The organism is Pantoea sp. BS_8 (genome assembly GCF_041954965.1).
Classification (GTDB): domain Bacteria; phylum Pseudomonadota; class Gammaproteobacteria; order Enterobacterales; family Enterobacteriaceae; genus Pantoea; species Pantoea stewartii.
The window spans coordinates 1-53,372 of sequence record NZ_JAVAXU010000017.1 but is presented as its reverse complement, the minus strand read 5'-3'; the positions used below and the strand labels follow the sequence as shown (position 1 = coordinate 53,372).

Below are 53,372 nucleotides of genomic sequence, written 5' to 3'. Positions count from 1 at the left end.
CGGTCGCCCGCACCGGGCAGACTGAAACTCCAGGCCGCCTGGCGGGCGAAACCCTCTCAGTGTTTCATAAGCTGTCAGCGACTCAAACCTTCTCAACGCCTGCTCGCGCAAGCATCACTGCAACTCATTATCTGTATCCAAAGCAATAAAAACGCCTGAACAGGCGCAAATCTTAGAGCGGGGGAATTGGGCAGGACGGGAGCACGGGCTCAAGGGGCCGCGGCGGCTGGCGGCCCCTTGTCGGTCGCCCGCACCGGGCAGACTGAAACTCCAGGCCGCCTGGCGGGCGAAACCCTCTCAGCGTTTCATAAGCTGCCAGCGACTCAAACCATCTCAGGGCCAGCCATGGCCCCTGATTCCAGCCAGGCTGTGCAAACAGCCACCCAGCACTTACCCCTGCATCATATTCGCCACCAGGTACTTACGTCCCTCGGCATCTTCCTCGGTGTAAACGCCCTGTAGCTCGGGTGAAAAACCCGGGAGCTGGTTGATGCCTGCTTCCAGCGCAAGAAAATAACGCTGTACCGCCCCACCCCAGGCTTCACCGGGAACAACACAGAGTACGCCAGGCGGATAAGGCAGCGCGCCTTCCGCGGCGATGCGCCCTTCTGCTGACGCAATCGGCACCAGCTCCACATCACCGCGAATATAAGCCTGATGTGCGTCCTGTGGATTCACTTTGACCTGAGGTAAGCCCTGCTCACGGAACATGAGACGTTGCAGATCTTTCACATTGAAGCTCACGTACAGGTCATGCATCTCCTGGCACAGGCGGCGCAACGTGTAACCGGCGTAGCGTTTGGCGTTCTTACGGTAAAGCGTGGGCAGGACTTCAGCCAGCAACGTGTCGTCTTTTACATGCTGCTCAAACTGCGCCAGCATGGCGACCAGGTTGGCCATTTTCTCCGGGCTTTCCGCTGGCGTAAGCAGAAACAGGATGGAGTTAAGGTCACATTTTTCCGGCACGATGCCGTTTTCACGCAGGTAGTTGGCGAGGATCGTCGCCGGAATCCCAAAGTCAGCATATTCGCCGCTTGCCGCGTCAATGCCCGGCGTGGTCAGCAGCAGTTTGCAGGGATCGACGCGGTACTGATCGCGATCGTATCCCGCAAAACCGTGCCATTTGGCGTTGGGTTCGAAGCTGAAATAGTGCAGATCCCGCGCGATCTCCTCTGTGGGCGCATCCTGCCAGCGTTTGCCGTTCACCGTTTCAGGAACAAAAGGCAGGATCATATCGCAGCGCTCAAAGATTGCCTTGCGCGCCTCAATGCCAAGCATGACGCACTCGTCCCACATGCGACGTCCCGCCTCGCCCTGGTGCATTTTGGCGTTAATATCCAGTGCGGCAAACAGCGGATAAAACGGGCTGGTAGAGGCGTGCAGCATAAAGGCGTTATTCAATCGCTTATGCGGGCAGAAACGCTTCTGACCGCGGATATGGTTGTCTTTTTTATGAATCTGCGAGGTCTGTGAAAAGCCCGCAAGCTGCTTGTGTACCGACTGCGTCACGAAAATGCCGGGATCGTTTTCGTTTAACGACAGCGTCAGCGGTGAGCAGCCTTCCATCAGCGGAATAAACTGTTCGTAGCCCAGCCAGGCGGAGTCAAACAGGATGTAGTCACACAGATGACCTATGCGATCCACCACCTGACGCGCGTTGTACACCGTGCCGTCATAGGTGCCTAACTGGATAATCGCCAGGCGGAAAGGACGTGCTTCCTGCGCTCGCTCAGGGGCCACGTTGGCGATCTGAGCACGCAGATAATCCTCATCAAAACAGTGCGCGTCAATGCCGCCAATGAAGCCAAACGGATTACGGGCCGCTTCGAGATAAACGGGCGTTGCGCCAGCCTGAATCAGCGCCCCATGGTGGTTGGACTTGTGGTTGTTGCGGTCAAACAGCACTAAATCGCCGCGCGTCAGCAAGGCATTCGTGACCACTTTGTTGGCGCTTGAGGTGCCGTTCAACACAAAGTAGGTTTTATCGGCATTAAAAACTTTGGCAGCAAACTTCTGTGCATGCTTGGCCGATCCCTCATGGATCAGCAGATCGCCCAGCTTGACGTCAGCGTTACACATGTCTGAGCGAAAAACGTTTTCGCCATAAAAATCATAAAATTGCTTACCTGCCGGATGCTTTTTAAAAAAGGCACCGCCCTGATGACCGGGGCAGGCAAATGTACTGTTTTGCATATCGACATAGCGGGTCAGCGTTTCAAAGAACGGGGGCAGCAACTCAGCTTCATACGCCTGCGCCGCCGTTTCCAGTGCCGCCCAGTCCTGCGGTTCACCGTTCAACTCACCCGTCACGCCGGGCAGATGCATGACCTCTTCTTCAAAGGCATTGGCAACAAACACCGGTAAGTTAAAACCGGTATGCCGCAATAAGGCCAGCACGCCACTGCGTGTATCCGCAAGCGAGACGACCACAGCCGCCACATCGGTAAAATCAGTATTATCCAGCGTGACCACGTCGCGCGCAGTATTCAGGGACAGACTTGGCGCAACGGCAGCGCTGGCAGCAATTTTAAGTGGTGTCATAACACAAATCCCTAACAGTCAGGGAGTGGGTGCCTGAGGCACGGCAATAGGGAAATTTCCCCGGCGAATGATATCTGACGGGCCAAACCGATAGACATCAGTAAAGAGTAGTCCTTACTCATGTCCAACAGCAACGACCAGACTGGCGTCACCGCATAGTGACGGAAATTTGTGTAACCGGTATGACGGCGGAAAACAGGTCACGCGCCAGGTCTGGCGAGTGGGAACAAGTGCAAAAACGCATTGATCCGGACATGGTAGCGTCCTCTGTCTGGGATGGCGGCGGGGAAAAATGTGGCGGCAATAATGTCATTTTTTACTGACAGGGACAACCCGACAACGTTAAATATCAGGTCAATAACTTTAAAATAAAAAACAATACATATCATTCAGTTGCAATATCTTTAAGCGACTAAGCTTCTGTAATCAATGCAAAATTATGCCATGTCCGGACATTGCCGCCCCGCCACCGGGATGTTTGATAATGCCTCAGAGCGGGGTACTTGTCGGGCCAGTACCTGGCCCTCTCAGGCTGTCGGGCGTAAACTTGCCTGATGATTCTTACGCCTGACGGAGGCTGTATGTTTAAGGCACTGGTCATTGAAAATGACGAACAAGGTTACCGTACCGAGTTAAAAGAACTCTCCGAAACACAGTTGCCCCACCAGGATGTCACGCTCGACGTGCACTATTCCACCCTGAACTACAAAGATGCGTTGGCCATCTGTAATAAAGGCCCGATTGTCCGTGAATTTCCCATGGTGCCGGGGATTGATTTCGTCGGTCGCGTAGTCGCCAGCCAGCATTCCGACTGGAAGCAGGACGACACCGCTATTTTGACCGGCTGGGGCGTGGGAGAAAAACACTGGGGCGGCCTGGCGCAAAAAGCCTGTGTCGCAGGCGACTGGTTAGTGCCCGTGCCAGACGGCTTATCGCCACTGAATACGATGGCCATTGGCACCGCCGGTTTTACCGCCATGCTGTGCGTGCTGGCTTTAGAAAAACAGGGCGTTACGCCTGATCGCGGCCCCGTGCTGGTCACCGGTGCCAGCGGTGGCGTGGGCAGCTTTAGCGTCAGCCTGCTGGCAAAACTCGGCTACGAGGTGATCGCCTCCAGCGGCCGCGCCAGCGATGAAAACTGGCTGATCAACACGCTGGGCGCGAAAAGGATTATGGATCGTGCTGAACTGTCTCAGCCGGGCAAACCTTTGGGCAAAGAGCGCTGGGCCGCGGCTATCGACAGCGTGGGCAGCCATACGCTGAGTAACGTTCTGGCGGGCACGCAGCGCGATGGCGTTGTCGCCGCCTGTGGCATGGCTCAGGGGCTGGATCTGCCCACCAGCGTCGCGCCTTTTATTTTACGCGGCGTGACGTTGGCGGGCGTGGACAGCGTGATGTGCCCTAAACCGCTTCGCCAGCAGGCCTGGCAACGGCTCGGACAGTTGATGAATGATGCGCAACTGTCTCAGATGATCACGGTCATCCCACTGAGCGAAGCCAGTCAGGGCGCGCGGGATCTGCTTGAAGGCAAGGTTCGCGGCCGCCTGGTGGTGGACTGCCGCTAACGGTCTTTATGGGGCGGCGCATCCTGCTGCATCAGTAACGCGCTTAGCCCCTGCAGTGCCCAGCTCGCGCCCTGCTCCATGACGGCTTTGGGGTCGCCAGAAAAGTGCTGACAACGGGCCACGACTTTGCCATCAGGCAATGTCCATCCTACCCAGATAGTGCCTGCAGGCGTACCATCTTCGCCGCCGTCCGGTCCGGCATAGCCGCTTATCGCCAGACTCACCGGTTCGCCGGACCGTTCACGCGCCCCCAGCGCCATTTCACACACGGTTTCTCTGCTGACTGCAGTGTGGTTTTCCAGCGTTTGCGGGTTAACGCCAAGCAGACGCACTTTGGCGCTTTCGCTGTAGGTGACGAAGCCGCTGGTAAAAAAATCACCGCTGTTTTCGACCGCCGCCAGCGTAATACTGATCAATCCCGCCGTGCAGGACTCTGCGGTTGCCAGACGCAAACCAGAGGATAAAAGCTGCTGACCCAGTTGTTCAGCAGCCTGACTGAGTTTCATGGTCATGAGTTTTCCTTTGTTTTCTGTCACAGGTAAAGTATGGCTGAAACTCAGTAATCTGATGCGGCTAATCTGATGTTTTATCAGCGTAAACAGGAAAATGGCCTGTGCCGTTTCGGCTAACACGTCGCCCATGGTTCTCTGCCGTTTCGGCTGGCAACGCGAACCGGTTTGTCCCGGTCAGCCTGTAGATGTTTCATGTAGCCTGTCTGCCATTGCGTAACATCGCTGACAGCCCTTATTCAGGAAAAGGAGAAAAGAATATGCAAAAACCTGTCGTTGTGATCCACTACTGTACCCAGTGTAACTGGCTGCTGCGCTCAGCCTGGATGGCACAGGAATTGCTGCACACTTTTGCTCAGGACCTGGCCAGCGTCACGCTTCGCCCCGGCAGCGGCGGCATATTTGAAGTAACGGTAGATGACCATCTGGTGTGGGAACGTAAACGTGACGGCGGCTTTCCCGATGCTCAGGTGCTCAAGCAGCGTGTCAGAGATATCTGCTTTCCGGAACGTTCACTGGGACACATCGACAAAAACAAAACTGACGGAAGCTGACGGGCACGATCCGGCGTTAACTGCGGCTGATTTGCTCAGCGGCTGCGTTCAGCGCAGCCACAATCTTATGCCGTGTTTCGTCCGTGATGTCCTGCTGTGCCAGACGGCCATTTAAAGCGTTTTTAAACTGAAAGATGGCCTGTTCTATGTCGGGAATACTGCGGTTGTTGACTAATACAGCCAGCGAGGTAAGGCGCGTAATCAAACGCGACAATGGCTGGGCTTCGGCCTCTAACATCGCCTGACCCGTTGCGGTCACTACATAAGCCTTTCTCGCCGCCTGAGGCTCGACAATCTCAATGGCCTCCATTTCCTCAAGCAAGGTCAGATTGGGATAAATGATACCCGGGCTGGGGGAATATTCCCCTTTCGACAGTTCTTCAACGCATTTAATCAGCTCATAACCGTGAGAGGCGCGCTGAGCGATAAAGTGCAGCATCAACAGGCGCATTTCACCCGCATCAAGCATCTTTTCCCGGCGCTTCCGCCGCGCTGCGCAAGGCCGCGCAGACTGGCTGCGGTTATCCTGTTCTGAATGGGCCGAATCCATCTGTCGCCTCTGCCTGTTTAAGGAGAAAGAGCCTGATGGTAGAGGGCCACCAGGTAAAATTCAATCAACGGCAGGTCACTCACTTGTGATGCCAGTAAGCAACCGCACGCACAAGATCAGCATCCACGCCGCGTTGCGTTGTGAAGTAGTCAGCGAGCTGTTTAACGACGCGCCCTTCTCCCGTTAGCCAGATAAAAGCGTCATGCGACGGTATCGCTATCTTATCCAGCGCCGCCGTCAGGGCTGGCAAAGCCGCCTGCGTCATCTGCTGGCTACCGAGCCAGGCCACATTTGCCTTGCCGGTGTCCGCTAAGTAGTCACGCCCCGTTTTTTCATCGGTGAAGGCAAACAGGTGCAGGGTTTCGGCTTCAATGCTGCGGCTGCGGCGCTGAAACGCAGGCAGACCAGTTTCATCACAGACATAAAGCTGGAAAGCATAATCCGTTGGGACCAGCAGAGAACCGCGAGGTCCACCGATAATCAGGCTGTCGCCGGTCTGTGCCTGCGCGGCCCAGCCGCTGGCGACACCGCTTTCATGCAGGTAAAAATCGATTGTCAGCGAAGATTCACCATCAAAGTCAAACGGCGTGTAGTCACGCGCAGCCGGCCGCAAGCCGTCTTTCCAGTGAATGCCGTCCTCGTCCATCGTCGGCAGTTGCAGCGTCGTGTCAGCGGTGGGCGGGAAAAAGACTTTGATGTGGTCATCAAAACCGGGCGAATTAAATCCTTTCAGGTCGTCGCCCGTAAACTCGATGCGCCAAAACCGGTCAGCCACTTTGGTTTTGGTGGCAACGTGAATACAGCGAAAGCGGAGCGCGTTACGGATACGTTCAGGTAAACGGCGGGAAGAAGATGCAGGCACAGTGGCTCTCCGAAAAACAGGGTTGTACGCAACCTTAGTAAACAAAAATCATTCTCATGTCAGTCGGAGAGAATAGCTATGATATATCTTAAGAACAATGACTAAAAATGCGGTCCGGCAGTACGTGCAGGCACATCTGTCGGCCTTTTATCGCTGAAAAGCAAAAAGGCGCTTACGCGCCTTTTAAAGGAGGACTGTCGGTCATCGGGCGGTTACTGCGCCTGATTTTGTCCGCTGTTTTGCGGCAGCGAGCTGTCACCGAGTATCTCGCTGTGGCCGGCCTGACTGCCGGGATGTAATCCTGTGCGAACATTGCCGGGATCGGTGAGTTGTGCAGTCGCCAGGCCGGGAGCGACACACAGCGCGACAGTCAGAAAAAAGGCGGCTATTTGTGTTATTTTGGTCATGGTATTTTGCCTGTTCAGGCGTAAAAAGCAGGTGAATATCCAGCGCTGAGAAGGAAATACAGTATGCGTAGCTGCGCTCAGCGCTTCGGTAAGGATTTTACGCCTTGCCTGCCAGCCTGCTTATAAAATCGTGCGCTTTATCACACAATGACGCACATAATGTGCATTATCCCTGCGTGACAGGAATAGAGAACACGCCTTCAATGTTGTCGGCTGTGCATCGGGTTAAATCCAGACAGAGCAAATCCATTCCCGGCCGGCAGGCCACATTCAGCTGCGGCAGATAAAGGTAGTAAATATCCGCGATGAAACGCGTCAGTTCTTCCGGTGAGCCACGCCATGCCAGGCGGGCGTAAAGCCCCGCAGGCACCGTGCGGCATTGAAGATCGCCTGGCCCGGCATCCGTGTTTGCCAGCGCGACGCCACGAAACAGGCTGATGTGCTGTTGATCGACGGACGCGTTGCCGGGGCCATACTGAAATCCCAGCCATCCTTGCGCGTCGCCCTGCTGCGTACGGACAAAATGGCGTACCAGGCCGGCCATACGCTGATGCCGGTCGCGAATATAGTCGCCATACGGGCATTCCCATTCCAGCGTATCGCCCTGCAGGAGCAACTCCTCTTCGCGCCGGTAAAGCGATACCGGCATGACCGGCTCGCGCTGGGCAATACGGCCGTGAAAATACCGGACAGGCAGCACGTTAAGACGGCGAAAACCGCCCGGCGTAACAGAGAAGTGATTTTTAAACACGCGGTTGAAGTTTTGCTGATTTTCAAACCCGAAACGGACGGCGATATCAATTAACGGCATGCGCGTCAGTCTTAACGCCATAGCGGCAAGGGTTAAGCGGCGCTTGCGCGTATAGGCCGCCAGCGTTTGTCCGGTCATCTCCTTGAACAAACGTTGCATATGCCATTTGGAATAGCCCGATTTGAGCGTAATCAGATCAATGGAAATGTCGTTGGTCAGGTTGGCTTCAATCCAGTCGACTAAATCATTTATATGCTGTTTTTTTATGGTTTGACTTAGCATTTTAAAAACGTGAAAAGAAAAAAGAGGGAAAGATTTGTAATAAAATAGTAACAAAAAGCGTTGCAGGATGTCATGGCTCATGGGCCAGCCAGGGCCGGATAGCGGCAAAAAGCGCATTAATTGCCTGGGTTACTACTTTAAAAAGCCAACACACAGGCTGGCTTATGGAAGGACGAGGGGAGCAATGGAGGCAGTCAGGAATGCACTGCCTCGTTCGGAGGACTCAGTGGCTACGCATGCCTGCAGCGGTCATCATCATTCTGAACAGCGTCGCGACCACACCGAGTGCCAGCACGCTGGCACTGTAGATGACCACCAGCCACAGCACGCGTTTCCACCACGGTGACCGGGTTTCATTCTGACGTTCTTTGCTGCTGACCTGGGTCTGCATATCAATGGTATCCTTCGTCTGCTTTGATTTTTCCACGGAACACGTAGTAGCTCCAGAAGGTATATCCCAGAATCATTGGAATGATCAGTAAGCTACCTACCAGCATAAAGGCCTGGCTCTGCGGCGGGGACGCGGCGTCCCAGATGGATACCGAGGGCGGAATAATATTCGGCCAGATACTGATACCCAGACCCGAGAAGCCCAGGAAAATCAGGGCCAGCGTCAGCAGGAAAGGCGAATAATGCGCCTCGCGCTTGATTGCGCGGCGCAGTCCCCATGCACACAGCAGCACCAGTACAGGCACCGGCAGGAATAAGAACAGATTTGGCGTGGTGAACCAGCGATGTGCAATGTTCTGATGCGTGAACGGTGTCCAGATACTGATGATGCCAATAATTAACAACAGCGCAATCAACAGCGGTGTCGCCAGGGCTGACATTTTACGGTGCAGTTCATGTTCGGTTTTCATGATAAGCCAGGTGCAGCCCAGCAGTGCATATGCCACAACCAGCCCGACGCCGCAGAACAGCGGGAACGGGGCCAGCCAGTCCATCGTCGAGCCTGCAAAGCTGCGGCCTTCGACAGGAATGCCATCCAGCATCGCGCCGACGGCAACGCCCTGGCTAAAGGTTGCGAGGAGTGAACCGGCAATAAACGACTTGTCCCAGAAGGCCCGATGGTGCTCGACAGCCTTGAAGCGGAACTCAAAGGCGACGCCACGGAAAATCAGCCCAATCAGCATGGCGGTTAACGGCACGGAAAGCGCATCGGCTATTACCGCATAGGCCAGCGGGAAAGCGCCATACAGTCCTGCGCCGCCCAGCACTAACCAGGTTTCGTTGCCGTCCCAGACAGGCGCAACGGTGTTGACCATCATGTCGCGCTCGCCTGCGTCTTTGTTAAAAGGAAACAGCAGGCCGATGCCCAGGTCGAAACCGTCCATGACGATATACATCAGGACAGCAAAAACGATAATCGCGAACCAGATAACAGAAAAATCAATCATCTCAACGCTCCTCATGATGGTGAGTGGCCGCAGAGAGCGGGCGCGCTGGCGTTTTGATTTGTCCGGGGCCACCTGTTTCCACGGTATCGCCTTCGCCGGTGACCGGCCCTTTTTTAATCAAGCGCATCATATAGTGATAACCCACACCGAAGACGGAGGAGTAAACCAGAATAAAGGCGAGCAGGCTGATACTCATGTGCATTTCGCCATGGGGAGATACCGCATCAATCGTTCGCTGAACGCCATAAACTACCCAGGGCTGACGACCGATTTCGGTAGTAAACCAGCCTGCTAAAATCGCGATCAGGCCGGAGGGTCCCATGAGCAAAGCAAACCACAGGAACGGACGCGACTGGTACAGGCGTCCTTTGTAACGCAGCCACAGGCTGACTACGCCAAGGGTGATCATTAACAGTCCCATTGCCACCATGACGCGGAATGACCAGAAAATGATGGTGGAGTTAGGACGGTCCTCTTTCGGGAAAGATTTCAGCGCCGGGACCTGTTTATCCAGACTGTGCGTCAGGATAAGGCTGCCCAGATACGGGATTTCGAGCGCATATTTAGTACGTTCCTCTTCCATATCCGGTAAACCAAACAGTATTAATGGCGTGGCTTCACCGGGGGGGTTTTCCCAGTGGCCTTCAATGGCCGCAATTTTTGCAGGTTGATGCTCCAGCGTGTTCAGTCCATGCGCGTCACCAATCATGGCCTGCACAGGGGCGACAATCAGCGCCATCCACAACGCCATTGAGAACATTTTACGGATGGCAGGATTGTCATTTCCTTTAAGCAGATGCCAGGCCGCCGACGATCCGACAAAGAACGCACTGGCCAAAAATGCCGCCACGGACATATGTAACAGGCGATAAGGAAAGGACGGGTTAAAGACAATTTTAAACCAGTTTTCTGGCACCACGATGCCATTCTGAATGAGATAGCCCTGCGGTGTTTGCATCCAGCTGTTAGAAGACAGGATCCAGAAGGTGGAAATCAACGTTCCCAGTGCCACCATGCAGGTCGCAAAGTAGTGCAGCCCGGGGCCGACGCGGTTCCAGCCAAATAACATCACACCTAAAAAGCCCGCTTCAAGGAAGAAAGCCGTTAACACTTCATAGGTCAACAAGGGACCCGTGATACTGCCGGCAAACTGGGAGAAACCACTCCAGTTGGTCCCAAACTGATACGCCATGACCAGCCCGGAAACCACGCCCATGCCGAAATTCACCGCAAAAATTTTCGACCAGAAATGATAGAGATCGCGGTAGGTTTGATTACGTGTTTTGAGCCACATTCCCTCCAGCACAGCAAGAAAGCTGGCCAGACCGATGGTGATGGCTGGAAAGATAATATGGAAGGAAACAGTAAAACCGAACTGGATCCTGGCGAGATGAAAGGCATCTAATCCAAACATTGCTTACCTCTTTGCCACATAGAGCACCACATATAGTTACTTATAATTAACGACTTATACACAAAGCATGTCATTCCATTGCATGGAAAAATGCCATGACGAATGTAAGATGCTTCGTCCTGGTAAAACAGAGACAATCAGATAAGTAAAAACTATAACAGTATTTTTTGATTAAGATCATTTTTTTGTTGAAAGTTTTCTTATTTAGGACGGATAAGCAAAACGTTAATTTCAAAGGGGCAATGTGACATTATTGTTATTAAAACAGACCCTGCACGGAGCCGTAACGGCCAAACGAGATTACCGCTAAAAAATAACGCAACTCGCTGTTTTTAAGCGTCATTCGCCATTTCCGCGCTTCGTTAAACAGAGAAAAGTACCGTTCTGACAGGGGAATCACGTGTTTTATTATATTGTTAGCAGGATATTTATCTTATCTGCGCTTTATGATGCTTTTTTTTAGAATACGTCCGGTTTTTCGCACTCTGGCTTCGCTATTTCCGGGCAGGAAAACGAAGCTCAACCGGTCAGGCATGTTAAAAATCATATGCAATATGTAAATAACTCATCACATCTTTATCACGCGCAATAATTAACGCAGCCAGAAACCTCAGGAAAAAGTCGCCTGGTAAAAAGGATGTTAAAGAAATGCTGTGAGTAATTAAGACCGCCCGACGCAGAATGAATCTGTTATGTCGGACAGGCATTTTTTACGGTGGCCGAGGGGAGTGTTTCTCTGCGCGCTTCGGTCCCGTCTTATGAACGGTCTTACGCGTCGGCGGACTGTTTCTCCCGGTGGGCGAGGATGCGTTCTACATTCATCTCCAGCCAGTCGGCCAGTCCTACCACCTGCTCCCCTACTTCCAGACCCAGCGGTGTCAGTCGGTATTCAACATGCGGCGGCACAACATCGTAAGCGATGCGCTCAACAAAGCCGTCTTCCTCCATATAGCGCAGGCTCTGCGACAGCATACGTTCGCTGACGCCGCCGACTGCACGCCGGAGTTCGCTAAAACGCAGCGTGTCATTTTTCAGCGCCAGTAAAATTAATACGCTCCAGCGACTGGTAATGCGCTTTAACACATCGCGCGACGGGCAGTTAACATTCAGCAATTCGCCGCGCATAAATTTTTCGCTTAATTTATCAGTCATTTAAACAAAACCCTTCATCCTAACAATTCTGTAAGTACTTACGAAAAGTTAGCATATCGCATAGGCTGCTGTTGACCAACTGTCCTCTTAAAGGAGCTATGTGATGATCGCAGTGACTGGAGCAACAGGCCAACTGGGCCGTTTAGTTATCGACGCATTACTGAAAAAAGTAGCCGCAGATACGCTGGTTGCCGCCGTACGCACGCCGGCGAAAGCGAGTGACATCGCCGCCCGTGGTGTTCACGTTCGTGAGGCGGATTACAACCGCCCAGAAACCTTAACGGCCGCCCTGCAAGGGGTCGACAAACTCCTGCTGATTTCCGGCAGTGAAGTGGGCCAGCGTGAAGCGCAGCACCGTGCAGTTATTGATGCCGCTAAAGCCGCAGGCGTGAAATTTATCGCCTATACCAGCCTCCTCCATGCGGATAAGTCTCCGCTGTCGCTGGGCGCTGAGCATCGGGCTACCGAAGCCCTGCTGGCAGCGTCTGGCGTCCCTTATGCCCTGCTTCGCAACGGCTGGTACACCGAAAACTACGCGGCGAGCATCGCCCCTGCCCTGGCGCACCATGCGTTTCTCGGTGCGGCAGAACAGGGCCGTATCGCTTCTGCGGCGCGTCGGGATTATGCCGACGCGGCAGCGGAAGTTATGGTGCGTGACGGCCAGGCGGGCAAGGTGTACGAGCTGGCCGGCGATGACAGCTATACGCTGGCGGAGTTTGCGGCTGAAATCGCCGCGCAGAGCGGCGAAAAGGTGGATTACGTCAATCTGCCACAGGCAGATTTTGCCGCCGCACTGAAAAGCGCAGGCTTGCCGGCCCCGCTGGCAGAGCTTCTGGCAGATTCCGATGCGGGTGCCGCTCAGGGCGGTCTGTTCGATGCGTCCCGCACACTGAGCCAACTGCTTGGTCGCCCCACCACGCCTTACGCCGAGGTGATCCGCGCGGCGCTGACAAAGGGATAACGCACTCACGCTTACGCTGCGGTTAAGCCCTGCCGGTTAACCGCAGCGATTATCCTCTCTCACTCCCTTTCTCCCCTTTCTGATGCTCCATCAGCCACGATTCGGTGCACACCGAAGTAACCGCTTTTGCATCGGGTACGCTGTCTGCAGGCTGACTTAAGGGAGAGAGAAATGATTGCCGTACTTTTTGAAGCAGAGGCCTTACCGGCAGCGCAACAGCGTTACATTGAACTGGCGGCCGAACTTCGGCCCGAACTGGACAGGATACCAGGATTTATCGCGATTGAGCGCTTTCAGAGTTTGAGCGAGCCTGGCAAGATATTGTCCCTGTCGTGGTGGGAAGATGAACGGGCGGTGCGTCACTGGCGGGAAAACAGCCTGCATCAGTCGGCACAGCGGGAAGGCCAGAACACAATTTTCAGCCATTACCGCCTGCGCGTTGCGAAGGTTATGCGTGATTATGCTGGTCCAGAGGAGAACACCCGGCATGTTTAATCTTTATGTGGTCTTCAGGAACGAACCGGGGTCGCTGGCCGCGTTTGGAACACTGCTTGGGCAGCATGGCATCGGCCTGGAAGGCGGCGGCGTCTTTTCAACGGGCAAGGAAAGTCACGCTCATTTTCTGGTGAAGGATGGCCCGCGCGCCCGGCAGGTGTTAGTGGATGCCGGTTTCGATGTCAGGGACGTCCGAAGGCCACTGCGCCGAAAACTCCCTCAGCAGCGGCCAGGTGAACTGGGTGAAATTGCGCAGTGCCTGGCGCAAAATGGCATTAATATTCGCGCGCAGTACAGCGATCACAGCAACTGGCTGGTGCTGATTACCGATGATGACAGGCGGGCCGAAGCACTGACCCGCCAGTGGAAAGGATGAGCAGAATGACACGCATGGCGGCCCGGTGTGATGACAGCACACACTCTTCTCTGACCTTCAGCATGGCGACGGTGGCCACTGCGCTGGCGGATACCTCGCGCATGCACATCCTCTGTGCCCTGATGGATGGCCGGGCCTGGACGGCGACCGAGCTGAGCGTGGTCGCTGACGTTGCGCCCTCCACTACCAGCGGCCATCTGAATAAGCTGACGGAGACAGGGTTGCTAACCTGCGTGGTACAGGGACGGCATCGTTATTACCGTCTGGCCAGCCACGAGGTGGCGGGCCTGCTGGAAAACCTGATGGGCATTTCGACCCGGCCCGGTTCAGTCCTGAAAACAACCACGCCAGACCGGCTCCGGCGAGCCCGCACCTGTTATGACCATCTGGCCGGTGAGATTGCCGTCGGTATCTATGATGCTATGCAGTCAGCGGGTTGGCTGATGTCGGATGGCACGGCGCTCACAATGGAGGGCAAGGCGCATTTTGCCGCAACAGGCATCGAGCTGACTTCGCCGTCGCGACGAAAGCCCTGTTGCCCCTGCCTGGACTGGAGTGAGAGGCGCTTTCATCTTGGTGGCGAGGCCGGTGCAGCCTTGCTGCGCTTCATGATACAAAAAGCCTGGCTACAGCAGACGCCCGGCTATCGGGAGCTTGGCGTCACCGCACGCGGCCAAACTGGCCTGTCGCGCATATTTAACCTCCGCCTCGTCTGACAGCCTCCTTTTCGCCTTATACCACGCGCGGGCATGCTGGCAGTGCGCCTCAACCGATAGCCGTTAAGTCCAGCCTCATCAGCACGGTATCGTGGAACACACCGTCGACATACAGCGCCGCGACGTCTGTTCCGTAGGTCGTAAATCCAGCAGACCGGTACAGGGCCGTTGCTGCTGCATTGGTGGCGCTCACGGCAAGCCGGATGCTGATGCATTCACGGGCTTGCGCGATTGCGGTCATGAGCAGCGTCTTCGCCAGGCCGCTTCCCCGCCACTCAGGCAGCACATACATTCCCCAAATCGTGGCGACGTGCCGCTGTTTCTGGCCGGGATGGAAGCGTAAACCCGTCACGCCCACGATCTCGCCCTGGGGATCGAATCCGGCCAGCACAGTATTGTTTTGCAGCAGAGCCGCAAAAAACGCGTCAGGTTCTGAGCGCTCACGCGCATAATCCGCGCCAAACGCCTCAGGATGGCGTTGTAATCCGTCCAGCCGAATGGCGCGATAGCCTACACTGTCGCTGCTGGTGAGTCGTCGCAGAGTAAAGGAACGCACGATCATTCTCCTTAACAGGGCACCCGAGAGGGTATTTTCTTACATCATGCCACTTTTGCTTCATTTTCCTGCCGCACAGGGAAAAAACAGCCCCTTTTGGCCCAGGCAAAATTTTATTAAGCCTGCCGTAAGAGATTCATCTGAAATGCATTTACGTCATAAGTCGAGATATTCGGTTGAATTGTCTGTGTTTATTCAATCTATACGATTAATAGACAATTTTTATTACGTTCATAGACAATCTGCATTGTTGTTCCTGCCTGCGAGAGGTCTATAATTTCCTTTTTGTGCAACCCCGTTCGCTCAGGAGGCCGTTATTAATACTTATCGCCAGCAACTCAATGCATTCGAAGAGAATCGTGCCGGGGCGGAAGTTGAGTATCAATACGATCCCCATGAACTGAAGCTGGAGCGCATGCAGGATTCTGAACCCGAGCCAGAGCTGATCGAAGGTCTGCCTGCCCCGGATGCGTTGACGCCTGCCGATCGCTATCTTGAGCTTTTCGAGGCCGTTCAGATGTCGGGCATCTTCGAGGACAGCAAAACGTTCCCCGACTGCTCGCCCAAATACGATCCGCTTGATGTGCTGATGCGTTACCGCCGTCAGAAGCGCAGCAAGGACTTCGATCTGGCGCGTTTCGTTGCCGACCATTTCTACATGCCAGGTATCAACGAAAGCTTCTACGTTTCGAACCCTGACAAAACGCTTAACGAGCACATCGACGATCTGTGGCCGGTTCTTACCAAGATGCCGCAGCAGCATATGCCGCATTCGTCGTTGCTGCCGTTGCCTAAACCTTATGTCGTGCCCGGTGGTCGTTTTGGCGAAACTTATTACTGGGACTCGTACTTTACGATGCTCGGCCTGGCGGAATCAGGGCGTGACGATTTGTTACGTCATATGGCCGACAACTTTGCCTGGCTGATTGATAACTACGGGCACATTCCGAACGGGAACCGCACTTATTATCTGAGCCGCTCACAGCCACCTGTGTTTGCGCTGATGGTGGAACTGTTCGAAGAGGACGGCGTGCAAGGCTCACAGCGCTATCTGGATCAGCTGATGAAAGAGTATCAGTTCTGGATGGATGGCGCCGGCTCACTGATGCCTAACCAGGCTTATCGCCATGTGGTCCGGATGCCGAACGGCTCGCTTCTGAATCGTTACTGGGACGACCGCGACACACCACGTGATGAATCCTGGATCGAGGACATTGAAACAGCGCGTCATTCTAAGCGTCCGGCAAGCGAAGTTTACCGCGATCTGCGCGCGGGTGCCGCGTCAGGCTGGGACTATTCATCACGCTGGCTGCGTAATCCAAAACGTCTGTCGAGCATCCGTACAACGCAGTTTATCCCGATCGATCTCAATGCGTTTTTGTACAAGCTTGAGCTGATGATTGCGACGTTGTCTCACGTTAAAGGCGAAGAGCTGACTGCGCTGGCCTGGCAGAATAAGGCGGACGCCCGCAAACGTGCCATTACCCGTTACCTGTGGGACAGTACCGCAGGCGTTTTCCGGGATTATGACTGGCGCCGCGCCCGCTTTGGCGCGTTCACCGCCGCTGCGGTAGTGCCGCTCTTCGTCGGACTGGCAACGCCTTATCAGGCGCATTTACAGGCTATCGCGCTGCGCCATCTGCTGCTCAGCAATGGCGGGCTGCTGACCTCTATGGTGGAAAGCGGCGAACAGTGGGATAAACCTAACGGCTGGGCGCCTATGCAGTGGATGGCGGTGGTGGGCCTGAATAACTACGGCGAAGAAACCCTGGCGAGCGAAATCGCCGTGAACTGGCTGACAACCGTGAATAACTTCTACCAGTTACACCATAAACTGGTCGAGAAGTACGATATCAGCGGTGACCGCGCGCGTCCCGGTGGCGGCGGTGAATATCCTCTGCAGGACGGCTTTGGCTGGACAAACGGCGTAACCCGTCGGCTGATGGCGATGTATGGCCATATGATGATGGATTAATCTGTGTCGCAGGCACAAAAAAGCCGGGAAACGTTCCCGGCTTTTTTCTGGCGATTTCTCTGTAGAGAACTTACTTTTTCGCTTCAACGCCTGGCGCCGCAGAGCGCTGCAGGAACTGCTGAGTGACTTCCGGCAGATGCGTGAACAGCCATTCGGCCATCGCAATTTCCTGATCGCGAATTTCGGTCAGGACTCTGACGCCATCACTGTCGCCGACCTGCTCGGCAGCCGCGATCAGGCTGGTGTAGCTGGCGATTTCCGCGTTTTCGAACACATAGCCGCTCATCGCGCCTTTGACGACTTCGTCAGAAGTAAACATGCCGCCAATCGCCTGTCCTGTGGCGGCCATTTTGCCCATCACGTCTTTCATAATGGAATGGTCAATGCCGTGGCGATCCAACAGTTGTTCAAGCAGAGTAAGCTGATGCTTAGTTTCATCCAGATGCTGGGCAAGGCGCTGCTCCAGAGCGGGATAATGCTCCAGACGACCCGCCATTTTGCTCAACATGCTCTCGGCCTGCTTCTCCATGGCATGCGCGTCGCGCAACCAGTCATGATAGTTTTCAATGGCCGTCATTTCGCGACTCCTTCAGCCGAACTGATGGTCTGTGCAACGCTGGTCAGTTTTTCATCCGTCTGCTTTTCCTCCGCAAGGGTTTGGGCCAGCAGCTTCGCGGCTTTGGTATAACCCAGCTTTGAGGCCAGCGCGTGCAGCGTACCGTAGGTCGCAATTTCATAATGCTCGACCTTCTGCGCCGCCCCGATCAATCCCTGATCGCGTACTTCACCCTTTTCAACAGACTCAATAATTTCCTGGGCTTCTTCTACCAAGCCTTCCAGGGCATGGCATTTCATTCGCTTGATTTTCACTTCAGGCGTAACGTCGACTAATTCGTCCAGACGTTCGATTTGCCCGCGTGTCTCTTCGAGATGCTGATTAAACGCAGCGATAAGATTTTCATCACTTGCCGCACGCGCCATTTTAGGCAGTGCTCTCGCGATTTGTTTTTCCGCACTGTAAACATCGGACAAGTCATGGATAAAGAGATCGTTTAACGTTTTGACAGTCATAAAAGAGCCTCATTAATTGAACGGCTACGCCACTATTTTTTAATGCAGCGCCAGTGACAATGTACTCACTAACCTTAGACTATTTAACGAAGAATGCATTCGGCTCCGTTTAATTCAGATTTTAAAGTAGCATTGAAAATGCCTTTTTCCCTTAATTACCAGTACTTTACTCAAAATGAGTTATTTTGATAAATGCTCCGCCTCACCTCAATTAAGACAAACCTGTACAGAATTAGCAAAAACCGTACAAGTTAACCTTCAGTTAAAATAGAGGCGTTTCACCTGGTGAACCCGGATTTCATTTTTTCGTTCAGACAGCCGTGCGTTGACCGGAAAAGCAGCAATAAAAAAACCGGAAAGGAATATCCTTTCCGGCAAGATTGACCAAATCCTAAACCAGAGGTGGTTTATTTCATGGATTAAACAGCGAAGTTTATATATTGAGTAGAAGTCAGCTTCACTGAAGGTTTCAGTTTAAATAGCTAACCCCTTGTTAATATTGAATTAACTTCTTCGACTAACCTTACCTCCCTTACGCCCCGCCTCAATAGCTCGCTGGGGATCGTTTTTGAAATTCCCACCGCTGTTTTGTCCGCCTTTACGGCCTGCTTCTGCTGCTCTCTCTTTGTCTGCAGCGAAATTACCGGCCCCACCACGATATTGAGTCATTCTGTGTTCTCCGCAAGTTTAATTATTGAAATAGCACAGTGGAAGTTGCATCAACTAAAGAGTGCACAAACAAATGTAGCTGTAAAAATCACCTAATCAAGCATGACGGTCACGACACTCACAAAGGCAGATACATATACCTTATTTGTAAATCCAGTTAATTCTTTAGTGATGAAACTATTTTTCGAGGAAACTCTAGTTTAACGCTCCTGGCGAAAACTTTAATGAAAACGCTCCTCTAAGGCTCTATTAATCGATCTATTTATTAAAAAGTCCACACTGATTTTATTTTCAATCGCAGCACATGGACGGCCAGGTGACATTGCCCATCGTCAATATGATCAATAAATGATCTATTTAACTAAGCGCGATAAAATCGAATTCATTACGGCAGGGTTTGCAACATGCAAAAATAAGCGAAGCGGTAAACGTCTCGTTTATTAGAATGAAGAGAAAGAAAAGATCATAAAATGACCAGGCAGGCGACAATTAGTAAAATGGCACTTCTCACAAGCGGAAGAAATACCGCTCATCACATTTCAGGTAAGCGAAGCGGCAATAAAAATAAAAACGCCCTGACGGGCGTTTTTTTCGGACTATTCTGCCCTGCTGTTTTGCAGGAAGGCGAGTAAATCGTTGTTGAGCTGAGCCTGATGCGTGACTGCGAATCCATGAGGCCCCTGATCGTAGATCTTGAGCTCTGAACCCGTAATCAGTTCATGGGCCAGCTTTCCGGTTGCCTCGAACGGGACGATCTGATCATGGCTGCCATGAATGATTAAGGTGGGCACATCAACGCGAGCGAGATCCGCGCGAAAGTCGGTTTCAGAAAAAGCGGTAACACAGTCCAGCGTTCCCTTGAGCGATGCCAGCAGGGCCATGTTTAACGTCTGCGTCAATACGCCCTCGGATACTGACTGGCCAGCATTGGTGCCATAAAAGGGGGCGGCAAAATCCTTAATAAACTGCGCTCTGTCGTCAAGCAGTCCCTGTTTGATATCGTCGAAAACCGATTTCTCTACGCCTTCGGGATGATCGTCTTTCTTACCAAACACGGGCGTGACTGCGCCTAACAGAACCAGCCCTTTAACGTTGCCCGTGCCATATTTTCCAATATAACGCGATACGTCGCCGCCGCCCATTGAGAACCCGACCAGCGTGACATCCTTGAGCTGTAAATGTGTGATCAGGCTATGAATGTCGTCAGCAAACGTATCGTAGTCATATCCTTCCCATGGCTGGTCGGAACGTCCAAAACCGCGCCGGTCAAAAGCAATAACCCGATAGCCGCGTTCGGCAAGGAAGTTGAGCTGGCTATCCCACATATCCGCGTCCAGCGGCCAGCCATGGCTAAACAGTACCGGCTGCCCTTTGCCCCAGTCTTTGTAGTAGAGGTTAAATCCATCTTTGCTTTTAAACAGACTCATAAACGCCTCGCTATGGATGAAGGTGATGACGCTTCCGGCCATCGTCTGAGAAGCTCAGCGACGTTCCGGCGCGCGGCACTACCTGTCAAGCATGGCAGAGGGAAACCGATGGTCAAACCAGAAGCAGAAAAAACGCGTTTTTACAACGCTACACCGCGTTTACCGTTTTTTTTGATGCGGTACATCGCCTCATCAGCACGGGCCAGCGCACTGTCAAAGTTTTCTGGCTCCTCAACCTGAACAACCCCAATGGATGCGCCAATGACGGCAGTACCGTTGGTCAGCTCAAAAGGTTGCAGGGCAGCATTAAGACAGGCGTGCGTGAGCCTCTTCGTGAGTGGATGGGTTAACGCGAGCGGAATCAGTAAAACAAACTCATCGCCGCCCAGTCGCCCAATAATGACACCTGGTGGGCAGGCTGCGATAAAGCGCAGACTAAGTTGAATCAGGACTTCGTCGCCACTGCGATGCCCTAACGTGTCGTTGACATGCTTAAAATTATCTAAATCAATAAAGGCAATACATAATGCCTTTTTCTTCATATCGCGAAAATGATTGATCAACGCATGCCGGTTGGTTAATTGCGTCAGGGGATCGTGCATGGCCAGTGAAGCCAGTTGCGCTTCGTACTGTTTCTCTTTGGTCATATCAATGTGCGTGCCCGTCACTTTGATCGGTCTGCCCTGCTCGTCCCATTCACTGACGCGGCCCCGGTCCAGCACCCACGTAATTTTTCCTGTTTTACCAATCATCCGATGTAAGGCTTCATAGAAGGGTGCTTTGCCCTCGATATGGTCATAGAACGCCTTCAGAACATCTGCGGCATCCTCAGGATGCAGGCAGGATTTCCAGACATCAAAATGGGCATCCGTTTCTTTAGGCTGAAAACCCAGCATGGATCCCCAGCGGCGGTTAAAAATAACCAACTTGCCCGTGGGAATATCCAGTTGCCACAAGCACAGGCCCGTGCCGTCCAGCGCAGCACCCAATTTATCGCGGGCATCATGCGCAATACGCCTTAATCGCGCATTGTGTTTTTTTAAATTCGCAATTTGCTGCCGCAGGGCATCTTCAGACATATCGATAGCGGGAAAGGGAAAAGGCTATTTTGCCATTGCCATGCGCACTGTAAAGCAACATGTTCAAAACACGATGAGACAGGGATAAAGTCAACCCGTTCAGAATTAACCACGCTTAGCCGCATCAGAACCAGCATACGGCAGACGCTCAGTGACAGCGCGCTGAATGATTATCTTGCACAGAGAGTGATCAACGACGGCGCGGCTGATGTGGCTTCTTTTATGACCCGACTGTCAGCCTGTACGCTTTCTTCTATAGAAAACTCAGGTTTTTTAAAGAAGCGGTAAGATGTAACAAACACTGATTCGCAAGCCATTGAATTAAAATGATAAAAAAACCATGCAATTGTAACAGTGACATTTTTCTGCAAACTCATAATTACAATTAAATATCCTCCGGGTGTTAAGTAAAGACGTCAAGACGACATCAAGGAGATAACATCATGGCTCTGCCCCTTCTGCTTTCTTACCACGGTAACCTGTGTAAAAGTGATTATTCACGCCAGGATTCACATCTGACCGACGCCCTGTTTGTTGGCGATATGTTTTTCTCAAAAAACAGCCCGGACATTTCGCAGGCGGATTATGTTTTCAACGCCGTTTCACCTCATTATTTTTGCGTGAAGAATGCCATTCTGGATAACTGTTTCCCAAACAGCAAAAACAGCGACGTTGCATTTGTCTGACAACGCAGTGTTATTGCTTTTTCGAAAAAGACAGTCCTGGTAAATGAACACTACAGATGTAATCAATGACGTTAGCACCTTTCGGATGCATAAATACAGAGGATAAATATCATGAAAAAGATGATTATTAGCTCAATGATTGTAGCCGTATTAGTGTTTACTGGTGGCGCTGCGGCCGCTGAGTCCTTTAAAGACAGCCATACATTAAATAATGAAGTCATTTCGGCCCAGGCCGCGCAGGCCATGAATGATATTCAGCTTTCACGCAACGCGTTATTTAATGGCCAAACTCAACAAGCAAAAGCGCTGGCGACTCAGGCTGACACCTATTTAAAAGATAATAGTGTGGACTGGACAAAGTATATTCGCTATGACAAAAAAGCCCCGATGACGGGAGATAATTATATTCGCATCGGCTCCGATGTATCCGTGTCGGAAGATTACCAGTTATCAAAACAGAAAAATGACGCGATCGATAAAGCCAATCAGCATATTAAAGCAGGTGATAAGCAAGGTGCGCTTGATGCGCTGAAGCTGGCTGGCGTAGCCGTCACTGAAACGCAGGAACTGATGCCGCTACAACAAACAGAAAATGATGTTTCAAATGCCCTTGCTTTAATGAAACAGGATAAATACTACCAGGCAGGCATGCTGCTGAAATCCGCAGAAGAAGGCGTGATTTACGATACGCAAACTTATTCTGAACTGCCTGTGAGCCCGACCCTGCATCACTCACAGACCGGTGCCAGTGCATCACAGAGTAATAAAGGCTCGTAATTATCAATAAGCGTGACATTAAATACACGATGACGATGTTAAACAACAAGGCCGCTTTCATTTCATCGATAAGGTGAGATGAAAGCGTCAACCTTATTTAATCCGTTCAGATATCAAGCGCACAATGATACAGCCTGATTATCATCCATTTTTTTCTCCCCACTCCAGCGACTACGCTCACTTAACACAAATCCCCCGCATCTCCTTTTCATTATCACTTTTATTTTCAGTTCATTTATACACCTTACGCTAATCTCGTCCTTTCTATCGAATACTATAGATAACTCAGGAAATTAACTTTTTACTAAACTTAAGGATAGTTTTTAAACTTTTTTTTAAAAAACGGCTTCGCTTTCATAAACTGCCTTCCTTTGTTGCCGATACTCGAAAAGCAAGGGTTGTTATTACAAAAATAAAAAAATTACTAAACGGGGAATCAACATGAAAATCACAACAGGCCGCAAAATCGCGTTCGCGTTCGGCATCATCGTTCTTGTGTCATTAATAGGCAGCAGCTTGTCAATTATTAACTTTCTCAAGCTACGGCAGGCCAATAGCTGGAATATTCACAGTTATAAGGTGATGAGTCTGAGCGACAGCATGTTAACTGACATGGTTAATATGGAAACGGGCGTGCGGGGATTTGTCATCTCCGGTAATGAAGCCTTCCTGGCACCGTTCAACGCAGGCAAAACGGCGTTTGACCAGAAATATAATCAGCTCCGCACCATGACGGCAGATAATGCCAGTCAACAGCAAAGACTGACGTCATTACTTGACCTGCACAACAGCGTCCAGGCCATTGACGATCAGCTAATCGCATTGCGTCGTCAGGTTAATGGTGGACAACAACCGCTCGATGCCCTGACGCATTTTTTTCAGGAAGGGCGTGATAAAGCCTTTATGGATCGCTACCGCGCCGTCGCCGCCGGGTTCAACAACGCAGAATCGTCGCTGCTGGCTACGCGTTCTGACGACGTAAACAGCCTGGCCTTTGCCACGAAAATGACGCTCAGTCTGGCCGGGTTAACCACCATCCTGCTCTCGTTGGTGCTGGGCACCATCATTACACGCAGTATCGTTCGCGCACTGGGCGGCGAACCCAAAGCGGCTGCCGATATTGCTGGCATGATTGCTCAGGGTAACCTGACGGTAGATATTGCTGTGCCGCTTAAAGGCCAGGGCAGCCTGATGGCCTCGCTGGAAGCCATGCGCCAACAGTTGGTCACCATTGTGAGTGGCATTCAGTCCTCTGCGGAACTGATCAATAACTCAGCGAGCGAAATCGCCCAGGGCAATATTGACCTGGCTCAGCGCACTGAAGAGCAGGCTGCCGCACTTGAACAAACGGCCGCCAGTATGGAGGAGCTGACCGCTACCGTCCGTCAAAATACCGATAACGCCCGTCAGGCAAATTCTCAGGCGGATACCACTTCGCACGTGGCCCTGCAGGGGGGAGATGTGGTGAAACAGGTTGTCGAAACCATGCGCTCTATTTCAGAAAGCTCAGGCAAAGTGGCCGAGATTATCTCTGTCATTGAAGGGATTGCATTCCAGACGAATATTCTGGCCCTGAACGCCGCCGTTGAAGCCGCACGGGCTGGTGAAGGCGGACGCGGATTTGCGGTGGTTGCCGGAGAAGTACGTTCGCTCGCCTTACGCAGTTCTACCGCGGCTAAAGAAATCAAAGATTTGATCACCCAGTCGGTTGAACACGTGGCAAAAGGTTCGGGCCTGGCGAAACAGGCAGGTAACACGATGGAGGAGATCGTGAAATCCGTACAGGGCGTGACGACCATTATGGGCGAAATCACCATTGCGTCGGATGAGCAAAGCAACGGTATCGGGCAGGTCAGCATTGCCGTCAGCCAAATGGACCAGGTTACCCAGCAGAACGCCGCGCTGGTGCAGCAGGTCTCCTCTGCGGCCCAGGGCATGGTGGAACAAACGACCCTGTTACGTAATGCCGTGTCCATTTTCCGTATTGACCGACACCAGCCAGCCGCTGTGCTGCGCTAAACAGCCTCGGTGTTTAGCTGCGGCATGACGTAAAGCCCACCCGGCACGTGTCTGGATGATTCTGGCGCGTGCTGATTTTACTGTTAGCGTGAATCACTCACCTTCCTCTGTCGCCTGAAAAAAGCCGTTTAAAAAAACAGCCATGCCGACTAAAGTGGGCCTTCCCTCACTTACCAGTGGCCATACTATGTTTAGCAAAACGTATCAGGTTGACGAAAAGCATATCGATTTTCAGGGCGTTGTAGACGGACTTTACTATCCCTTCTATATGGAATGGACACGCCACGCGTTTATGAAAGAGCACCTTGGCGTGGATCTGGAAGCGGAGTTTGCCGAAGGCCGTATCCATATGCTGCTTGAATATACGCTTCGCTTTAAAAAGAGCCTGAAAAAAGGCGATGAGATGCAGGTGACCTGCGCACTCGCGGCAAACGAAAAGCGTAACCGTGTTAATTTCGTTCAGCAAATTTTGGTTGATAACGTTGTTTATGCTGAGGCGGTTTTCACCGGCACCTGTCTGGAAAATGGGCGTCCCGTTATTCCGGCTTTTTTACGTAGTGCGATACCTGACGCCGGAAACTAACGCGCCGGCTTTCCGCCTGATTACCGCGACGCTCGATCACGACATTCTCATCATGTTGAGATCGAGACGTCCTCTCCTGTGTCGATGTACCTGCCTTGCCCACCACCTGTAACGTGACGCATCTCACTGTGCGCTCACCGTGGCTGAAATGTGACCTAAATATGACATGCGCAATGCCGATAACCGAAGTAGACCCGAGCCGATCGACTTCCCCTTAACCGGGTCGCTGTCTCTCCACTACGCGGTCATCACCTTTCGAGCTTATTACAGCGATATCTGGAGAGATCTATGTTTTCCCTTATGCGTTTACTTCGCGGCAAAAACGCGCGGAGCGCCTCGGATGATCAGAATAATATCCAGGCCATCCAGGCCTGTAGCGGCTGGATTGAATTCACGCCCGAGGGCATTATTCTCACGGCTAACCCGGCCTTCCTTGCCGTAACGGGTTACCAGCTCAGTGAGATCACCGGTCAGCACCATCGGCTGTTCTGTAAGCCTGATTTTGTGCGCTCCCGTGAATATGCCCTGTTTTGGGAAACCCTGGCCTCAGGCCAGTCATTCAGCGGCATTTTCGAACGCTACCGCAAAGACAACAGCCTGCTCTACTTAAGCGCTAACTATTTCCCCGTGAAAGATAAACACGGCACGGTCAAAAAAATTATCAAAATCGCTAACGACATTACCGATCGGCATGAAGAACTCACGCATAAAGAAGCGATTATTACGGCGCTGAACAACACCATGGCCATGATTGAATTTACGCCACAGGGCGAGGTCATTAATGCCAATAAAAACTTCCTTACGCTGATGGAGTACGATCTGGCCGCTATTCAGGGCAAACATCACCGTCTGTTCTGTTTTGACGCGTTCTATAAAGAAAACCCGGACTTCTGGCACAGAATTCAACAGGGGCGCGCGTTCACCGGGCGCTTCGAACGGGTAACAGCATCAGGAAAACGCGTCTGGCTTGAGGCCAACTACAACCCGGTGAAAGATGCCTCGGGACACGTTTATAAAGTGATTAAGCTGGCGTCGGATATTACCGAACGTGTCGTCACGGCGCAGGACGTGGCGGATATCGCCATGACCACGTCTGAAAAAACGTCACACATCACCGTGAATGCCAATGATGTTCTCAGTCAGACGGTGCGTAACGCCGAATCGATGGCTTCGCAGGTCGCTGCGGCAGCGGGAATCAGCGACAAACTGAATTACTCAGCCAAAGACATCAAAGAGATTGTCTCAACCATCCATAACATTGCCGGACAAACCAATATCCTGGCGCTCAATGCTGCGATTGAAGCCGCACGGGCAGGCGAAGCAGGACGCGGTTTTGCCGTGGTAGCAGAAGAAGTCAGACGTCTTGCTGCTTCTACCTCACAGGCGACGCAGAAAATCAGCAAGGTGGTCGAAGAAAATGCCAGCCTGATTGGCGAAATGCACCAGCAACTCGACGGCATTAACAGCTTTCTTACCACAGAAAACGACAAAATCACGCATCTGTCCGACAAGATTCAGGAAATTTTCAGCGGCGTGAACGAATTCGTAACGGTGATTCATCGACTGAAGGTCTGAGGGCACAGGCAGCATTGATGCGATTCACGGCACTGCATACGGTTTTATTGTCAGGGTTACGCCCCACACACGGGCGCGTCATTGTTTGGCGCGTCAGCCTTTTCTGCTGCCGCCAGCCTGTCGACGCCGCCGTGTGGTGATGCAGCTCACGGGTATCACAGCGGCGACATGCCTGCCCGACAGAAAATCCGGCTCATCGCCATCGCAGGCGCGTTCTCGGGTGTGCATGAAAACGCCTGGCGACGCCATTGCCATCGGCTTCGCTCTCGCTGATTCACGCTTTCCTGTCATAAAAACGTCCCTACACTGCAACAAGCCCTAAACACTTTATGTTGACTGTATAGCCCCTCCTGATGTCTTCTTTTACCTCGTTTGACAAACTCTGGTTAACAATCTTATCCGGTCTGTAGCGGTTGCCGCTGACATCTGCCCGGAAAAGCCCCCGCTCATCCTGCTTTTTTATCTGCCGTCCTGTCTGGCAGCGGGAAGCAATCCGCCACATGGCTGCTGTTTTTCTGCTTTCGCCATCTTTTCACTGTTACAGGCAGTCTGTCAGAAGACGTAGCTCGTTATCTGTGTGCACTGACAGTCACTGTGATAAGCATCAATTTTTTTAATACATTTCTAAATATGAACCGGCCTGTGCCGATAAGTTAAATGACCCGGGCCGGACGCTTTACTTTCCATCAGACAGCAAACTCTCCGCCACGAGGCCCGACGCTTTACGCCCCTTTAACTGAATCAGATGGAGAGAAGTATGTTAGCCCTGACACGTTTTATGCCTGGTAAAGCTTCACTGGGGTTAGCGGACGACCAGACCAATACACAGGCGATCAAAGCCAACATCGGCTGGATTGAATTTACGCCCGACGGTCGCATCATTACGGCAAACACGCCTTTCCTCGAACTGACAGGCTACACGCTAAATGAGATCGCCGGTCAGCATCATCGCCTGTTCTGCGATGATGAATTTGTGCACTCCAGCGACTATACCCACTTTTGGCAAACACTCGGCTCAGGTCACTCGTTCAGCGGTATCTTTGAGCGGTTTCGCAAAAATCACAGCCGGCTGTATTTGAGCGCCACCTATTTCCCTGTGAAAGATCGCCACGGTGCGGTGAAAAAAATCATAAAAATTGCCAACGACATTACGCATAAACATGAAGCGTTAAAGCATAAAGAAGCCATCATTACCGCGTTGAATAACTCCATGGCCATGATTGAGTTTACACCGCAGGGTGAGGTCATTGACGCCAATAACAATTTTCTGAAATTAATGGGCTATCAGCTTGAGGCCATTCAAGGTAAACATCATCGCATATTTTGCTTTGATGAATTTTATAAGGAGCAGCCTGATTTTTGGCAAAAGATTCAGCAGGGGCGTGCTTTCACAGGGCGTTTTGAACGTGTGACAGCGTCTGGAAAACGCGTCTGGCTGGAGGCCAGCTATAACCCTGTCAAAGATGCCTCCGGGCATGTTTATAAGGTTATTAAACTGGCGTCTGATATCACCGACCGCGTAGAGAATGCCAAACGGATCGCTGACATTGCCGTCACAACGTCGGAAGAGACGTCGCAAATCACCTTTAATGCCAATGATGTCCTGGGTGAGACCATCCGCAATGCGGAATCCATGTCGTTACAGGTGGGTGCGGCAGCAGACATTGGCGACAGACTCAATCATTCTTCCATGGACATAAAAGAAATTGTTTCGACGATCAACACCATCGCCGGACAAACCAATATTCTGGCGTTAAACGCGGCGATTGAGGCCGCGCGGGCAGGCGAAGCGGGACGTGGGTTTGCCGTGGTGGCCGAGGAGGTCCGGCGACTGGCGGCTTCGACGTCGCAGGCGACGCTTAAAATCACGAAAGTTGTGGAAGAAAATACCGCGCTCATTGAAAACATGTCCCGGCAGCTTGATGAAATCAGACGCTTTCTTACGACTGAAAACGATAAGATCAGCAATCTCTCGCGCAGTTTTCAGGAGATCAATCGCGGGGTAAATGAATTCGTGACGGTCATCCACCGGCTCAATGTATAAGCATGAAAACGTCATGCCAGCGGCGCATACGCTGGCTTTTTCTTTCTCAGACGAGCAGAAAAAAGCGCGCAGATGAACAAGCCACGACGACGCTGCATCGGGCGTTATGAAGCGTGCTGCAAGCTCCATTGCGGCCCGCTTAGTCATAACAGATATTCCTCTTTCGCTCGTTGTACATCTTCAGTCATTTTTTAGTCACAGATCTTCACTAAGCTCCCCGGTTGAGAAGCGCCCTGAGCGGATCACCGTGCAGGATGACGTCGGGTTCTTTGTTTCTGCGCATGCGCGTTATTGTCCCCTTATCACAGCACCCCTGCCTGTTAAGCCCGGTCAGGCATGAGAACAGCTTCTCAGGAATACATCACGCGCAGATACGGGTGGCGTTGCGCGGGGAAACGGTCCCGTTACCGACCTTGTCGGAACCGGCTAAATGCAGAGGTTATTCGATGACAACACGGAGAAGGCTGTTGAAAGGTACGATTGCCACCTTGGGCGGTCTGGCCGCTTCCCTCGCCATCGGTGCGGAACACCGCCCCAACGACGTGGGTCGTAAGTTTGACGCAGATGGCCGGGTTCTTCCCTTTAAAGGAAACACGATTATCTGCCATCTGCCGCAGCAAGGTGACGGCTCAGAACCCTTTGATGCCCTGCTTGATGTCTATCGTGAATTACCCGGCGAAAGCTGGTCAAGGAAGGTTACCGCACTGCCGCCCTCCAGTTATCACATGACTGTTTTCGGCGGAGCCAACGACAAGGCAAGACGCTATCCCTTATGGCCTGCCGGGCTGCCGCTGGACATGCCCATGGACGAGTGCGACCGGATTCTGGCTGAACGCCTGCGGACATATAAACTGGGTGAGGATGCCTCGCCTTACCACATGCGCGTCAATCCGGAGGCGCCGTCTGCGCGTGAAACCCCGTTAACGCTGCGCCTGCTAACGGCGGATGCAGAGACAGAGACGCGGTTGCGCCGTTTACGCGATCGGCTGTCCGAGGTCACCGGCATTCGCGAACCAGACCACGATCGCTACCAGTTTCATATCACGCTGGGATATCAGGTTGCGCCGTTGACCGACGACGAAGACGCCGCCTGGCGACGTTCACTGGCGAACTGGAAAACGATGATCGCGCAGCGCGCGCCAGTTATTACACTCGGTAATCCCGAGTACTGCCTGCTGAATGATATGTTTGCCTTCAAGCGACAGTTTTATCTGACCTGATCCGCCTCACTGTACAGCGCGACGCCCCTGCTTCGCGCCTTTGTTTTGATTCCTGACTTTACGCGCCAGCCACGGTTTACCGGTGGTGGCTGAAACGTTTACAGCTTTCGCGTTTATGCCGATAAAAAGATGACATAACAGCATTAATAAGCATTTTAAATGTGAGCAACATCCCACTAACACGCTTAATCCTGCCTGATTTTCCAGCAGGTGAGAGAAATCACGTTTCCGCGTAGCCCAAATCAGTAAATTCCTCTCACTAATGAAAAAACGATTCAGCCAGAGAGGTAAACGATGAAGACGAAACTCGCACTGACGGTGCTGGCCGTAATGATTTCGGGTTCGGTATCTGCAAAAACCTGGGTGCTGACGAGTGCTGAACAAGGCACCGACAAAGGAAACTGGCAGATAAACAGCAGCGAGCTGAACATTCAGGGCAAACCGTTCAGCATTGAGCAGAAAATGTTGCATGGCGGCAAGCAGGAAGGCAGTAAGCTTCTGGTCATCCGCAGTCAGGATGGCCTGACTATTACGCTTATTCCGACACGCGGTATGAACCTGCTCCGCGTAGAGGGATTCGGCACCCGCCTGGGCTGGGATTCCCCCGTTAAAGAGGTGGTAAACCCGGCGTTCATCAATCTTGAAAGCCGCAATGGCCTGGGCTGGCTGGAAGGATTCAACGAAATGATGGTGCGTTGTGGCTACGAATGGACCGGCCATCCGGTGAACGACAAAGGCCGCATCTACACGCTGCATGGCAAAGCCGGAAACACGCCGGTCTCGCAGCTTGAAGTCGAGGTGGCGGATGCGGCTCCGCATGAAATTCGTATTCGCGGTTTGATCAAAGAGAGTACGTTTAAGAAAGCCGATCTGCAGACGTGGACGGAATTGCGTTATGTGCCGGGCAGCGATCAGTTCAGCCTGCACGACGTGCTGACCAACCATTCCGATTACCCGCACGATTACGAGATCATCTATCACAGCAACTTCAGTACGCCCATTCTGGAGGAAGGTGCCCGCTTTATGGCCCCGATGTCGGGCATCAGCCCGTTCAATGACTATGCCAAAGCGGGGCTGAAAAACTGGCAGACCTATCAAGGCCCAACCAAAGACTTCGATGAAATGGTGTTTAACATCAAACCGCTGTCCGACAAGAATCATCAGACGGTCGCCGCCGTGGTTAATAAAGCGGGCAACAAAGGCGCGTCCATTCAGTTTGATACTCAGCAGTTACCGCTGCTGACCTTGTGGAAAAATACCGACACGCTTAAACAAGGCTATGTCACCGGGATTGAGCCCGGCACCAACTATGCCTATCCGGTCACGATTGAACGGGAGCAGAAGCGCGTTAAACAGCTGGCACCGGGCGCGAGTGCAACCTTTGATCTGACCTACACGCTGTTGCACAACAGCGATCAGGTAAATGCGGTAGAGAAGCGGATTCAGGCGATTCAGGGCGACACCAAAATCGAGGAAAATTCGACGCCGATCGCGAATGAATAAGCGCGGTTTACTGCCACAAAAGCGGTAAAGTTTCGCTGCTCATCACAGAGCCGGGGGCAACCCCGGCCAGTTGGTATTTACGCGAACAGCGTGGACAGGTTTTTTATTGCGCCGCTGAACGCAATATGGCGTTACGCTGAAAACTGGCCGGGATTATCCAGCTCGTCCAGCTTCTTCTCCACCAGCCACTGAAACGTTTTACCATCCGGTTGTGAGTAGAGCGTCTTTCTCACCGTTGACAGTGCAACCCACTTTTGGGCGATGGTCATTTTTCTGACCTCCGCCAGCGGCAGCCCCTGACTCTCGCTAATCACGCGGTTGACGGCCTGCTCCGCGCTGATATCAGTCCAGTTGTGGTTACGTTTCAGCGCCTCGCCGAACCACAGCAGACGAAAACTCTGGTGACGTTCGATAAGCCCTTTCATCGCACTGACGCGCTGCCAGAACGTTTTACTGAGGGTATCAATGACATCCTCAGGAAAGAAAGAATCCATGGTGGTTCTCCTTTGCAGATGAATGTTCAGGTCAGTATGTGCACTGTTTTCTGTTTTATCGGCAAACTTCCGACTGAGTGACAGTGACGTATGGCAGGAATGATAAGCGCGTCACAGGCTAAAAACGCGCGTTTTTACAGCCTTTTACGTCCTTTACACTACTCCACAACGCAGCCGTACTGGCGATCAGATAAAGCGGAAAAGCGATAAGGCGAAGTCCGAAAAACGCAGTCTGCCTTCACAGCGGGTGCGTAACCTCATGACGTAATCAAACGGCTGAAGAATGAAGCGGCCCAGGCAAGTGAACGCACGGCGCTTTCGTCATCCGTCAGGGGATCGTGGCCGTTGCAGAGCAAAGAGGCGGGCTTGCAGGGCGTTGAGCGGAAACGCTCTTATCGTCTGGGAAGCCCTACCTGAACCTACCGCTTTATAACCCGGCGTCTCAGGGCTGCGTGAGTGCCTCCAGCGCCGTTAACTGCTGCCGCGCAAACGCTAAAAACATCTCCAGCGCAGCGCTGCGGGGCCGACCAGAAGGCACCTGCAGTTGCAGATTGCGCTGGCTCAGTTGATCGATGTTGACAGATCGCATCACCAGTCCATGCGCTTCGGCTTCCTGTAGCACGCTGAAGGCACTACAGATGGTCATCGCCAACGGCGTACGCAGCAGAAACTGGAATAAGGTAGAGAAATTATCGCAGGTCACCACCGGCTCAATCAGGTTGCCACTCATATGGCTCGCCAGCTCAAACAGCTGACGCACGGTGGTATTCTGCTGGGGCAGTGCCAGCGGATAGGGACTGATATCACGCAATGTCACCTGCGGCGCGCTGGCGAGTGGGTGGCTCTGATGCATCACTAACAACACCGGCGCAGGCCAGGAGCCGATAATTTCCACGCCCGTTTCGGCATGGAGACTGAACTGCAGCGCCAGGTCGCACTCGCCGCTGCGTATTCGTTCGGACACGCCCTGCGGGCTGGCGACATTAATGTCAAAGAGGATGCCGGGATTCGTCTCGCGAAAGTCGGCAATCATGCGCGGCAGCAACGTAAAGGCCAGCCCGTCGGTACAGGCCAGCCGAATCAGCGTGCGCCGCACGGCTTTCAGTCCTTTGATCTCGGCCAGCGCATAGTCCATATCCAGCATGTTCTTGCGCACATGATGGGCAAAAATTTCCCCGGCTTCATTCAGCACCATCCCGCGTGCATGACGTTCAAACAGCGGAACGCCCACCTGGGTCTCCAGCCGCTGAATCTGACGGCTGATAGCCGACACCGCAATAAACAACTGTTCGCTCGCCGCACTTAACGAGCCCGTATTCGCCACGGCGAGAAAATAGCGGATTTCATTACTGATCATGCGCGCCTCATGCTGGTGCATGCCTCGAAAACGGGCAGGTTAGCTTTGCTTTAAAAGCAAATCTTACTCGATAAATTGATAATTGTGGCAAAGCAGCGTTTCGGAAATGATGGGACAACATAATACGCATAAAAGATACGCAAACATGACAGCGCAAAACGCCATACAACAGGCCACCGCCTGGTTCGACAGTGGGGAATTTCAACGCATTCTGGCGCGTCGCGTGGCGCAGCGCACCGAGAGCCAGCGTCAGGATCGCGACGGCGAGTTGCATCACTATTTACACAATGAGATTGGGCCGCAGCTGCGCGCGCTGGGCTTTACTCTGCACTTTATTGAGAACACCGAAGCAGCCCATCGTCCCTTTCTGGTGGCGGTACGCATTGAAGATCCCGCTCTACCCACCCTGCTGAGCTATGGTCATGGCGATGTGGTGTTTGGCGATGACGAAAACTGGCGCGCAGGGTTAACGCCCTGGGAGCTTGTTGAAGAAGACGACCGCTGGTATGCCCGCGGCAGTGCGGATAACAAAGGTCAGCACTGCGTCAACCTGGCCGCGCTGGAACAGGTGTTTCAGGCGCGCGGCGGCAGGCTGGGTTTCAACTGCAAGCTGCTGTTCGAGATGGGCGAAGAGATCAGCTCGCCAGGTTTGGCACAGCTGTGCCAGCAGCACGGCGATCTGCTCAAAGCCGACCTGTTTATCGCCTCAGACGGTCCACGCCTGAACGCGGTGCAGCCGACCCTGTTCCTGGGCTCGCGCGGTGCCGTCAATTTCCGCCTTACCATCACGGCTCGCGACAACGCCTATCACTCCGGCAACTGGGGTGGCCTGTTGAGTAACCCCGGCACGCAACTGGCCAATGCCATTGCCTCGCTGGTGAATGCTCAGGGCGTGCTTCAGGTGGCGGCGCTGAAACCCAGTTCACTCACTCAGCAGGTACGCGATATTCTCCGGCAGATTCACGTCGGCGGCATGCCTGGCGATCCCGAGATTGACAGGGACTGGGGCGAACCGGCACTTACCCCCACAGAACGCCTGTATGGCTGGAACACGCTGGAGGTGCTGTCTTTTCTCACCGGCAATCCTGCCCGCCCCATGAACGCCATTCCGGGCGAGGCGACCGCGGTATGTCAGCTGCGGTTTGTGGTCGGCACCGACTGGGAAAATCTGGCGCAGCACGTCAGGAAACACCTTTCACAGCACGGCTTTGACAACGTGAACGTCGAGTTTATGCGCGGATCGCCTGCCACGCGGCTGGATCCCACCGATCCGTTAGTCGACTGGGTGCTGGCCAGCATGGCCGAAACCAGCGGCAAAACGCCGGCACTGCTGCCGAACCTGGGCGGTTCACTGCCTAATGAGGTGTTCTCCGACATTCTCGGCCTGCCCACGTTGTGGGTGCCGCACTCTTATCCCGCCTGCGGTCAGCACGGCGTGAACGAGCATATGCTGAAGTCGATTGCGCGCGAAGGCCTGCAGATCATGACCCGACTGCTGTGGGATTTGGGCGAACAAGGCCGCGAACTGGTCGCGAAGCATCGTCACCATGCCGGAGGTGCCGCATGAGCACACTTAATACCACCGCATCTCTGCACGCGAATAAACCCAGCCTGCATAAAACCCTGTTTGCCACCTGCATCGGTAATGCGCTGGAGTGGTTTGATATTGCGGTTTACGGCTTCTTTGCCAGCTATATCGCCCATGCGTTTTTCCCGACCCGCGATCCGTCCGTGTCGATATTGCTCACGTTCGGCAGTTTCGGTGTGTCTTTCCTGATCCGGCCGTTGGGCGCGATTGTGCTGGGCAACTATGCTGACCGCCATGGTCGCAAAAAGGCGCTACTGCTCTCCATCAATCTGATGATGCTGGGCGGTGCCGTGATTACGTTTATGCCGGGTTACGACAGTATTGGGTTGATGGCCCCTGTACTTATCCTGCTGGCGCGGCTGGTTCAGGGTTTTTCTGCCGGCGGCGAATTTGGCAGCTCGACGGCGTTCCTGGTGGAGCATTTTCCCGAGCGCAAAGCCTTTATCGCCAGCTGGCAGTTTGCCACTCAGGGGGCCAGTACGCTGATGGCATCCGCGTTTGGTCTGGGATTAATGAAAATCCTGACGGAAAGCGAGATTCAGGACTGGGGCTGGCGCATTCCCTTTGCCTTTGGTCTGCTGATTGGCCCACTGGGAATTTATATCCGCCGCCATGTGCATGAACCTGCCAGCTTTGCCACACATCAACCTGATGTTGCTCCACTTAAACGCCTGTTTGGCCGCCAGAAAGAGCTGATGTTGCTGGCGATTGGCCTGATGGTCATCTCCACGGCGGTAAACTACATGCTCAACTATGTACCGACCTATGCCACGCGCAATCTGCACCTGCCCGGCTCTGTGGCCTTTACCGCGACGTTAATGGCGGGTGTGATCCTGACTGTGGTGACGCCGGTTATGGGTCTGTGGGCAGAACGCATCGGCCGGGTTCCGTTGATGTGGGGATCGCTGATTTTACTGATCGTCACCATCTATCCCGCCTTTAAGCTGGTCGTCAGTCACACCACGCCCATCACGCTTGTCGCGCTGGTCTGCTGGATGGCGTTGCTGAAATCGATCTACTTCTCAACCGTGCCGTCGGTCATGGCCGATCTGTTTCCGATGGGCACCCGCGCCAGCGGCATGGCGATCAGCTATAACATCGCAGTGACCGTATTTGGCGGATTTGCACCGCTGATCTGTTCGCTGTTAATCACGGCTACCGGCACCAGCCTGGCACCCGGCTATTACCTGATGGCCATGTCGGTGCTGAGCGGCCTGGCACTGCTGCGCAGCCAGAAGCGCGTGAAGTAGGAGAACAGGTGCACAGGGTTGTGCACCTGACGGATTTTACAAGGTGGCAGAAGTTTGGCTGTTAACGCTTCATTTGCTTCAATAACCCCAGCATCAGTCGGGCTGAGAAAGCTGACTGATTTTTCCTTTCTTTATACCTTGCTAAGAACCCCCCGATTGCTGTCAACAATATTCATCCCCACCCACTGTAGAATGTAACAGTCTTCATAACACCCGGTAATGGCTCAATGTGTGGTCTGCCACCCCGAAAACGGAACGGTAGAAAAGACGCATTAATACTGTAAACAAGATTAACTTACTCACATGAGGCATCATCTTTATGCCGTCTGGCAAGCTGACGATAATGAAAAATAACGACCCAGTCACGATAAAGAAGCTCTGTGAACCCTCATATTCTGCTGCGTCCCAGCAGCAAGACTTACGGGGGACGTACTAACAATTAACCCGCACCGTTTTTATTCCAGTGATGGAACGGCAGAACAATAAGGATGCGTTCACCAATACGAGCAAAGATTATTTCAGCGTTATTAAGAACAGCCCATATCGGAAGTATTTTTTTAGCAGCATTAAAACTATCAGACCATGACTTTTCGCCTGGCCAGTGAGACATCTTTCCTCCGCCTGAATATGCTGTTTGTCAGCGACCCGTTCGCCTTTTTCCTGTTGCGCGATTTGGCAGGGATCTGTGAATCATTTCAGATCGGCTTTAACTGTAAAATCTATCCCGTATTCTGTTTAACTCATCCCGGCTCTGTTAACCATTTTGATCTCGCTCAATGTTCTTACGCTTAATGTTGCCTACCCAGGCAGAAACCCGTTTTTTATTACGTGCAATCATGCAAACCTGCCATTATTCGGCCCTCCCTTGCTGAAGATGCAGTAGAAACACTGCGTAATTTACATTAAATACGGACAGACACACCATGCAGATCAAGTAGGTTTTACGTTAAAAATGAGGTGAATATGGATACGTTATATGACTATATTTTTGCGCCCGACATGGGTATTTACCCTGATACATCCGAAGATCTCTCTGAAAAACTCATTGCGCTATTAAATATCAGCACGCAACAGAAAAAAGGCATTTATTTCCCCGCAGGCGTCTACCTTTTCTCGCAGGATATCCAGCTCAAATCGTTTAACTCACTGAAAGGTGATGTTACCGGCACGGTATTTCGCGGTATCAACAACAAACGCGCCGTCATGTTTGGTGACGGTCAATATGGCAATACCGTCGCTAACCTGACAATAGAGAATATTATCTTTGAGAATGCGACGCTGTATTTTTACGGAAGAAAAACCGGCATTAATGTTAACTATAATGTTTTTATTAATACGGTGAGCGATACTAACGTGGCCCAGTTAACCTGCTCAACAAAGGCTTACCTGATTAAGGGCAATGTTTTTATGCGTGGCAGGGGTTATCCCGGCGTGGCGATAAATACCTATGGCAATGCGCCCGGTCTGATAATCGAGCAAAATTTTCTGGGTTCAATAACGGACATTTCTGTTGCTGAAGCGTGGATTGATGCAACCACAAAAGCGATGCTGCTGACGCTTATCGCATTACGCACACGGGGGATAATGACATTTGATGATGAGCAGGGACACTTTGTTGCAGGTTGGTACTCGACCAGCAATTTGAAAAAAGGGGTTTTCCGTAAAAATTTCTTTTCAGGTAGCACGACTCCCCGCTTGTATAATCCAGCCAGCGGTGAAAATGATATTGTCCGGGATCATGCTGTTTATATTAAAGCCTACGACCAGGTTGAAGTTGTTGAGAACTATTTTTCAGGCTGGCCTGCTGATGCGTCCGGTCAGTTGAAATTCCGTAATGCCCGAGGCCTCGTATTTGCCGGTAACTATCTAAAAAGTATCTCATTTGATGCACGTCCCTACGACGATTTAGCCGTTCAATGGCGCATCATGCAGGATACCTTTATATTCAATAATTATTTGAACGATGGAATGATTAGCTACTGGAGTAACATTTATGATACGCCAGAGAAACACATCACCGTTTCAAAGTATCTGGTGTTCTCTAATCTGTTTATTAATCGCAGCGAAGATTCTCAACTCATTGGCTCGCCTGGCCCTGGCGTCACCCTGTTCCCTGACGCTTTTCTTTGCGCGGAAAACCGCTTTGCCGACAGTGGAAAACGGGTGGTGGTAGCAGGCGTCATCGCAGAAATCCCCCTGCCAGCGATCATCGACCTGTTACCTGACTATGCGTTGCCCTATCTGAATCTTCAGCCGATCATGCCAGCCGTGTAGCCTCTCGCTCCGCCCCGGTACCGGCCGGGGTTTATTATTAGCCTGGGCCAGGCTGGACAGCCTGATTTACGCAATTCGAATGGGGCAGCAGGCCGTAGCAGTAAACTGGATGTCAGTCCTTGCGTCTGGCAGGCGTCAGCGACGTGATCCCGTTAAGCTGATGATAACAGGCTTCCGGTAAAAAGAGGTCTTTCTGCTCTGCTACCGGACTGCATACTTTTCGGCGAAGCGCATGACATAGGGAAGATCGAGGTGCTATCACCGCTCAGTCAGCCTTTTTATGGGCAGATGCCGTAACAGGCTGGCAAACGACATACGCCTTGTCCCTCGCCACGAAGAGGCTGTTTTGCACGTTTAGCCGTCCCGATAACTACAGCCTTGCCCCCAAACGCAAAAACCCCCGCCGAAGCGAGGGTTTCAAATTTGTGGTGCCCGAACCCGGAATCGAACCAGGGACACGGGGATTTTCAATCCCCGTGTTGTAATGTTAAATTTCGCGGCCATATGTTATCTATATGTTAAATCGAACCTGTTTCACAACAGGTAAGATTATATGCATTCAAAATCAATAAGTTGCGCAAACCCTTCTAGGGTTAAAGTTATTCCTGTCGTCTCGACAAAGGGCGGTGAAGGTAAATCCACCCAAACTGCTAATCTTGGTGGATTTTTGGCTGATGCCGGTCTTAAGGTTCTCATCATTGATGGCGATCACGCCCAGCCAACGGCCAGCAGTATATTTCCCCTGACTTATGAAGCCCCCTGCGGATTGTATGAACTGCTAATGCAGAATGCAGACCTGTCAGTGGCTGATAACATAATCTCCCGTACCTCCATCGATAACCTTCATCTCATTGCATCGAACGATCCCCGTAATCTTCTCCCGACCCACATGCTTAATGTGCCAGATGGCCGTGTACGTCTGCGCAATGCGCTCTCAGCTCCTTTGTTTAAAAGCTATGACGTGATTCTGATTGATTCTCAGGGAGCTAAATCAGTGATGCTGGAGCTGATTATACTGGCTTCGACGGGCGAAATGATCGGCATGGTCAAGCCAGTTCTGCCGGATGTAAGGGAGTTTTTACGCGGCACGGTCGCGCTGATGGAGGACCTGCGTTCCTACTCCGCATTCGGGATCAGACTGCCGACTGTGCGCATGCTTGTTAATTGCATGAAATATACCAGTCTTGCAAAAACAACCTTTGAGCAGGCCGAAGCCATCATCAACAGCAGAGAGTACAGCGCTCATGCCGATGAAATAGCCATATCTATGCTGCAGACGCGCATTTACGATCTCACCGTCTATGAGCAAGGCCATGCCAGCGGACTCCCTGTTCACCGTCTTGAGAGCAAAACGTCCCGCGTCAGCGATTCAGCATTTGATTCTATGCACAAGCTTGCGAGCGAACTGTTTCCCGAGTTTAAAGAGCGCTTTGACGCCTTTGCTGTCAGCGGAGAGTGTCATGTCTGATAACCGCAGAAATATACCGGGCCTCTTTGCACTGGACGCGGAACAGAGCGTCATTGGCGGCCTGATGCTGGACAATGACTGCTGGGATGAGGTTGTGATGCGTGTTGGGCCTGATGATTTCTACCATAAGGCTCACAGGGAAATATTCAATGCTATGTCGCATCTTGTGGCGGCAGGCAGGCCGATTGACTTGCTGACGCTGACCGAGAGCATCGAAAGCCGGGGCAAGGACTCGCTTCAGCAATTGGGCGGCTTTGCTTACCTGGCTGAGCTTGCCAAAAATACCCCGAGCGTGGCCAACATCGCACACTACTGCGACATTGTGGCCCGGTACAGTCGCGGGCGCCAGCTGGCAGCTATCGGTAGTGAGATACATGCGTCAGCCTCCGCACCGGGCGCTGACATCCCCGCCGCGATGGAAATGGCCGAGCGGAAAATCACGCAGCTGGCAGAGCGGGCCGAACCGCAGCAGGGCGTGACCATCATAGACGGACTGGAAAAACTGGCGGCTGAGCTTGAACGACGCTGCCAGACTCCTGACGGCATCACCGGCACGCCGACGGGTTTCGACGAGCTGGACGCTTTCACAAGCGGTCTTCAGCCTGGTGACCTTGTTCTTGTAGCCGCACGCCCCTCCATGGGAAAGACTGCGTTCCTTATTAATATCATCATGAATTCGATGATGAAAAATACTGAATCCAACGGCCAGTTTTACAGCCTGGAGCAGCCTAAAGAGCAAATTCTGATGCGCATGGTCTCGTCGCTTGGCAATGTTGACCTGACCCGTATGAAAAGCGGAATGATGGACGAAGAGGACTGGGCCCGCGTATCGAATGTCTTTAAATTACTCTCAGAAGATATTAAAGAGCGTCTGCTCATTGATGACACCAGTGATCTGACGCCGTCCATGCTTCGCGTTCGTGCGCGACGTAATGCCCGCCGCTACGGTAAACCTGACATCATTGGCCTCGACTACCTTCAGCTCATGCGCTGTCCGGACCAAGAAAATCGTACCCAGGAAATTGCCGAGATATCACGCTCCCTCAAAGCGCTGGCGAAAGAGATGGCCTGCCCGGTGGTAGCACTTTCCCAGTTGAACCGTGCACTGGAAAGCCGGGCCGATAAGAGGCCTAACAATGGCGACCTGCGTGATTCGGGTGCTCTTGAGCAGGATGCTGATGTCATTATCTTTGTTTACCGTGACGAAGTTTACAACGCAAATTCACCGGACAAAGGACTGGTAGAGCTCATCATCGGCAAGCAGCGTCAGGGGCCTACGGGCACCCTGCGTTTACGCTTTGAGGGCAGATACACCCGCTTTGAAAATCTCCAGGTTGAAGCCAGGAGGTCTGTATGAGTAACGTGCGCAACCTGAACCTGGGCACTGCGATGCTACAGCGGGGTAAATCGCCTGTACAGCAGAGTGAAAATGCAGCCTCGCCTCACGTACCGATCAGCGAAATGGCCATGGTGCTGACACTTGATCAGCTCAGGCCTAATCCAGACAACCCCCGAAATGCAAAAAATCCTCGTTACGAGGATATAAAGGCTTCGATACGCGCGCGTGGTCTGGACTCTGTACCTAAAGTCACATTAGATCCGGACGGTGATGGAGTCTATATATTCAGCGATGGGGGGAATACCCGCTATCAAATACTGTGTGAACTCTGGCAAGAGACGGGGGATGATCGCTTTTATCGTGTTCACACCATCTTTAAACCCTGGCCGGGTCGGCTTAAATGCCTGGTAGGTCATCTTGCTGAGAATGAGGTCAGGGGTGACCTTACATACATAGATAAAGCCTTAGGCGTACATAAAGCGCGGGTTATATACGAGGAACAGCTTTCACGTAGCGTAACATTACGTGAGCTTTCAGATATTCTGGGGAGAGAGGGATATCCAATCGACAGTTCAAGCATTAGTCGAATGGAAGACACGCTTGATTATCTCTACCCCTACATGCCACGAATGCTTGAAAGCGGTATGAGTCGGGGGCAGGTTATGCCTCTGCTCAGCCTGCGTTCATCCGCTTTTAAAGTCTGGAAATCTTTCTGCGGCGACGTCAACCCCAGAGTTACTCTCGATGAAGTTTTTGGAGAAACCTGCCGCGTATTTGATGAGCCGGACAGTTATTCCCTCGAAGTTTTCAGGGATGAGTTTATCGGGCAACTGATGAAGGCTCTGCCACACCCCAGTCTCAACTATGACCGCTGGCTGATTGAGCTCGATCCTAAAGAACAGAAACGCCGTGAGCAGTTTGGGGAGCCGCCGACCATGCCGCCGCTGACGCTCACTCGCCTGTCAGAAGGCTCCGGCGGGAAGGCTCCCCCTGTCACCGTTCTGCCGGATGACCCGACCGCCGTCACGCCCGTCACCGGCCTGCGCTCAGGCACCCTCACGGGTTCAACCCGCCCCGAACCGGCTCCTGAGCCAGTTGGCCTTACAGTGCTTCCTGACAGCACTGGCATCAGCGACGGCAGCCTGCCCAGAAGTGAAATCCAGAATGATCTGTTTGGTGGCCGTCCTGTTATTACCGGTGATGCCGTTAGCACAAACAGTGAGCACGGCGCCGATCTGGTTTCTTCAGGCAGCCATTCTCTTGTTTCTGCGTTCAGCGAGCATGACGACACGGCACCGGTATCCACCGGGTCAGTGAGCTTTGCCGAAACCGGCCTTGAACCCGTCAGCGACATCTGGCTAATCCCGGCTATGCAGGATGATGTTGAGCATCTTCAGGATATGGCCTACCGGCTGGCCTACGAAATTGCCGAGGGGATGGGCTGTGTAAGCGACATCAGTGAGGACAAAAGCCCTGAGTCTGCGGGTTTTTCCGTATCCGGCGGCAGTCGCGAGTTCAGCCTGTTCCTTGCGGGCCTATCCGGCCGTCTGCCCAATCATCAGTGCAACATGTTCATGTTCTGTCTGAATTTTTTTGGTTCACAGGAACCGGCTGATACGCCGGTATTTGACGACGTCATGGTGGTCAAAATGATGCGCCTTATCCGCATCATTCGCCGCCTGCGAGAGCTGCAGCGCCTTGCCGCAAAAGGGGGAGAAAATGTCTGATGATTTGAACGACGAAATGGCACAGGCCTGCACGGCCTTATTCATTCAGCGCGGCATTGATGCCGCCCGCTCGCAGTTGCGTTCTGATGAGCCGTCAAATGATTTCTGTGAGTGCTGCGGTGCAGACATTCCCACAGGCCGTCAGCGTGCGATGCCGGGCGCGAAACTTTGCGCAGGCTGTCAGGACTTTAAGGAGAAAAAGAGCCGCCACATGGCGGGCGGTAACATGAGGGCTCATCATGGCAGATAAGTCAAAACTCACCCGGCGCATTCGTCGCCTGATGGCGCTGGGGACGCAGAACAGCAACGACCATGAAGCCGCCCGTGCGGTTGCGCTGGCCCAGCGGCTTATGCGCCGTCACGGCCTGAATGACGAAGAGATCACGCTGAATGAGATAGGTGAATCGGTCTGCGAACAACTGACCAGCAACGCCGAGAAAGTGCCCGCCTGGATGCACTCGCTGGCCACGGTGGTGTGCATGGCCACGGGCTGCCGGAGCTGGTTTGGCTGGTACGGCTATGTGAATCCGGGCGGATTGCGCATGATACGCCGGTCACTTCATTTTTACGGCTTCGGCGAGCGGCCCGAGCTGGCCCTCTACATCTATACCGTCCTGCAGCGCAAGCTGCGGGCAGCAACCGACAGCCATATGTCTACTTACCGCAGGCAGCGTATTAAGAAGAGTACGCTGCGCGGCCGTGCCGATCAGTTCCGTGAAGGCTGGGTCTCCGGCGTCTGGCAGGTTCTGCAGTCTTTCAGTACGCCTGACGGTGAGAATCAGGTGCTGCAGCGCTGGCTGGCGCAGCGGCATTCGGGACAGGCTTTCTCCACGCTTGTCACGCGCGAGGCGAAAAGTTGTCGCGGCGACATGTCGGCACGCACGGCGGGATGGTTTGCGGGCCGTCAGGCCGAACTCAGTCACGGCCTGGCAGGGGCGCAGGCTAATAAGCAGCTTACGGCAGGAGACACGCGCAATGATTAACACACTCTTATTGGGGGCCTGCCTGTCGGGCTGGCTCTTTGATGCAATCCAGCTGACCAGCCAGGTCAGTACGGGAGGTGGTCTGTGAACCAGCAAAACCTTCCCGGCGCGACAGCCAGCATTCTTAGCTCGCTGCTGATGGACCTCAAGAGCGGCAATATACGCCGCTGCGAATCGCTGGGCCTGTCGGTTGAGGAAATCCGGGCGCTCAGTGGCCTAAGCCTTGACGAGCTGCACTATATCGGTCAGTCGAAGGTATCCGTCCTGGACGTCAAATTCAACCACGAGAACTTCTGGCTGATACTCAACCAGGCCCGCAACGAGCAGGCCCGTATGCTGATGATCGACCGCGCCCTTGAGCTCGGCGGCTCTATGGAGCTGATGGACAAATACTTTGGCATGTCACCCTCCGACGTGAGCAGCCGTCGCCGGCTGATGGGTATCGAGAGCCGTCAGGGCCGGACGCAGTCTCTGACCGAGGAGCAGGATGCGCTCCTGTGGGACGAGTGGAAAAACGCCGGTCTTGAGTCGCCGGACTCGCACAAGGCGCTGGAGGCGATGATGCTGGCCGCAGAGCTTCACGGCCTGTCGCTGACCGCCGTGTGGACGAAGGTCTGCCAGTGGTGCCGGGAGGCATCACAGCGGATTGCCTCTTTACCTTTGCTGCGTAAGGAGACCTGATGAGATTAAGCGACTTTACTCGGCGTCAGCAGGTCTCCCCGTCTGTGCGCCGCCGGGCTCAGCAGTTGTTCCTGGCGGTCAGCAGCGGTAAAAAAGTGTTCCGGCGGCTTGCCCTCAACGGCTACCTCAAAATTGACGTCGGCCCCAACTGGCGGATGCTCAGCAAGGACGGAGGCCGTCAGTGGTGGCTAATGGATCATGAGACGTATAACCGTGAAATACGCCGGTAACGGACGACCAGCGAAGACCACACAGTGCCGGGTTTATCCCGGCACTGTGCTGTCTCAGGCTAAAAAGGGGAACAAAAAATGAACATACCCGCCGACAGTATAGTGGCGCACACGCTGTCCCGCATGGAAAAAAGTCTTGGGCGCAGGGCGGTGAGCGGCGATGCCGGTCAGGAACGGAGCGGCCTGCTGTTTATGGGCAACGTCCACGACGCATTTCCCCGCCGTTTATTTCTCGACACGCGCCTGTCGCCGCTCGATAAAACCGCCTGGGTGATGATACGCCTCTATGCCCAGCAGAATGAGGGAGCGGTGTTTCCGACCTATGACGAGCTGCAGGCGCAGCTGGCCTCGGCGCATTCCGACAGGGCCTCGCGGGAAACCGTGAGCCGCACGCTGCTGATGCTGCGGCTCACGGGCTGGATAAGCCTGTGCAAAAAGGTGCGCGACGAGGGCGGCCGGGTTCGCGGCAACATCTATGCCCAGCATGATGAGCCGCTGGGCTACCGTGATGCGGAGACCTTCGACCCGGGCTGGCTCACGCTGGTTGAGCAGAGCTGCCAGAGTAAGAACAAGTCCGTGCGCATGACGGCGCTGGCCATCGTCAACGACATTCTGCAGGACAGCGGCATGCGCCACCGCCACAGCCGCCTGGCGCTGATTGAAAGTCGCCTGAATGCTCCGTCAACGCCGCTGGCCATGATGCGTAAAAACGGCGCGGAACAACCGGGTTCGAAAAACGAACTCAGTCAGAAAACTGCTGAAAAATCGCCTGAAACACTGAGTTCGGAATCCGAACTCAGTCATGCGCCGGGTCGAAAATCACTGAGTACGGAATCAGAACTAAGTAATAAATCAGTGACTTACAACAGAGTTCGAAATTCGAACCGTAACGTACGTTCTTTCACACAGAGTGTGATTAAAGAAACGTACGTTGCTGACCGGCCAGTTCTGCCAGAGAGCTTTCTGGCCAGCCTGAACGGTGAAGACCGTCAGATGGTCAGCGAGCAGTTTTGTGCGCTGCCGGTCTCGGTAGCAACCGGGCTGAGCGGCCTGCTGCAGGCGCAGCTGCGCAAAGGCCGCCTGGCGAATCCTGCCGGCTGGATGTTTGCCATGATGAAACGCGCCAGAAAGGGCGAATTCCGGCAGTCTGATGTCCCGGGCACACACGCATTCCAAGGAGGATCGGGGCCTGTCAGCGATGCTGCAGACAGGCCTGCACAGTATTCCGCCTCGTCCATCGCTGCAGCGGTGCTGCCTGAGAACCGGGCATCGGCTGAACAGGTTGTCGCTGCCATTGCCGCTATCAGGCAGCAGTTTACCAAAGCACCATAATAACATTGTATGAAAAACAACCTTGTTGCGGGGCGCAACAAGATTAAAAAACAACCAGCAAGGTAATGCTAATAGCGGGCCAAGCCTGACCAACCTGTAACTGGTTAAAAAACAGCCTTGTTGCGGGGCGCAACAAGGTCAAAAATTAAACAGACTGTAATTAGGCGAACGGGATTATGAGTTTCAGGCTGTTGTTAAAACTGCGCTTTCAGGATGATGCCGATTCATCTTAACTGAATGCAGGTATTTACGATGGCAGAGAAGAAAAACAGGGCCGGTGCGCTTCAGTCTGAACTACGAATTGAACTGCACACTAATTATGCGATTGGTTTATGGGAAGGCCGCAAAGCGGAGAAGCGTGAAGACGGTAAAAAGGGAAAGCAGCCGATTATGGGGATGCCGCAGTTCCTTCATCGTGCCACACAGATCAATCGCGATTCTCAGCAAAACGAACCATGGGCTGATATGGCCATGCTGAGCCTTGAAGAAAAGATTGAGCATGCCAGTCAGCAGATGAATGAACTTATCGCCTCCCTGGATAAGCAGATGAGTTTCGTGCCTGCGGGTGTCAGTATTACGGATGCACACGCAGCTGAAACGCTGGATCTGACGGTATTCAGTGGCACCCCCCTCGGTTACCGGTGCGTATTTTTACTGATGGGTTTTGATCAGTATGCAAAAAGGGTTTTGCAGGCCGCCCATTATGGTGTCATCTCCCGCAGTCAACGTTATGACATGCTGGGCAGCGGAAGCCGTCTGCTTAGAGAAATTTATGGCTCTGTTTTACGCTATCGCAAAGTAGGCGCAACCCGTCTTGACGCAGCTGAAGATAATGAGAGATGGCGCTTTGCGTGCGAGGCGGCCGGTGAACCTGATCGCGCTGTTCTGCTCGGTGACAAACGCTCGGCATTTTCTCCGCCAATTAACGAGGCCAGCGTGAATCTTCTGCGCCTGCGTTATAAAGCCGGTCAATAGCGGGGGCCGGTGATGCGGTTATTCTTGTGCGAAAAGCCTTCTCAGGGGCGTGACCTCGCCGCCGTACTAGGCGCGACCCGACGCGGTGACGGTTTTATAACGGGAAACGGCGTGACGGTAACCTGGGCGGTAGGCCATCTGCTGGAGACCGCGCCCCCAGAGGTCTATGGCCAGCAGTACGGCAAGCCCTGGTCGCTGTCTGCGCTGCCAATCCTCCCTTCAGCGTGGCAGGTTGTCGTTAAAAAGGACACGCAGGATCAGTTCAAAGTCATTGAGAAACTGCTCAGGTTGGCAGATGAAGTGGTGATTGCCACCGACGCCGATCGCGAAGGTGAAGTCATCGCCCGCGAACTGCTGGACTACTGCGGCTGGGAGGGGAAAATTCTGCGCCTGTGGTTCTCGGCCCTGGACGAGCTCAGCGTCCGGGCTGCTCTGAGCGACCTGCGTCCGGGACAGGCTTCGGTCGGGATGTACCATGCCGGGCTGGGTCGTTCACGCGCGGACTGGCTGGTCGGCATGAACCTGTCCCGGCTGTATACCCTCCGGGCGGCCGAAGCAGGTTTTGAGGGCGTGGTCTCAGTCGGTCGGGTACAGACGCCCACGCTGGCACTGGTTGTTCGTCGGGACCGTGAGATAGTCGATTTCGTGCCGAAGCCCTACTGGCAGGTTAAGGCAACGCTCAGCGCCTCAGGTGTCAGTTTTCAGGCATCATGGGTGCCTGCCGCCGTCTATGCGGATGAGGAAAAGCGCTGTATTCACCAGAATATTGCTCAGCAGGTGGCGCAGCTCTGCCGTCAGGCGGGTGTCGCTACGGTGACGGAGTACGAAACGAAACGCGAGAAAGAGGCCGCCCCGCTGGCTTTTTCACTGGGAACGCTGCAGCGGGCCTGCGGCAAGATGTGGAATATGTCGCCACAGCAGGTGCTGGACACTGCTCAGAGCCTGTATGAAAAGCACAAGGCCACGACCTATCCCCGCACAGACTGCGGCTGGCTGCCGGAATCAATGCGGGAAGAAATCCCGGACGTGTTTGATGCCATGGCGCGGACTGACCCCTCACCTGAGTTCGCATCCCTGCTTTCACAGCTGGACAGAGGGTTTGTTTCCCGCATCTGGAACGATAAAAAAATCACGGCGCACCACGGCATTATCCCCACACGCAATGCCGTTCAGCTGTCCACCCTGACTGAGACAGAGCGCCAGGTCTACCTGCTTATCCGCCGAAACTACCTGGCCCAGTTCCTGCCGCTCTGCGAGTCGGATGCGACGCGTATTTCCTTTGATATCGGTGGCCAGCTGTTCCGCACAACTGGCCGCACTGAAGTCTTAAAGGGCTGGAAAGTGCTGTTTACTAAGGACGAAGAAGATAAGAACGCTGCTGAGGACGAAAACGCAGGTGCGCTGCCACCGCTCAGCAAAGGGGCACAGTGCGGCGTTACCGGCGAAGAGGTTAAGCAACTGATGACCCAGCCGCCTGCGCATTACAGCTTTGACACGCTGATTGGTGCCATGATGAACGCCGCTGCGTATGTCGCGGACATTCAGCTGCGTAAAATCCTCAAAGAAAACGCCGGGCTCGGCACTGAAGCAACGCGTGCCGGCATCATCGAGCAGCTACTCAGCCGCCGTTTCATCACACTCAAAGGCAGCAAACTGCTGGCAACAGACCTGGGGGCGGACGTCATCGATGCCCTGCCACCGCAGCTGACCGACCCGGGTATGACTGCGCTCTGGGAGCAGGCCCTTGATGAAGTGGCTGCAGGCCGTATGAACCTGAACGACTTTCTGCAGCGTCAGACCGCCTGGACCTCGACGCTGGTCAGCCAGGGGATGCAGCAGCGCATCAGCATCCGGGTGCCGCCTTCGCCTCCGTGCCCGCTCTGCGGCAGCAAAACCGTCCTGCGCAGGAGTCCTAAAGGTGAATTTCGCAGCTGCACGCGCTATCCGGAGTGTAAAGGCATCATCAGTCTGGATTCAGGCAGGCGTAAAAGCCCGGCCCGCGCTAAGTCGTCAAAAACAAAAAAGAATTAACCCGTCTTATCCGATTGCGGGCAGGTAGCGCCTTTGTTATTGTGACGCCGGCTCTGAAGCCGCACCCCGTGACTGCGGGCTCCGTCAGCATCTAATGCATGTGTTGCCGGAGTACAGTCTGGTCGCCCCCTACTACCTGTGCGGGAGGTGTCAAGGCACGAAAACTCCGTGAAACCCGTGCCGGGAGCTGAACACGCCAGCGGAGCAACTGCCTCAGGCAGGTTAACAAAAGGTCGATGGTGCAGACCCCAATGGCGGTGCCGTGAGGTGCCGCTTTTTATTATCTGCGCACTGATGAATTTTTATACGTGGCCAGATTGACAAGCGCCGCGTGTACGTGAAAGATAAAGAGGCTAAACGTTGTCCTTCCGACAACTGCCAATGTTCCGGTGATTTGAGAGGGACGCCTTCGGGTAATCACATGCCAATGCCATCATAACCTGAGAGATGGCGCTTTCGGGCGGTTCAAACCTGTTAACCTTTGCAAACAGGGACCTGTATACCAGGTTAAGGTCCTCTTCACCAATACAGCCTGTCGGCAGTTATCTGCTGACCCCCTGCGGGAAACACTCTCCCGCACGGGACTGATGTTTCTCCGCGCCCTGTTTCGTTTTACTCCGGAGATAACATCATGACTGCAACTGCTAATACCCCAGCTTCAAACAACACTGCTTCTGCTGGCTCTGCCACTACCGGCAACAACCAGAAAGAGTACTTTAACCTCAACGTCAGTGGTATCGGCTACCTCAGTTCGATTCGTCGTCTTGAGGGGCAAAAAGGTGAATTTACCTGCGCCGTTATCAATGCCCTGACCGGACCAACTGACAGTGCATCCTATACCCGCTTCGACATTACTGTATCGGGTAAAGAAGCGACCTCCCTCATCAACCGCTGCCAGAAAGCCGTTGATGAAGAGGAAAAAGTCCTAATTGGATTTGTACTCAGTGGCCTGAAAGCCGACGTGTTTACCCTGCAAAGCGGTGATCATGCCGGTGAATCCCGCCCCTCACTGAAGGCCCGCCTGATAAAGGTTGAGTTCATCAAAAAGGGGCAGGACGTTGTTTACAAGGCTCCTAACGCTTCCCAGACGCCAGAAACCGGTCCGGCCACTCAAAAGGCTTACGATCCGGAATCTTTCTAAGCGTCACGGACACACCGCCGGAACACATCCCGGCGGGTGTGTTCCTCTCAACCCCATTTTTAAGAGGAATTCATTATGTCCGCACGCGGCGTCAACAAAGTTATCCTGGTCGGCAACCTCGGTCAGGACCCCGAAGTTCGTTACATGCCAAACAGTACTGCAGTGACAAGCCTTTCGGTTGCCACTTCAGAAACCTGGCGTGACAAACAGACCGGTGAAAACCGGGAAAAAACCGAATGGCATCGCGTCGTTCTGTTTGGAAAGCTGGCTGAAATTGCCGGTGAATACCTGCGTAAGGGTTCACAGGTCTATATCGAAGGCAAACTCAGAACACGGGAATGGCAGGATAGCGAAGGTACTAAACGCTATACGACCGAAATCGTGGTTGATGTAAACGGAACGATGCAGATGCTGGGCGGGGCTAAAAGCAGCACCAACACCAGTGGAAACAATAGGCCGTCAGGCCAGCAGAACGCATGGGGTCAGCCACAACAGCCTCAGCCTTCTCAGGCACAACAGACGGCTCCGAGTAATCCGGCGAACGAGCCGCCAATGGACTTTGACGATGACATACCGTTCCTCGGACACGGTTACGGCGTCTGTCGTAAGGCCATTTACGCAATTTCGTAAAGGATTCATTAAGTTATACCCTCAGGAGCGCCAGTTTGACTGGCGCTTTTTTATTCACCATAATCGAGCCATGCACAGGGTAAAACGTTTATGCCCGTTATACTCAGAGTACGCGGATTCAAATTTTTCTTTTATTCAAACGAAGGTAACCCCCTCGAACCTGCTCATATTCATGTTCGCAGTGCAGAGGGTGAAGCTAAATTCTGGACGCAGGGTGAAGTCCGGCTGAGCATTAATGATGGATTTGATTCCAGAACGCTCAGAGAGTTAACAAAGCTGGTTAAAGATAACCAGACGCTTTTTGTGGAGGCCTGGAATGACTATTTCAGCTAAAACGGTAAAGTTCGACGAAAGCACCATGTGGGTTGAGCTGAGCGATGGCAGAACGATGGGAGTGCCACTTGTGTGGTTTCCAAAACTTCTCAACGCATCAGAACATGACAGAAACGACTTTGAGCTGAGTAAGCGAGGCATACACTGGGATACACTGGATGAAGATATTTCAGTGGATGGCCTGCTGGCTGGTCGGGGAGACGTTACGCACAGTCCTCACCATGTTGCATGATGATATAACAACTTAAACGCCAGCTATTAGCTGGCGTTTTTATAACTAACAGAAACGGCATTTAGTTTGTCAGATGAGAACTTAAAATTTTTTAATGAGCGTCAATTTCCGTAACTTTAAAGTCATCAGGCTTGAATTTGGCACTGTAGAATGGAGCGCTGATAGTAAATTTTTGGCCAGGCTCAATGTTGTTTGCTCCACTGATAGCCTCACCGATTACTACACCGTCTTTTAGAAGATTAAAGCGCACAAAGATGTTTGCCAAATTCTTTCCGGAAACATTCTTTCCAATGCCATCAATCTCATAAACGCCTCCTGAAGTCTGACTAAGCTTTAGATCACTTACAGCCACTTTATTTCCTTCAGCAATGGCCTCACATGTAGCCATTGAAGCTAAGAGGAGTGCTGCAACCACTAGTTTCTTCATTTAAAGTCCCTCTCTCATTTGAGTTAGTAACCAGTTACCCATGTAGCTAATGGTTTATCGACCCTATTCATTTTTTTCTTTAACAGCCAGACAGAGTTTAGCATTGCCCGTAATTACACCACAGCCAGAATAGCAGTCCTGATTAAGACTATTCCTGGGGTGGAACCTGATGGCAGTACCTTCCGGACAGGCCGCTAAACGTGCCGGCATCATTGCCTGTACTGTGATGCTGGCAGGCTGTGTGAATGCAGCCGCGACAGACACCGCATCGGTGTATTCCCGCAGCCGCACACCGGCCCGGTTTGATGATATCTACCGCAACCGCTCGCCTGAGGTGGTGCGCTACGATCGCTATACCCTTGTCAGCACCCGCCCTGCCGATGCGCAACTGGACCCGCTGAATCAGGTTGTCGATATCACTATGCCGGCGCAGTTGATCAGCACGGTCGGCGAGGGATTCAGGTATCTGCTCCTGGAATCAGGTTATTCACTGTGTTCAGCAAAGAGCGCTGCGTTTTCCGAACTCCTGAGCCGCCCGCTGCCCGCCGTTCAGCGCACCATCGGCCCGCTGAAGCTCATCGAAGCGCTTCAGGTTGTCGCGGGTCCCGCCTGGCGTCTGAAAGTGGACGAAGTAAACCGTGAGGTCTGCTTCGAGCTCCGTGACCAGTACCGCAGTTTTTCAGCGCCCGCTGTCAGCCTTCCGGCCATTCGCCCTGCGGTCAGCACCCCGGTATCTAAGTCTTATACAGCCCCGGTTGAGCAGACTAAAGCCGTATCAGTTTCGACACCTGCATCCGGGCTTGCCAGAAACCCTTTCACCGGCGACGTGGTCACGCCCTCAGGGCTTGAACCTCAGAGCCTCAGCGTACCTTCGCCGGTACTGCAGCAGAGTCAGTCGTCAGTAACCTCAGGCAATTTACCGTCCTCTTCACAAAAGCCGGCCTCTTTAACTTCAGGGGGAACCGCAGCTGCTGCACACACAACGGCACAGCAGAATCACACCGTCATTACTCCTACAGCCGTCAAAACCAAAACTGCCCCCCTGACTACAGTGAATGCCGCACCAAAAGCCTCTGCCGTCGTGCATCAGCAGCCGTCCACGGCTGTCATACCGGCACCCGCTGCGGACAGCCGCATCGTACCCACTTATTCGACGGGCACGCC

General features: G+C 53.2%; 53 protein-coding genes and 1 tRNA gene. 33 read left to right on the top strand and 21 right to left on the bottom strand.

Annotated elements, in window-relative coordinates; translation table 11 throughout:
• Positions 1–390: 390 nt before the first annotated feature.
• Entirely contained in the window at positions 391–2,541 is a 2,151-nt protein-coding gene (locus tag RAC65_RS21165) for an ornithine decarboxylase (protein WP_039342318.1), read from the bottom strand.
• 581 nt (positions 2,542–3,122) lie between these two features.
• Here RAC65_RS21165 and RAC65_RS21160 point away from each other — a divergent pair.
• Entirely contained in the window at positions 3,123–4,106 is a 984-nt protein-coding gene (locus RAC65_RS21160; RefSeq protein WP_058702227.1) for an MDR family oxidoreductase, read from the top strand.
• Here the strand turns inward: RAC65_RS21160 and RAC65_RS21155 are convergent.
• Positions 4,103–4,618 carry a CinA family protein gene (locus tag RAC65_RS21155; RefSeq protein ID WP_054687184.1) on the bottom strand — a complete coding sequence of 172 codons (516 nt, stop codon included), beginning with the start codon at positions 4,616–4,618 and terminating at the stop codon, positions 4,103–4,105. The two genes, RAC65_RS21160 and RAC65_RS21155, sit on opposite strands and share 4 nt — an antisense overlap.
• Before the next feature lie 257 nt (positions 4,619–4,875).
• On the opposite strand from RAC65_RS21155, the gene RAC65_RS21150 reads away from it, so the two are divergent.
• Positions 4,876–5,169 (top strand): SelT/SelW/SelH family protein, encoded by a 294-nt coding sequence (locus tag RAC65_RS21150; protein WP_006118282.1) that lies wholly within the window; start codon positions 4,876–4,878, stop codon positions 5,167–5,169.
• Between the two features lie 16 nt (positions 5,170–5,185).
• On the opposite strand, the gene RAC65_RS21145 is transcribed toward RAC65_RS21150, so the two are convergent.
• The 8 genes from RAC65_RS21145 to RAC65_RS21110 all read right to left on the bottom strand — a co-directional run bounded on the left by RAC65_RS21145 (position 5,186) and on the right by RAC65_RS21110 (position 11,984).
• The gene (locus tag RAC65_RS21145; RefSeq protein ID WP_058702228.1) at positions 5,186–5,719 is read right to left on the bottom strand and encodes a PadR family transcriptional regulator; all 534 of its coding nucleotides are present in this window, start codon (positions 5,717–5,719) and stop codon (positions 5,186–5,188) included.
• Positions 5,720–5,798: 79 nt separating this feature from the next.
• Positions 5,799–6,581, bottom strand: coding sequence for a siderophore-interacting protein (locus tag RAC65_RS21140; protein ID WP_058702229.1), 783 nt, complete (start codon positions 6,579–6,581; stop codon positions 5,799–5,801).
• 212 nt (positions 6,582–6,793) lie between these two features.
• Positions 6,794–6,988, bottom strand: coding sequence for a hypothetical protein (locus RAC65_RS21135; RefSeq protein WP_058702230.1), 195 nt, complete (start codon positions 6,986–6,988; stop codon positions 6,794–6,796).
• Positions 6,989–7,154: 166 nt separating this feature from the next.
• Positions 7,155–8,021, bottom strand: a complete 867-nt coding sequence (locus RAC65_RS21130) for a helix-turn-helix domain-containing protein (RefSeq protein WP_006118278.1) — start codon at positions 8,019–8,021, stop codon at positions 7,155–7,157.
• A 223-nt stretch (positions 8,022–8,244) separates the two neighbouring features.
• The gene (locus tag RAC65_RS21125) at positions 8,245–8,412 is read right to left on the bottom strand and encodes a DUF2474 domain-containing protein (RefSeq protein WP_006118277.1); all 168 of its coding nucleotides are present in this window, start codon (positions 8,410–8,412) and stop codon (positions 8,245–8,247) included.
• Between the two features lies 1 nt (position 8,413).
• Complete coding sequence (gene cydB, locus RAC65_RS21120) at positions 8,414–9,418, bottom strand: cytochrome d ubiquinol oxidase subunit II (protein ID WP_033739704.1); 1,005 nt, start codon at positions 9,416–9,418, stop codon at positions 8,414–8,416.
• 1 nt (position 9,419) lies between these two features.
• A complete protein-coding gene (locus tag RAC65_RS21115) occupies positions 9,420–10,832 on the bottom strand; it encodes a cytochrome ubiquinol oxidase subunit I (protein ID WP_033739705.1) in 1,413 nt (470 codons plus the stop codon).
• A gap of 768 nt (positions 10,833–11,600) precedes the next feature.
• Positions 11,601–11,984 (bottom strand): helix-turn-helix domain-containing protein, encoded by a 384-nt coding sequence (locus RAC65_RS21110; RefSeq protein ID WP_033739707.1) that lies wholly within the window; start codon positions 11,982–11,984, stop codon positions 11,601–11,603.
• 103 nt (positions 11,985–12,087) lie between these two features.
• Here RAC65_RS21110 and RAC65_RS21105 point away from each other — a divergent pair, with 103 nt between their 5' ends.
• The 4 genes from RAC65_RS21105 (at position 12,088) to RAC65_RS21090 (ending at position 14,532) form a co-directional block, all read left to right on the top strand.
• Positions 12,088–12,945, top strand: coding sequence for an SDR family oxidoreductase (locus RAC65_RS21105; protein ID WP_058702231.1), 858 nt, complete (start codon positions 12,088–12,090; stop codon positions 12,943–12,945).
• 171 nt (positions 12,946–13,116) lie between these two features.
• Positions 13,117–13,440, top strand: coding sequence for an antibiotic biosynthesis monooxygenase (locus RAC65_RS21100; protein WP_006118272.1), 324 nt, complete (start codon positions 13,117–13,119; stop codon positions 13,438–13,440).
• Positions 13,433–13,816 carry an amino acid-binding protein gene (locus RAC65_RS21095; RefSeq protein ID WP_058702232.1) on the top strand — a complete coding sequence of 128 codons (384 nt, stop codon included), beginning with the start codon at positions 13,433–13,435 and terminating at the stop codon, positions 13,814–13,816. Before RAC65_RS21100 ends, RAC65_RS21095 begins: the two co-directional genes overlap by 8 nt.
• A gap of 5 nt (positions 13,817–13,821) precedes the next feature.
• Entirely contained in the window at positions 13,822–14,532 is a 711-nt protein-coding gene (locus RAC65_RS21090; RefSeq protein ID WP_058702233.1) for a helix-turn-helix transcriptional regulator, read from the top strand.
• A 49-nt stretch (positions 14,533–14,581) separates the two neighbouring features.
• Here the strand turns inward: RAC65_RS21090 and RAC65_RS21085 are convergent, their stop codons facing one another.
• Positions 14,582–15,094 carry a GNAT family N-acetyltransferase gene (locus RAC65_RS21085; protein WP_072209569.1) on the bottom strand — a complete coding sequence of 171 codons (513 nt, stop codon included), beginning with the start codon at positions 15,092–15,094 and terminating at the stop codon, positions 14,582–14,584.
• Between the two features lie 310 nt (positions 15,095–15,404).
• Here RAC65_RS21085 and RAC65_RS21080 point away from each other — a divergent pair, with 310 nt between their 5' ends.
• Positions 15,405–17,063, top strand: coding sequence for an alpha,alpha-trehalase (locus tag RAC65_RS21080; protein ID WP_050504863.1), 1,659 nt, complete (start codon positions 15,405–15,407; stop codon positions 17,061–17,063).
• A 70-nt stretch (positions 17,064–17,133) separates the two neighbouring features.
• On the opposite strand, the gene RAC65_RS21075 is transcribed toward RAC65_RS21080, so the two are convergent.
• The 5 genes from RAC65_RS21075 to RAC65_RS21055 form a co-directional block, all read right to left on the bottom strand.
• Positions 17,134–17,640 carry a ferritin-like domain-containing protein gene (locus RAC65_RS21075; RefSeq protein WP_033739715.1) on the bottom strand — a complete coding sequence of 169 codons (507 nt, stop codon included), beginning with the start codon at positions 17,638–17,640 and terminating at the stop codon, positions 17,134–17,136.
• Positions 17,637–18,134 carry a ferritin-like domain-containing protein gene (locus RAC65_RS21070; RefSeq protein ID WP_006118265.1) on the bottom strand — a complete coding sequence of 166 codons (498 nt, stop codon included), beginning with the start codon at positions 18,132–18,134 and terminating at the stop codon, positions 17,637–17,639. The genes RAC65_RS21075 and RAC65_RS21070 overlap by 4 nt, the downstream gene beginning before the upstream one ends.
• 504 nt (positions 18,135–18,638) lie before the next feature.
• Positions 18,639–18,803: a general stress protein gene (locus RAC65_RS21065; protein ID WP_006118264.1), complete on the bottom strand. Its 165-nt coding sequence runs from the start codon at positions 18,801–18,803 to the stop codon at positions 18,639–18,641.
• Positions 18,804–19,399: 596 nt separating this feature from the next.
• Positions 19,400–20,230 (bottom strand): alpha/beta fold hydrolase, encoded by an 831-nt coding sequence (locus tag RAC65_RS21060; RefSeq protein WP_006118263.1) that lies wholly within the window; start codon positions 20,228–20,230, stop codon positions 19,400–19,402.
• A gap of 140 nt (positions 20,231–20,370) precedes the next feature.
• Entirely contained in the window at positions 20,371–21,309 is a 939-nt protein-coding gene (locus tag RAC65_RS21055) for a sensor domain-containing diguanylate cyclase (RefSeq protein WP_058702234.1), read from the bottom strand.
• A 443-nt stretch (positions 21,310–21,752) separates the two neighbouring features.
• Between RAC65_RS21055 and RAC65_RS21050 the strand changes: the two genes are divergently transcribed.
• From RAC65_RS21050 to RAC65_RS21015, 8 genes are all read left to right on the top strand, one after another.
• The gene (locus RAC65_RS21050) at positions 21,753–21,995 is read left to right on the top strand and encodes a hypothetical protein (protein WP_033739719.1); all 243 of its coding nucleotides are present in this window, start codon (positions 21,753–21,755) and stop codon (positions 21,993–21,995) included.
• Between the two features lie 111 nt (positions 21,996–22,106).
• Entirely contained in the window at positions 22,107–22,772 is a 666-nt protein-coding gene (locus RAC65_RS21045) for a YfdX family protein (RefSeq protein ID WP_033739721.1), read from the top strand.
• Between the two features lie 441 nt (positions 22,773–23,213).
• On the top strand, positions 23,214–24,791 hold the full coding sequence (locus RAC65_RS21040) for a methyl-accepting chemotaxis protein (protein WP_058702235.1): 1,578 nt from the start codon (positions 23,214–23,216) through the stop codon (positions 24,789–24,791).
• 187 nt (positions 24,792–24,978) lie between these two features.
• Positions 24,979–25,374: a thioesterase family protein gene (locus tag RAC65_RS21035; RefSeq protein WP_058702236.1), complete on the top strand. Its 396-nt coding sequence runs from the start codon at positions 24,979–24,981 to the stop codon at positions 25,372–25,374.
• A 288-nt stretch (positions 25,375–25,662) separates the two neighbouring features.
• A complete protein-coding gene (locus RAC65_RS21030) occupies positions 25,663–26,949 on the top strand; it encodes a methyl-accepting chemotaxis protein (protein ID WP_375097226.1) in 1,287 nt (428 codons plus the stop codon).
• Between the two features lie 757 nt (positions 26,950–27,706).
• Positions 27,707–28,993, top strand: coding sequence for a PAS domain-containing methyl-accepting chemotaxis protein (locus RAC65_RS21025; RefSeq protein WP_006118256.1), 1,287 nt, complete (start codon positions 27,707–27,709; stop codon positions 28,991–28,993).
• A gap of 467 nt (positions 28,994–29,460) precedes the next feature.
• Positions 29,461–30,213, top strand: coding sequence for a DUF1868 domain-containing protein (locus RAC65_RS21020; RefSeq protein ID WP_226376284.1), 753 nt, complete (start codon positions 29,461–29,463; stop codon positions 30,211–30,213).
• Positions 30,214–30,507: 294 nt separating this feature from the next.
• Entirely contained in the window at positions 30,508–31,716 is a 1,209-nt protein-coding gene (locus RAC65_RS21015; RefSeq protein WP_058702240.1) for an aldose 1-epimerase family protein, read from the top strand.
• A gap of 131 nt (positions 31,717–31,847) precedes the next feature.
• On the opposite strand, the gene RAC65_RS21010 is transcribed toward RAC65_RS21015, so the two are convergent.
• Both RAC65_RS21010 and RAC65_RS21005 read right to left on the bottom strand, forming a co-directional pair.
• Complete coding sequence (locus tag RAC65_RS21010; protein ID WP_006118252.1) at positions 31,848–32,210, bottom strand: hypothetical protein; 363 nt, start codon at positions 32,208–32,210, stop codon at positions 31,848–31,850.
• 442 nt (positions 32,211–32,652) lie between these two features.
• Positions 32,653–33,567 carry a LysR family transcriptional regulator gene (locus RAC65_RS21005; RefSeq protein ID WP_058702259.1) on the bottom strand — a complete coding sequence of 305 codons (915 nt, stop codon included), beginning with the start codon at positions 33,565–33,567 and terminating at the stop codon, positions 32,653–32,655.
• A 145-nt stretch (positions 33,568–33,712) separates the two neighbouring features.
• Between RAC65_RS21005 and RAC65_RS21000 the strand changes: the two genes are divergently transcribed.
• Positions 33,713–35,134 (top strand): M20 family metallopeptidase, encoded by a 1,422-nt coding sequence (locus RAC65_RS21000; protein ID WP_058702241.1) that lies wholly within the window; start codon positions 33,713–33,715, stop codon positions 35,132–35,134.
• The gene (locus RAC65_RS20995) at positions 35,131–36,405 is read left to right on the top strand and encodes an MFS transporter (protein ID WP_058702242.1); all 1,275 of its coding nucleotides are present in this window, start codon (positions 35,131–35,133) and stop codon (positions 36,403–36,405) included. Before RAC65_RS21000 ends, RAC65_RS20995 begins: the two co-directional genes overlap by 4 nt.
• A gap of 439 nt (positions 36,406–36,844) precedes the next feature.
• Here the strand turns inward: RAC65_RS20995 and RAC65_RS20990 are convergent, their stop codons facing one another.
• Positions 36,845–37,015 (bottom strand): hypothetical protein, encoded by a 171-nt coding sequence (locus tag RAC65_RS20990; protein ID WP_193750316.1) that lies wholly within the window; start codon positions 37,013–37,015, stop codon positions 36,845–36,847.
• A gap of 353 nt (positions 37,016–37,368) precedes the next feature.
• Here RAC65_RS20990 and RAC65_RS20985 point away from each other — a divergent pair, with 353 nt between their 5' ends.
• Positions 37,369–38,679, top strand: a complete 1,311-nt coding sequence (locus RAC65_RS20985; protein ID WP_058702243.1) for a glycosyl hydrolase family 28-related protein — start codon at positions 37,369–37,371, stop codon at positions 38,677–38,679.
• 426 nt (positions 38,680–39,105) lie between these two features.
• On the opposite strand, the gene RAC65_RS20980 is transcribed toward RAC65_RS20985, so the two are convergent.
• Positions 39,106–39,180: transfer RNA gene (locus RAC65_RS20980), tRNA-OTHER, on the bottom strand.
• Positions 39,181–39,232: 52 nt separating this feature from the next.
• On the opposite strand from RAC65_RS20980, the gene RAC65_RS20975 reads away from it, so the two are divergent.
• The 14 genes from RAC65_RS20975 (at position 39,233) to RAC65_RS20910 (ending at position 51,781) form a co-directional block, all read left to right on the top strand.
• A complete protein-coding gene (locus RAC65_RS20975; RefSeq protein WP_205952514.1) occupies positions 39,233–40,147 on the top strand; it encodes a ParA family protein in 915 nt (304 codons plus the stop codon).
• Positions 40,140–41,504: an SPI-7-type island replicative DNA helicase gene (dnaB-PI, locus tag RAC65_RS20970; protein ID WP_375097225.1), complete on the top strand. Its 1,365-nt coding sequence runs from the start codon at positions 40,140–40,142 to the stop codon at positions 41,502–41,504. The genes RAC65_RS20975 and dnaB-PI overlap by 8 nt, the downstream gene beginning before the upstream one ends.
• Positions 41,501–43,213: a ParB family protein gene (locus RAC65_RS20965; RefSeq protein WP_375097224.1), complete on the top strand. Its 1,713-nt coding sequence runs from the start codon at positions 41,501–41,503 to the stop codon at positions 43,211–43,213. The genes dnaB-PI and RAC65_RS20965 overlap by 4 nt, the downstream gene beginning before the upstream one ends.
• Entirely contained in the window at positions 43,206–43,463 is a 258-nt protein-coding gene (locus tag RAC65_RS20960; protein ID WP_375097223.1) for a TraR/DksA C4-type zinc finger protein, read from the top strand. The genes RAC65_RS20965 and RAC65_RS20960 overlap by 8 nt, the downstream gene beginning before the upstream one ends.
• Positions 43,453–44,196, top strand: coding sequence for a DUF2786 domain-containing protein (locus RAC65_RS20955; RefSeq protein WP_375097222.1), 744 nt, complete (start codon positions 43,453–43,455; stop codon positions 44,194–44,196). Before RAC65_RS20960 ends, RAC65_RS20955 begins: the two co-directional genes overlap by 11 nt.
• An 84-nt stretch (positions 44,197–44,280) precedes the next feature.
• On the top strand, positions 44,281–44,877 hold the full coding sequence (locus tag RAC65_RS20950) for a DUF2857 domain-containing protein (RefSeq protein WP_375097221.1): 597 nt from the start codon (positions 44,281–44,283) through the stop codon (positions 44,875–44,877).
• Entirely contained in the window at positions 44,877–45,107 is a 231-nt protein-coding gene (locus RAC65_RS20945; protein ID WP_375097220.1) for a hypothetical protein, read from the top strand. Before RAC65_RS20950 ends, RAC65_RS20945 begins: the two co-directional genes overlap by 1 nt.
• Before the next feature lie 78 nt (positions 45,108–45,185).
• Positions 45,186–46,439, top strand: coding sequence for an STY4528 family pathogenicity island replication protein (locus RAC65_RS20940; protein ID WP_375097219.1), 1,254 nt, complete (start codon positions 45,186–45,188; stop codon positions 46,437–46,439).
• Positions 46,440–46,691: 252 nt separating this feature from the next.
• Complete coding sequence (locus RAC65_RS20935; protein ID WP_375097218.1) at positions 46,692–47,414, top strand: PFL_4669 family integrating conjugative element protein; 723 nt, start codon at positions 46,692–46,694, stop codon at positions 47,412–47,414.
• Between the two features lie 12 nt (positions 47,415–47,426).
• Positions 47,427–49,445, top strand: a complete 2,019-nt coding sequence (locus RAC65_RS20930; protein ID WP_375097217.1) for a DNA topoisomerase III — start codon at positions 47,427–47,429, stop codon at positions 49,443–49,445.
• Positions 49,446–50,076: 631 nt separating this feature from the next.
• A complete protein-coding gene (locus RAC65_RS20925) occupies positions 50,077–50,586 on the top strand; it encodes an STY4534 family ICE replication protein (RefSeq protein ID WP_375097216.1) in 510 nt (169 codons plus the stop codon).
• Between the two features lie 75 nt (positions 50,587–50,661).
• Positions 50,662–51,216, top strand: a complete 555-nt coding sequence (locus RAC65_RS20920) for a single-stranded DNA-binding protein (RefSeq protein ID WP_205951659.1) — start codon at positions 50,662–50,664, stop codon at positions 51,214–51,216.
• A 90-nt stretch (positions 51,217–51,306) separates the two neighbouring features.
• Positions 51,307–51,549 carry a DUF4160 domain-containing protein gene (locus RAC65_RS20915; protein WP_205951035.1) on the top strand — a complete coding sequence of 81 codons (243 nt, stop codon included), beginning with the start codon at positions 51,307–51,309 and terminating at the stop codon, positions 51,547–51,549.
• Positions 51,533–51,781, top strand: coding sequence for a DUF2442 domain-containing protein (locus RAC65_RS20910; RefSeq protein ID WP_042678053.1), 249 nt, complete (start codon positions 51,533–51,535; stop codon positions 51,779–51,781). Before RAC65_RS20915 ends, RAC65_RS20910 begins: the two co-directional genes overlap by 17 nt.
• Positions 51,782–51,872: 91 nt before the next feature.
• Here RAC65_RS20910 and RAC65_RS20905 read toward each other — a convergent pair whose 3' ends face one another.
• The gene (locus tag RAC65_RS20905) at positions 51,873–52,208 is read right to left on the bottom strand and encodes an FxLYD domain-containing protein (protein WP_375097215.1); all 336 of its coding nucleotides are present in this window, start codon (positions 52,206–52,208) and stop codon (positions 51,873–51,875) included.
• 169 nt (positions 52,209–52,377) lie between these two features.
• On the opposite strand from RAC65_RS20905, the gene RAC65_RS20900 reads away from it, so the two are divergent.
• A partial coding sequence (locus tag RAC65_RS20900; RefSeq protein ID WP_375097214.1) for a PilL N-terminal domain-containing protein occupies positions 52,378–53,372 on the top strand: 995 nt, incomplete at its 3' end.

Coding starts and splice junctions, on each gene's coding strand:
- RAC65_RS21040 (WP_058702235.1), top strand. CDS start 23,214: ATGAAAATCACAACAGGCCGCAAAATCGCGTTCGCGTTCGGCATCATC.
- RAC65_RS21060 (WP_006118263.1), bottom strand. CDS start 20,230: ATGAGTCTGTTTAAAAGCAAAGATGGATTTAACCTCTACTACAAAGAC.
- RAC65_RS20910 (WP_042678053.1), top strand. CDS start 51,533: ATGACTATTTCAGCTAAAACGGTAAAGTTCGACGAAAGCACCATGTGG.
- RAC65_RS21065 (WP_006118264.1), bottom strand. CDS start 18,803: ATGACTCAATATCGTGGTGGGGCCGGTAATTTCGCTGCAGACAAAGAG.
- RAC65_RS21050 (WP_033739719.1), top strand. CDS start 21,753: ATGGCTCTGCCCCTTCTGCTTTCTTACCACGGTAACCTGTGTAAAAGT.
- RAC65_RS20940 (WP_375097219.1), top strand. CDS start 45,186: ATGAACATACCCGCCGACAGTATAGTGGCGCACACGCTGTCCCGCATG.
- RAC65_RS21090 (WP_058702233.1), top strand. CDS start 13,822: ATGACACGCATGGCGGCCCGGTGTGATGACAGCACACACTCTTCTCTG.
- RAC65_RS20935 (WP_375097218.1), top strand. CDS start 46,692: ATGGCAGAGAAGAAAAACAGGGCCGGTGCGCTTCAGTCTGAACTACGA.
- RAC65_RS21130 (WP_006118278.1), bottom strand. CDS start 8,021: ATGCTAAGTCAAACCATAAAAAAACAGCATATAAATGATTTAGTCGAC.
- RAC65_RS20905 (WP_375097215.1), bottom strand. CDS start 52,208: ATGAAGAAACTAGTGGTTGCAGCACTCCTCTTAGCTTCAATGGCTACA.
- RAC65_RS21110 (WP_033739707.1), bottom strand. CDS start 11,984: ATGACTGATAAATTAAGCGAAAAATTTATGCGCGGCGAATTGCTGAAT.
- RAC65_RS20975 (WP_205952514.1), top strand. CDS start 39,233: ATGCATTCAAAATCAATAAGTTGCGCAAACCCTTCTAGGGTTAAAGTT.
- RAC65_RS21005 (WP_058702259.1), bottom strand. CDS start 33,567: ATGATCAGTAATGAAATCCGCTATTTTCTCGCCGTGGCGAATACGGGC.
- RAC65_RS21055 (WP_058702234.1), bottom strand. CDS start 21,309: ATGTCTGAAGATGCCCTGCGGCAGCAAATTGCGAATTTAAAAAAACAC.
- RAC65_RS21135 (WP_058702230.1), bottom strand. CDS start 6,988: ATGACCAAAATAACACAAATAGCCGCCTTTTTTCTGACTGTCGCGCTG.
- RAC65_RS21115 (WP_033739705.1), bottom strand. CDS start 10,832: ATGTTTGGATTAGATGCCTTTCATCTCGCCAGGATCCAGTTCGGTTTT.
- RAC65_RS21025 (WP_006118256.1), top strand. CDS start 27,707: ATGTTAGCCCTGACACGTTTTATGCCTGGTAAAGCTTCACTGGGGTTA.
- RAC65_RS20990 (WP_193750316.1), bottom strand. CDS start 37,015: ATGTCTCACTGGCCAGGCGAAAAGTCATGGTCTGATAGTTTTAATGCT.
- RAC65_RS21070 (WP_006118265.1), bottom strand. CDS start 18,134: ATGACTGTCAAAACGTTAAACGATCTCTTTATCCATGACTTGTCCGAT.
- RAC65_RS20945 (WP_375097220.1), top strand. CDS start 44,877: ATGAGATTAAGCGACTTTACTCGGCGTCAGCAGGTCTCCCCGTCTGTG.
- RAC65_RS21160 (WP_058702227.1), top strand. CDS start 3,123: ATGTTTAAGGCACTGGTCATTGAAAATGACGAACAAGGTTACCGTACC.
- RAC65_RS21030 (WP_375097226.1), top strand. CDS start 25,663: ATGTTTTCCCTTATGCGTTTACTTCGCGGCAAAAACGCGCGGAGCGCC.
- RAC65_RS20920 (WP_205951659.1), top strand. CDS start 50,662: ATGTCCGCACGCGGCGTCAACAAAGTTATCCTGGTCGGCAACCTCGGT.
- RAC65_RS21165 (WP_039342318.1), bottom strand. CDS start 2,541: ATGACACCACTTAAAATTGCTGCCAGCGCTGCCGTTGCGCCAAGTCTG.
- RAC65_RS21045 (WP_033739721.1), top strand. CDS start 22,107: ATGAAAAAGATGATTATTAGCTCAATGATTGTAGCCGTATTAGTGTTT.
- RAC65_RS21150 (WP_006118282.1), top strand. CDS start 4,876: ATGCAAAAACCTGTCGTTGTGATCCACTACTGTACCCAGTGTAACTGG.
- RAC65_RS21085 (WP_072209569.1), bottom strand. CDS start 15,094: ATGATCGTGCGTTCCTTTACTCTGCGACGACTCACCAGCAGCGACAGT.
- RAC65_RS21000 (WP_058702241.1), top strand. CDS start 33,713: ATGACAGCGCAAAACGCCATACAACAGGCCACCGCCTGGTTCGACAGT.
- RAC65_RS21155 (WP_054687184.1), bottom strand. CDS start 4,618: ATGACCATGAAACTCAGTCAGGCTGCTGAACAACTGGGTCAGCAGCTT.
- RAC65_RS21105 (WP_058702231.1), top strand. CDS start 12,088: ATGATCGCAGTGACTGGAGCAACAGGCCAACTGGGCCGTTTAGTTATC.
- RAC65_RS21095 (WP_058702232.1), top strand. CDS start 13,433: ATGTTTAATCTTTATGTGGTCTTCAGGAACGAACCGGGGTCGCTGGCC.
- RAC65_RS20965 (WP_375097224.1), top strand. CDS start 41,501: ATGAGTAACGTGCGCAACCTGAACCTGGGCACTGCGATGCTACAGCGG.
- RAC65_RS20915 (WP_205951035.1), top strand. CDS start 51,307: ATGCCCGTTATACTCAGAGTACGCGGATTCAAATTTTTCTTTTATTCA.
- RAC65_RS21145 (WP_058702228.1), bottom strand. CDS start 5,719: ATGGATTCGGCCCATTCAGAACAGGATAACCGCAGCCAGTCTGCGCGG.
- RAC65_RS21075 (WP_033739715.1), bottom strand. CDS start 17,640: ATGACGGCCATTGAAAACTATCATGACTGGTTGCGCGACGCGCATGCC.
- RAC65_RS20985 (WP_058702243.1), top strand. CDS start 37,369: ATGGATACGTTATATGACTATATTTTTGCGCCCGACATGGGTATTTAC.
- RAC65_RS20995 (WP_058702242.1), top strand. CDS start 35,131: ATGAGCACACTTAATACCACCGCATCTCTGCACGCGAATAAACCCAGC.
- RAC65_RS21100 (WP_006118272.1), top strand. CDS start 13,117: ATGATTGCCGTACTTTTTGAAGCAGAGGCCTTACCGGCAGCGCAACAG.
- RAC65_RS20925 (WP_375097216.1), top strand. CDS start 50,077: ATGACTGCAACTGCTAATACCCCAGCTTCAAACAACACTGCTTCTGCT.
- RAC65_RS21125 (WP_006118277.1), bottom strand. CDS start 8,412: ATGCAGACCCAGGTCAGCAGCAAAGAACGTCAGAATGAAACCCGGTCA.
- RAC65_RS21035 (WP_058702236.1), top strand. CDS start 24,979: ATGTTTAGCAAAACGTATCAGGTTGACGAAAAGCATATCGATTTTCAG.
- RAC65_RS21015 (WP_058702240.1), top strand. CDS start 30,508: ATGAAGACGAAACTCGCACTGACGGTGCTGGCCGTAATGATTTCGGGT.
- RAC65_RS20955 (WP_375097222.1), top strand. CDS start 43,453: ATGGCAGATAAGTCAAAACTCACCCGGCGCATTCGTCGCCTGATGGCG.
- cydB (WP_033739704.1), bottom strand. CDS start 9,418: ATGATTGATTTTTCTGTTATCTGGTTCGCGATTATCGTTTTTGCTGTC.
- RAC65_RS20930 (WP_375097217.1), top strand. CDS start 47,427: ATGCGGTTATTCTTGTGCGAAAAGCCTTCTCAGGGGCGTGACCTCGCC.
- dnaB-PI (WP_375097225.1), top strand. CDS start 40,140: ATGTCTGATAACCGCAGAAATATACCGGGCCTCTTTGCACTGGACGCG.
- RAC65_RS21010 (WP_006118252.1), bottom strand. CDS start 32,210: ATGGATTCTTTCTTTCCTGAGGATGTCATTGATACCCTCAGTAAAACG.
- RAC65_RS20960 (WP_375097223.1), top strand. CDS start 43,206: ATGTCTGATGATTTGAACGACGAAATGGCACAGGCCTGCACGGCCTTA.